The sequence below is a fragment of the Limnospira indica PCC 8005 genome (assembly GCF_000973065.1).
Taxonomy (GTDB): Bacteria; Cyanobacteriota; Cyanobacteriia; order Cyanobacteriales; family Microcoleaceae; genus Limnospira; species Limnospira fusiformis.
Window position 1 is genome coordinate 2,072,336 of the sequence record NZ_FO818640.1, and the last position, 44,814, is coordinate 2,117,149.

General features: G+C 45.0%; 33 protein-coding genes and 9 pseudogenes (1 of these 42 running past the window's edge). 17 read left to right on the plus strand and 25 right to left on the minus strand.

The genetic code is table 11. The features are described 5' to 3' along the window. The 9 genes and pseudogenes from XZ46_RS09080 to XZ46_RS09120 form a co-directional block, all read right to left on the minus strand. On the minus strand, positions 1–321 hold the 5' portion of the coding sequence (locus XZ46_RS09080) for a cyanoexosortase A system-associated protein (RefSeq protein WP_006669733.1). The gene continues 336 nt to the left of window position 1, outside the view; the window shows 321 of its 657 coding nt (coding positions 1–321); the start codon lies at positions 319–321; its stop codon lies off the left edge, out of view. A 5-nt stretch (positions 322–326) separates the two neighbouring features. Beyond that, entirely contained in the window at positions 327–1,193 is an 867-nt protein-coding gene (gene crtA, locus XZ46_RS09085; protein ID WP_006620331.1) for a cyanoexosortase A, read from the minus strand. A gap of 1,223 nt (positions 1,194–2,416) precedes the next feature. Further along, positions 2,417–2,629: pseudogene (locus tag XZ46_RS28820) on the minus strand (transposase); the annotation flags it as partial. Between the two features lie 119 nt (positions 2,630–2,748). Beyond that, positions 2,749–3,624: an IS630 family transposase gene (locus XZ46_RS09090; RefSeq protein ID WP_006669732.1), complete on the minus strand. Its 876-nt coding sequence runs from the start codon at positions 3,622–3,624 to the stop codon at positions 2,749–2,751. A gap of 289 nt (positions 3,625–3,913) precedes the next feature. After that, a protein-coding gene (locus XZ46_RS32145; protein ID WP_157883434.1) for an IS630 family transposase occupies positions 3,914–4,790 on the minus strand; the annotation gives its coding sequence in 2 pieces (ribosomal slippage) (positions 3,914–4,459 and positions 4,461–4,790; 876 coding nt in all). 1,513 nt (positions 4,791–6,303) lie between these two features. Further along, positions 6,304–6,969: pseudogene (locus XZ46_RS09105) on the minus strand (IS630 family transposase); the annotation flags it as partial. A gap of 258 nt (positions 6,970–7,227) precedes the next feature. Then, positions 7,228–7,893: pseudogene (locus XZ46_RS09110) on the minus strand (IS630 family transposase); the annotation flags it as partial. A 375-nt stretch (positions 7,894–8,268) separates the two neighbouring features. Then, positions 8,269–10,668 (minus strand): GH116 family glycosyl hydrolase, encoded by a 2,400-nt coding sequence (locus XZ46_RS09115; protein ID WP_006626306.1) that lies wholly within the window; start codon positions 10,666–10,668, stop codon positions 8,269–8,271. 50 nt (positions 10,669–10,718) lie between these two features. Next, complete coding sequence (locus XZ46_RS09120) at positions 10,719–11,189, minus strand: GNAT family N-acetyltransferase (protein WP_006626305.1); 471 nt, start codon at positions 11,187–11,189, stop codon at positions 10,719–10,721. Positions 11,190–11,284: 95 nt separating this feature from the next. Here XZ46_RS09120 and XZ46_RS09125 point away from each other — a divergent pair. Next, positions 11,285–11,764 (plus strand): annotated as a pseudogene (locus XZ46_RS09125) (nuclease/transposase family protein); the annotation flags it as partial. A 164-nt stretch (positions 11,765–11,928) separates the two neighbouring features. Here the strand turns inward: XZ46_RS09125 and XZ46_RS09130 are convergent. From XZ46_RS09130 to XZ46_RS09150, 5 genes and pseudogenes are all read right to left on the minus strand, one after another. Continuing rightward, positions 11,929–13,107 carry an LptF/LptG family permease gene (locus tag XZ46_RS09130; protein ID WP_006626303.1) on the minus strand — a complete coding sequence of 393 codons (1,179 nt, stop codon included), beginning with the start codon at positions 13,105–13,107 and terminating at the stop codon, positions 11,929–11,931. After that, entirely contained in the window at positions 13,104–13,832 is a 729-nt protein-coding gene (lptB, locus tag XZ46_RS09135; RefSeq protein ID WP_035759721.1) for an LPS export ABC transporter ATP-binding protein, read from the minus strand. The genes XZ46_RS09130 and lptB overlap by 4 nt, the downstream gene beginning before the upstream one ends. Before the next feature lie 140 nt (positions 13,833–13,972). Next, positions 13,973–14,545: an LptA/OstA family protein gene (locus XZ46_RS09140; protein ID WP_006626301.1), complete on the minus strand. Its 573-nt coding sequence runs from the start codon at positions 14,543–14,545 to the stop codon at positions 13,973–13,975. 91 nt (positions 14,546–14,636) lie between these two features. Beyond that, positions 14,637–15,032: pseudogene (locus XZ46_RS09145) on the minus strand (zinc ribbon domain-containing protein); the annotation flags it as partial. Between the two features lie 161 nt (positions 15,033–15,193). Continuing rightward, a complete protein-coding gene (locus XZ46_RS09150; RefSeq protein ID WP_006626299.1) occupies positions 15,194–15,940 on the minus strand; it encodes an RNA-guided endonuclease InsQ/TnpB family protein in 747 nt (248 codons plus the stop codon). 124 nt (positions 15,941–16,064) lie between these two features. On the opposite strand from XZ46_RS09150, the gene glpK reads away from it, so the two are divergent. Continuing rightward, entirely contained in the window at positions 16,065–17,582 is a 1,518-nt protein-coding gene (gene glpK, locus XZ46_RS09155; RefSeq protein ID WP_006626298.1) for a glycerol kinase GlpK, read from the plus strand. 84 nt (positions 17,583–17,666) lie between these two features. On the opposite strand, the gene XZ46_RS09160 is transcribed toward glpK, so the two are convergent. After that, positions 17,667–18,437 carry a LemA family protein gene (locus XZ46_RS09160; protein ID WP_008049908.1) on the minus strand — a complete coding sequence of 257 codons (771 nt, stop codon included), beginning with the start codon at positions 18,435–18,437 and terminating at the stop codon, positions 17,667–17,669. Positions 18,438–18,542: 105 nt separating this feature from the next. Here XZ46_RS09160 and XZ46_RS09165 point away from each other — a divergent pair, with 105 nt between their 5' ends. Beyond that, positions 18,543–20,243, plus strand: coding sequence for a TPM domain-containing protein (locus tag XZ46_RS09165; RefSeq protein WP_008049910.1), 1,701 nt, complete (start codon positions 18,543–18,545; stop codon positions 20,241–20,243). Between the two features lie 16 nt (positions 20,244–20,259). On the opposite strand, the gene XZ46_RS09170 is transcribed toward XZ46_RS09165, so the two are convergent. Beyond that, a complete protein-coding gene (locus tag XZ46_RS09170) occupies positions 20,260–21,657 on the minus strand; it encodes a TldD/PmbA family protein (RefSeq protein ID WP_006669723.1) in 1,398 nt (465 codons plus the stop codon). Between the two features lie 113 nt (positions 21,658–21,770). On the opposite strand from XZ46_RS09170, the gene XZ46_RS09175 reads away from it, so the two are divergent. From XZ46_RS09175 to XZ46_RS09210, 8 genes and pseudogenes are all read left to right on the plus strand, one after another. Next, on the plus strand, positions 21,771–22,652 hold the full coding sequence (locus XZ46_RS09175; protein WP_048895020.1) for an Rpn family recombination-promoting nuclease/putative transposase: 882 nt from the start codon (positions 21,771–21,773) through the stop codon (positions 22,650–22,652). 358 nt (positions 22,653–23,010) lie between these two features. Beyond that, on the plus strand, positions 23,011–24,048 hold the full coding sequence (locus tag XZ46_RS09180) for an Rpn family recombination-promoting nuclease/putative transposase (RefSeq protein WP_048895021.1): 1,038 nt from the start codon (positions 23,011–23,013) through the stop codon (positions 24,046–24,048). Between the two features lie 182 nt (positions 24,049–24,230). Further along, a pseudogene (locus tag XZ46_RS09185) lies at positions 24,231–24,578 on the plus strand (Rpn family recombination-promoting nuclease/putative transposase); the annotation flags it as partial. Positions 24,579–24,936: 358 nt separating this feature from the next. Beyond that, positions 24,937–25,746 (plus strand): Rpn family recombination-promoting nuclease/putative transposase, encoded by an 810-nt coding sequence (locus XZ46_RS09190; RefSeq protein ID WP_006626291.1) that lies wholly within the window; start codon positions 24,937–24,939, stop codon positions 25,744–25,746. Between the two features lie 363 nt (positions 25,747–26,109). Beyond that, positions 26,110–26,919 carry an Rpn family recombination-promoting nuclease/putative transposase gene (locus tag XZ46_RS09195; RefSeq protein WP_006626291.1) on the plus strand — a complete coding sequence of 270 codons (810 nt, stop codon included), beginning with the start codon at positions 26,110–26,112 and terminating at the stop codon, positions 26,917–26,919. Between the two features lie 177 nt (positions 26,920–27,096). Continuing rightward, a pseudogene (locus tag XZ46_RS09200) lies at positions 27,097–27,492 on the plus strand (Rpn family recombination-promoting nuclease/putative transposase); the annotation flags it as partial. Positions 27,493–27,952: 460 nt separating this feature from the next. Beyond that, positions 27,953–29,548, plus strand: coding sequence for a sensor histidine kinase (locus tag XZ46_RS09205; RefSeq protein WP_006626288.1), 1,596 nt, complete (start codon positions 27,953–27,955; stop codon positions 29,546–29,548). Next, the gene (locus tag XZ46_RS09210; RefSeq protein ID WP_008049923.1) at positions 29,545–29,925 is read left to right on the plus strand and encodes a DUF4189 domain-containing protein; all 381 of its coding nucleotides are present in this window, start codon (positions 29,545–29,547) and stop codon (positions 29,923–29,925) included. Before XZ46_RS09205 ends, XZ46_RS09210 begins: the two co-directional genes overlap by 4 nt. 1 nt (position 29,926) lies before the next feature. Here the strand turns inward: XZ46_RS09210 and XZ46_RS09215 are convergent, their stop codons facing one another. From XZ46_RS09215 to apcB, 6 genes and pseudogenes are all read right to left on the minus strand, one after another. Beyond that, positions 29,927–30,727 (minus strand): OmpA family protein, encoded by an 801-nt coding sequence (locus XZ46_RS09215; RefSeq protein ID WP_008049925.1) that lies wholly within the window; start codon positions 30,725–30,727, stop codon positions 29,927–29,929. A 48-nt stretch (positions 30,728–30,775) separates the two neighbouring features. Continuing rightward, complete coding sequence (locus XZ46_RS09220) at positions 30,776–32,233, minus strand: hypothetical protein (RefSeq protein WP_008049927.1); 1,458 nt, start codon at positions 32,231–32,233, stop codon at positions 30,776–30,778. A gap of 150 nt (positions 32,234–32,383) precedes the next feature. After that, the gene (locus XZ46_RS09225) at positions 32,384–33,109 is read right to left on the minus strand and encodes a hypothetical protein (protein WP_006626284.1); all 726 of its coding nucleotides are present in this window, start codon (positions 33,107–33,109) and stop codon (positions 32,384–32,386) included. Further along, complete coding sequence (locus tag XZ46_RS09230) at positions 33,090–33,926, minus strand: TlyA family RNA methyltransferase (RefSeq protein WP_006626283.1); 837 nt, start codon at positions 33,924–33,926, stop codon at positions 33,090–33,092. Before XZ46_RS09230 ends, XZ46_RS09225 begins: the two co-directional genes overlap by 20 nt. A 48-nt stretch (positions 33,927–33,974) precedes the next feature. Further along, a pseudogene (locus tag XZ46_RS09235) lies at positions 33,975–35,247 on the minus strand (DNA cytosine methyltransferase). A 56-nt stretch (positions 35,248–35,303) separates the two neighbouring features. Then, positions 35,304–35,813: an allophycocyanin subunit beta gene (gene apcB / locus XZ46_RS09240; protein WP_008049931.1), complete on the minus strand. Its 510-nt coding sequence runs from the start codon at positions 35,811–35,813 to the stop codon at positions 35,304–35,306. A gap of 173 nt (positions 35,814–35,986) precedes the next feature. Here apcB and glnA point away from each other — a divergent pair, with 173 nt between their 5' ends. From glnA to XZ46_RS09265, 5 genes are all read left to right on the plus strand, one after another. Next, on the plus strand, positions 35,987–37,408 hold the full coding sequence (glnA, locus tag XZ46_RS09245; protein WP_008049933.1) for a type I glutamate--ammonia ligase: 1,422 nt from the start codon (positions 35,987–35,989) through the stop codon (positions 37,406–37,408). A gap of 132 nt (positions 37,409–37,540) precedes the next feature. Further along, complete coding sequence (locus tag XZ46_RS09250) at positions 37,541–38,002, plus strand: hypothetical protein (RefSeq protein WP_006626278.1); 462 nt, start codon at positions 37,541–37,543, stop codon at positions 38,000–38,002. Between the two features lie 151 nt (positions 38,003–38,153). After that, positions 38,154–39,281 (plus strand): RNA-guided endonuclease InsQ/TnpB family protein, encoded by a 1,128-nt coding sequence (locus tag XZ46_RS09255; protein ID WP_008049935.1) that lies wholly within the window; start codon positions 38,154–38,156, stop codon positions 39,279–39,281. Positions 39,282–39,307: 26 nt separating this feature from the next. Then, positions 39,308–39,964, plus strand: a complete 657-nt coding sequence (locus tag XZ46_RS09260) for a methyltransferase domain-containing protein (protein WP_008049936.1) — start codon at positions 39,308–39,310, stop codon at positions 39,962–39,964. A gap of 41 nt (positions 39,965–40,005) precedes the next feature. Next, positions 40,006–40,500 carry a YbjN domain-containing protein gene (locus XZ46_RS09265; RefSeq protein ID WP_006626275.1) on the plus strand — a complete coding sequence of 165 codons (495 nt, stop codon included), beginning with the start codon at positions 40,006–40,008 and terminating at the stop codon, positions 40,498–40,500. 118 nt (positions 40,501–40,618) lie between these two features. Here the strand turns inward: XZ46_RS09265 and XZ46_RS09270 are convergent, their stop codons facing one another. Next, positions 40,619–41,734 carry an RNA-guided endonuclease InsQ/TnpB family protein gene (locus XZ46_RS09270; RefSeq protein WP_228116571.1) on the minus strand — a complete coding sequence of 372 codons (1,116 nt, stop codon included), beginning with the start codon at positions 41,732–41,734 and terminating at the stop codon, positions 40,619–40,621. Then, a pseudogene (locus tag XZ46_RS28865) lies at positions 41,691–42,299 on the minus strand (IS607 family transposase). Before XZ46_RS28865 ends, XZ46_RS09270 begins: the two are co-directional and overlap by 44 nt. A 149-nt stretch (positions 42,300–42,448) precedes the next feature. Here XZ46_RS28865 and XZ46_RS09275 point away from each other — a divergent pair. Continuing rightward, a complete protein-coding gene (locus tag XZ46_RS09275; protein ID WP_006626273.1) occupies positions 42,449–43,186 on the plus strand; it encodes a lipoate--protein ligase family protein in 738 nt (245 codons plus the stop codon). On the opposite strand, the gene XZ46_RS09280 is transcribed toward XZ46_RS09275, so the two are convergent. After that, complete coding sequence (locus tag XZ46_RS09280) at positions 43,171–44,376, minus strand: site-2 protease family protein (RefSeq protein WP_006626272.1); 1,206 nt, start codon at positions 44,374–44,376, stop codon at positions 43,171–43,173. The genes XZ46_RS09275 and XZ46_RS09280 overlap by 16 nt on opposite strands. Between the last annotated feature and the right edge of the window lie 438 nt (positions 44,377–44,814).

The window sequence follows — 44,814 nt, forward strand, 5'->3', positions numbered from 1 at the left end:
TTGTGCCGTAACAGAAGCATCCCTCGGATCATACTGGCGAAACAGTTTTTCATTGGGATGAGGATGATCAACATATCGCATTTCTATCTGTAGAATTTTATCATTCTGCTGATAACGATAAGTATTTCCCCAGGGTTCTGTCAGTGCTTCACTTTCCTGATGCTGCCATCCAGGTAAGGGGATGATCGCCGGAAAGGTAAAGAGTTCGACAACTTGTTCAGTAGTTTTCTGGGGCTCTAGGATTGATTTTCCTAGAACTATAACTACTCCCCCAAATGTTAGCACAAGTAATGAAATTCGCAAATTTTCCCAGATTTTCATAACATTTATGGGCTGAGGGTGTCTTGATTAGTTGGTGGTGTATCCTGTTTAATCATAAACCAACAAAAACAGCCAAACAATGCCACCGAAATCATAGAAAATATCAGAGAACCTTCTCCGACGTGCCAGTAATCAACTGCTTCGGGTTTTTGGGCATTAGCCAGCACAGCTAATAAGACAATCCGAAATCCATTGACTACAAAACTAATTAATACTGCTACCACGGGAATAATAATTTTTTTCCAGAGTACCTCTAGGGGAAACATCACCAGAAATAGCACTGATAATCCTAACAGGTAAAACATTCCTTCTAACCCGGAACATCCCATATTGACACTCACTCCTCCCTCCGGTAGCATGACGTTAAATTTATCCAGAGAAACATCAGCCCCAGCGTACCATAAAATTAAGGCGGCAAATTTAGCGGTAATACCTGAAATATCTACTAACGGCCAAATAAATACTTTGGGAACACCCAGAAAAAATAAGATTGTTAGTTCCCGCCAGTATTCCCGAAAGCCACTAAAACCGGAAGCTATTAGTGTCCAGCCCAGGGCTGATATAAATGGCGAAATCCCTAACCAGTTAGAAGTAGGACGGGTAGCGCTTTTTAGCAACACTATGGCAATTATTAGCATCCCTAATAAGGTGGCCCAGGGGCTGCTGGTTTGCTTTGCTAATTCCTGGATTTTCTCCCATACCAAGGAAGATGCAGATAGCCAAAACATGATACTTAGTGCCAAAAAACTGACGTTATTACGATGATAAATTAGGGTGAGGTGAATTGACATTAAACCGGCGGCGATCGCCATCAGCCAAAATTCTGACTGTTTCCAGGATTGAATTGACAAAAAATTAGGTGTGTTCATCATCAATTTTTTCCCAAATATTACTATGGTGAAATACTCTAGCCATTATCTATCGGATACTAGGACATTCATCAATGGGGGTAATTTCCTACAGATGTAGATGTCTGGGTTGTCAATAATAGCCTAGCTAGATTATAGCTGGAAGGAGGGATTTATATAGCGATCGCCTGGAGAATATAATCTCTCAACAGATAACTATATGGCTGTAAGTCTCAAATACTAAATATTATTATGATTTTCTGATAATGTTGGTGCGAGACGTTCAGGCATGAAATAGGGTTGAGATACCCGAAATAACCTCCTGGTGGGAATTTCAGCCCCTTGGTTGAATATAAGGATCTCGCTCCTGACCATCCCCATAACTGTTTATATGTCCCAACGTTTGGAAAGACAACCTTCCAAACAAGGCAGGGGACTCAAGGTCATAAACAAACTGTTTTGATTGGAGAGTGTAGACTCCATGATATAGCAGGGAGTAGAGAGTAACGGCGTTAGCCACCCCCAGTTTTGGAAATCATAACTCCAGGATTGAAGCGGGGAACGGAAGGCGTGAGGTAGAACTCACTACCAAGATGCGACCACTGCCAACCATCCATGATTAGGGAAACCGAATGTCTGGCTTGAACCACCGTCATCAGTAAGCAGCGAAATAGGTTGATACGCTGCGTTCAAAAGAACAAGGGGAAAAGAAGAGGTTTCGACACACCATCTTCACAGACTTTTAAAAGTACCCCGGTGGATAGGACAAATCTAACGATGGAATGCCCGTATAAACGGAACGTTGTAACCCCTCTAATGCTCTGCCCATCAATAAGTGAGCAATATTACTCACAGGCAGTAGTGAAAAATGTAAGCGTATGGTGCGAGACGTTCGGGTATGAAATAGGGCTGAAATGGCCGAAATCACTACCCGGTGAGGATTACAGCCCCGAATTTGGATATAAGGAGCGCACTCCTGACCATCCTCATAACTGTTTACATGTCCCGACGCTTAGGGAACTAAGCAAGGCAGGGAACCCAAGGTCCTAAGCGAACCGAGAAATCACAGAGCAGAGGGTAACGGCGATAGCCACCCCCAGTTTTGGGAATCATAACCCCAGGATTGAAGCGGGGAACGGAAGGCGTGTGGAGGAGCCTACCTCCTACTCGACCACTGCCAACCATCTATGATTAAGGAAACTGAATGTCCGACTTGAACCATGGTAATATAGCACTAGTCAATACGGTTAGGACGCAGTCTTGAGAACAGAATCCATGGCATCATGGAAAGAACCAAACTGCTCAATACAATGGCGAATGCGGGCTTTCAACCACGACCAACATTTCTCTATCTTGTTGAGGTCTGGCGAATAAGGCGGAAGATAGAGTAAACGGCATTGAGCCGCCTCCACCAGTTCAGCAATCCGCCCCCCTTTATGAAACGTTGCATTGTCCAGTACTGTGCGAGACGTTTAGGAATGAAATAAGGCTGCAATGCCTGAAATAACCTCCTAGAGGGAGATAGACTGACTCGACCCAGTTTACCCCCTAACTGTATATATAGCACTAGTCAATACGGTTAGGACGCAGCCTTGAGAACAGAATCCATGGCATCATGGAGAGAATCAAACTGCTCAATACAATGGCGAATGCGGGCTTTCAACCACGAACAACATTTCTCTATCTTGTTGAGGTCTGGCGAATAAGGCGGAAGATAGAGTAAACGGCATGGAGCTGCCTCCACCAGTTCAGCAATCCGCCCCCCTTTATGAAACGTTGCATTGTCCAATACTAGAGTCTGACCTGGCTTCAATGTTGGAATTAAGATCAACTCCAACCACAACTCAAACACTGTCCGATTACAACAACCCTCAAAGGTAAAGGGAGCTAAGAGTTGTTGATAACACCATGCGGCTATATAGCTCACCCTGCCCTGCCTCTTCCCTGATTTGAGGGCATGGAAGCGTTTTCCTTCCTCGCAGTAACCATAAGGGTAATCCGAGTCCTGACTATTCATGCCGGCTTCATCGAGGTAGACCACTTCTTGTGGCTCCATCTGTTCAATCTGAGCCATAAACTCCTCTCGCTGTTGCTTCCAACGTTCTTGGTAGCCGTAAGTTTTTTTTCTGGTGAAGCCAATTTTCTTCAAGGCTCTGGATATGGTGCGAGGAGAGATGTCGTCATCCCAAAGTTCAGCCATTTGAGCGGAGGTTTTGTGGCCATGCTCTTGGGCAAAAGCCTTGAATTTGTGCCAGTCGGTAATTTGGTGGCTATGACCAGGTGGGCGATTAGGTTTAGGGAGGAAGTCGCCGGTGTGTTCTTTTCTTTGCAGCCAGAGATTGATGGTGTTCCGGCTGACATGGAAAACTTGACTGGCTTTGGTTTTGGACATACCGTCTAGTTCAATTGCATTGATAACTTTTTGTCTAAGGTCGTAACTGTAGGGGGCTGGCATTTTTGGTCTTCTTAGTCATCTCGTCCTCTCCATTATACGTCCTAACTTTCCTGTCTGGTGCTATATGTTCCGACGCTCGGTCTAAAACGAGCAAGGCAGGAAACTCAAGGTCAATCCCATTTTAAGAAATAGCAATATACCGTCCAAGTATACTTAGGAGGAGTATTAAACTCACTTGGGGCGATTATGGGAAAGAGTAAAGGCGGTAGCCACCCCCAGTTTTGGGAATCACAAACCCAGGATTGAAGCGGGGAACGGAAGACGTGATGTATAGCATTAGTCAAGGTGGTTAGGACGCAGCTTTGAGAACGGAATCCATGGCATCATGGAGAGAATCAAACTGCTCAATGCAGTGGCGAATACGGGCTTTCAGCCACGACCAACATTTCTCTATCTTGTTGAGGTCTGGCGAATAAGGTGGTAGATAGAGTAAACGGCATTGAGCTGCCTCCACCAGTTCAGCAATCCGCCCCCCTTTATGAAACGTTGCATTGTCCAATACTAGAGTCTGACCTGGCTTCAATGTTGGAATTAAGATGAACTCCAACCACAACTCAAACACTGTCCGATTACAACAACCCTCAAAGCTAAAGGGAGCTAAGAGTTGTTGATGACACCATGCGGCTATCATACTTACCCTGCCCTGCCTCTTCCCTGATTTGAGTGCATGGAAGCGTTTTCCTTCCTCGCAGTAACCATAGGGGTAATCCGAGTCCTGACTATTCATGCCGGCTTCATCGAGGTAGACCACTTCTTCCGGCTCCATCTGTTCAATCTGAGCCATAAACTCCTCTCGCTGTTGCTTCCAACGTTCTTGGTAGCCGTAAGTTTTTTTTTCTGGTGAAGCCAATTTTCTTCAAGGCTCTGGATATGGCGCGAGGAGAGATGTCGTCATCCCAAAGTTCAGCCATGTGAGCGGAGGTTTTGTGGCCATGCTCTTGGGCAAAAGCCTTGAATTTTTGCCAGTCGGTAATTTTGTGGTTATTGCCAGGTCGGTGATGAGGTTTAGGGAGGAAGTCTCCGGTCTGTGCTTTTCTTTGCAGCCAGAGATTAATGGTGTTCCTGCTGACATGGAAAACTTGACTGGCTTCTGTTTTGGGCATACCGTCTAGTTCAATGGCATCAATAACTTTTTGTCTGAGGTCGTAACTATAGGGGGCTGGCATTTTGGGTCTTCTTAGTCATCTCGTCCTCTCCATTATACGTCCTAAGTGTTCTGTCTTGTGCTATAGAACATACTACTAAAGGCGACCACTGCCAACCATCCAGGAGATTAGGGAAACCGAATGTCTGGCTTGAACCATCGTTAACAATGGGCAGCGAAATATGTTGACACGCTGCGCCCAAAAGGGCAAGGGGAAAAACAGGGAATTGAAACGGTTACCTGTACAGACCTTTATAAGTACCCCGGTGGATAGGACAAATCTAAAGATGGAATGCCCATATATACGGAACGTTTAAACCCCTATTAGGCTCTCTGCGAGCACATCTCGTAGAGTAGTGAAAAGTGTAAGCGCATGGTGCGAGACGTTCGGGTATGAAATAGGGCTGAAATGCCCGAAATAACTACCCGGTGAGGATTCCAGCTCCGAATCTGGATATAAGGAGACCTCTCCTGACCATCCTCATAACTGGTTATATGTCCCGACGCTTAGGGAACTAAGCAAGGCAGGGAACTCAAGGTCATAAACGAACTGAGAAATCAGGGAGTAGAGAGTAACGGCGATAGCCACCCCCAGTTTTGGAAATCATAACTCCAGGATTGAAGCGGGGAACGGAAGGCGTGAGGTAGAACCTACTACCAAGACGCGACCACTGCCAACCATCTATGATTAGCAAGACCGAATGTCCGACTTGAACCATCGTAATACACTAGCAGCGAAATAGGTTGACACGCTGCGCTCAAAAGGGCAAGGGGAAAAGTAGGGGGTTCGTGCGACTACCTATACAGACCTTTAAAAGTACCCCGGCGGAGAGGACAAATCTAACGATGGAATGCCCATATAATCGGAACGTTGTAACCCCTCTAACGCTCTGCCTATAAACCAGTGAGTAATGCTATTCACAAGGCAGTAGTGAAAAATGTAAGCGCATGCTTAGAGGGTGAAGGATGTGACCAGAAGCTAAAGCCCAATTGTCATGGTGGGGATATGCCCACAGGTCACGGTGGGGATATAGATACTGCGGTCAGTAAGAGTATAATGGCGAGGACGAGTTTAAAGACTACGTGGTGCATATAGCTCTGAACATCGAAGTAGAAAGCAGGTCTCTTGATTCTGCTCCTTTGACAAATAGGGTATCCACACCAGGAGCCGTGTGATGGGAAACTATCAAGCACGGTTCTGAATGGGAGAGGGTGAAGGTGACTTCACTCTCGACCCCTAACCCCATAAGGGGAAAGGATGTGACTAAAAGCCAATGCCTAACTGTAATGGTTGGGATATGCCCACTAGTCACGGTGTGGATATAGAGACTGCGATGATGTAAAAGTGCATGACGTGAGCGAGTTTAAAGACTACGTGTTGTATATAGCTTCCTAAAGTTGAAGTCACAAAAGCAGGGATTTGTCACCCTGTTCCTAATGACAAATAGGGTGTCCACATCAGGAGCCGTGTGATGCGAAAGTATCAAGCACGGTTTTGAATGGGAGTTGGGGAAGGCGACTTCCCTTTCGACCCCTACCAGAGTTTGACCTGGCTTCAATGTTGGAATTAAGATGAACTCCAGCCACAACTCAAACACTGTCCGATTACAACAACCCTCAAAGGTAAAGGGGGCTAAGAGTTGTTGATGACACCATGCGGCCATATAGCTCACCCTGCCCTGCCTCTTCCCGGATTTGAGGGCACCGAAGCGTTGTCCTTCCTCGCAGTAACCATAAGGATAATCCGAGTCTTGACTATTCATGCCAGCTTCATCGAGGTAGACCACTTCTTGTCGCTCCATCTGTTCAATCTGAGCAATAAACTCCTCTCGCTGTTGCTGATCACCTTCTTGGTAGCCGTAAGTTTTTTTTCTGGTGAAGCCAATTTTCTTCAAGGCTCTGGATATGGTGCGAGGAGAGATGTCGTCATCCCAAAGTTGAGCCATTTGAGCGGAGGTTTTGTGGCCATGCTCTTGGGCAAAAGCCTGGAATTTCTGCCAGTCGGTAATTTTGTGGTTATTGCCAGGTGGGTGATTAGGTTTAGGGAGGAAGTCTCCGGTCTGTGCTTTTCTTTGCAGCCAGAGATTAATGGTGTTCCGGCTGACATGGAAAACTTGACTGGCTTCTGTTTTGGGCATACCGTCTAGTGCAATTGCATCAATAACTTTTTGTCTGAGGTCGTAACTATAGGGGGCTGGCATTTTTGTTCTTCTTAGTCATCTCGTCCTCTCCATTATACGTCCTAACTTTCCTGTCTGGTGCTATAAAAGTGCATGACGTGAGCGAGTTTAAAGACTACGTGTTGTATATAGCTTCCTAAAGTTGAAGTCACAAAAGCAGGGATTTGTCACCCTGTTCCTAATGACAAATAGGGTGTCCACATCAGGAGCCGTGTGATGCGAAAGTATCAAGCACGGTTTTGAATGGGAGTTGGGGAAGGCGACTTCCCTTTCGACCCCTACCAGAGTTTGACCTGGCTTCAATGTTGGAATTAAGATGAACTCCAGCCACAACTCAAACACTGTCCGATTACAACAACCCTCAAAGGTAAAGGGGGCTAAGAGTTGTTGATGACACCATGCGGCCATATAGCTCACCCTGCCCTGCCTCTTCCCGGATTTGAGGGCACCGAAGCGTTGTCCTTCCTCGCAGTAACCATAAGGATAATCCGAGTCTTGACTATTCATGCCAGCTTCATCGAGGTAAACCAACCCTTCCGGCTCCATATGTTGAATCTGAGCAATAAACTCCTCTCGCTGTTGCTCATCACGTTCTTGGTAGCCGTAAGTTTTTTTTCTGGTGAAGCCAATTTTCTTCAAGGCTCTGGATATGGTGCGAGGAGAGATGTCGTCATCCCAAAGTTGAGCCATTTGAGCGGAGGTTTTGTGGCCATGCTCTTGGGCAAAAGCCTGGAATTTCTGCCAGTCGGTAATTTGGTGGCTATGACCAGGTGGGCGATTAGGTTTAGGGAGGAAGTCGCCGGTGTGTTCTTTTCTTTGCAGCCAGAGATTGATGGTGTTCCGGCTGACATGGAAAACTTGACTGGCTTCGGTTTTGGGTATACCGTCTAGTTCAATTGCATTAATAACTTTTTGTCTAAGGTCGTAACTGTAGGGGGCTGGCATTTTGGGTCTTCTGTAGATATCCTTGCCATTATACGTCCTAACTTTTCTGTTTTTTGCTATAGCTCTAAAAGTTGAAGTCACAAAGCAGGAAGTTGTTACCCTGTTCCCGATGTCAAAAGGGGTATCCACATCAGGAGCCGTGTGATGTGAAAGTATCAAGCACGGTTTTGAATTGGAGTTGGGGAAGGCGACTTCCCTTTCGACCATAACGCCACAAAATAGTTGGATGGCTGACGCACCAGAATAATTAACACCCTTGGTGGGTCAGACGACCACAGTAATCATGATTAGACATGGGTAGGGGGTAGGGTGCGTCAGATAGAATCATCATGATGGCCACAAATAGTTGGATGGCTGACGCACCAGAATAATTAACTAGGGGTGTTGTATTTGATAATACATAGCCCAAATTGCCATAGCGCGGAGATAGTGACTAGCGCGGAAAGTTCCGGCGGCGGTAATAGCTTCTGGGGTGCGGAACTGGAGGCCGTTTTGATATACTTGAGTGATCACGGCTTCGGCGAGTTGAAAAGCCTCTTCTTTCATCCCCATTTGAATAAAGAAAGCGCCCAGACCGAAATTAATCCCAGTCCATACCTCTAGGGGGTGGGTATCGTTAGGATTCATGGGTTCTCCGGTAGTTCTGACACCGTTAGCGGCTCCAAACTTGCCATTATGAAAATTCTGGAAGCAGGCTTGATAAATGGTTTGTAGCGCCACTTGTGCGCGATGTGGCGGGACAATATCGGGCAAACCTAATAAAGCGGCATAAAACTGACCACAAAGTTGATCAGCCATGACGACATCAGATCCACTCTGACTGTCGAGATTGTAGTAGCTACCATTCCAGAGAGTTTGGTCATAAAGAGGTTTAGCGGTCTCTAGCCAATTAGTCCAGGTAGCGATCGCCTTAGTAGTATCTGGAGTGAGATCACGATTATGGGAAAGTAGGATATTTGCGATCTCAATAGCGGCTTCCAAAGCGGCTAACCATAACCCCCCACAATAGGCGCTAATCCCCACCAGTCGCCAATCATCAAAAGTCTGATCTGGTGCGCCGCCATTTTCTGGGATACCATCTTGATCGCGATCGAAGGTTTTGAGATAATCGAGAGTTTCGACGATCGCCGGCCAACATTCTACCAAAAACTGAATATCATCAGCCCCTGTCAACAGATAATCGCGATAGACCTGCAAGACAAAATCACAGGGTAAATCTTTCCACAAATTGCAATCCTGATAACTGGTGTAGTTAGTCTTTTCCCAGGGATGTTCATTAGGGGCCCCCAAGTCATGGGGAGTCGCCCCAGCCGCTTTCCGAATAGCTGAGGCTTGATTATAACCAATAATTCTGGGGGTATGATCAGCAGTAGCGATCGCCTTAGCAAAAGTCCGTATCACCGATTTTTCCAATTCTGGCCAGGACATCAACAAGCCAAAGGACCCATACAGGCGCACATCGAGACTTTCATACCAACGATAATCCAAGCATTCGAGGACAGCAAACCGTCCCCAAGGTTGATCCTCATCTGTAGCCGTCCATAGACTCCCCCCGTCCGTCAGTAGATAAAGTTCATTAAACAAAGCCATTTTGAACCAAGGGGGTAAATCTTGGCGATTGAGAATTGGATTTTGCCATGCTTCAATATTCTCACGCCAGGTGTCGGAATGCTTCATAGCTGTCCGAATCATTGACCAAGCGTTACGACCATTGCGCCCAAAAAAATCGGTATAGTGGCGGTAGTAACTAACTCCCGCCTCAAACTCACACACGGGTAAATCCCAGGCGATAAAAAAGGGAATTTTGCGAATTTTTCCGGGTCTGAGGATACAGCGGACCGCCAAAGCCGCGCCAATTCTTTCACCTTCAACGGCGGGTCTGTCATCCTGTATATCAATCAGGGACCCATCCTTAGAAAAATATTCCCAAATATCGTAACCATTACCGTTAGGGTTCCAGCGATTGTGATAATATACCTCAACGGCGGGGTTAGAAATAGTGGCGATCGCTATTTGACCCTCCCCTTCTCTCGGTTGGTCATTAATATTCAAGCGAGTCATCACACAACCAACACGGTGGAAGTCTTCGACAAAGCGATTCAAATTATCCTGACTATCTCCCCAGCGGGGCTGATATTCATAGACGGGACTACCATCATCGCGGACCTTGACCGTGGGGTTTTCTAAACTATTGGTAAACCAGCCGATAGTATTTTCCCAGGTTAATAAAATACTGAGGATAATTAGTTTATCGGTCGGGTTGTGGGCTATCCACTCAAAGACAGCAATAGGATAACTGGTTTCTTGGTAATTTCCCCCCCACACTGGGGAAAACTGTTCACAGGTTAATTGAGTTTGAAAGACGTTTTCATAAACAAACCAACTGCGGGGGTAAAGGGCGTAATAGGTTCCGGTTTGGGTATGTTGATCGGAAGTAGGATACCAACTCCATGCTGATAAGCTACCATCTTGGGGAGGCTGGGTAGATAGGGCGTAGGCTTGTCGTTTACCGTCGATTTCCTCAAAAACGCTAAATTGACAGCCAGGAAGGGGGCGAAAGATATGTTCCCCACCATCAAGATGCCATAGATTAAAGTCTCCCCGATGAGACCGACCAATGCAACCCGCGCCAAAACCCCCTAGAGGCATTCCATGAAAGGGACCATCATCTAAATTACTAGGGTAGCGTACTGTATAGGGTTTTTCCCATCCTAGGCCTATGGGACGATTCCAAGTATAGGGGGGAATATTTACGGTTGGGGATGGATATTGCATAGCATTGAATCGTTAAGGGTAGGATAGAAGTTAACTGCGGACCGGCGGGTTTAGCGTTTCATACGGACAAAGGTACAGGGATAGCCAGAAACAGTATTTTCAAAGGTTTCGACTTTGACAAATCCGGCTTTTTCATAAAACCGAATGGCGTTTTTATTCCCCGCCATGACAATAGTCCAGGCTGGGGAACCGATTAAATTAATCGCCAAACGCAAAAGACGGCATCCGATACCTTGGTGTTGATAATCTGGATCGATGTACAACAGGATAATATAGCCTTGGTAGATTGCCATAATCCCAATGACTTTTTTGCCATCACAGGCGACAAACTTGCGACAGAGGGGGAAAATACGGGCGATATAGGGATTTTCTGACAGGGGTCGCATCCCTCTTAAATCACAAGAACCGGCAAATTCGGCGGGTTGGGCGCGATCGTGAACTTGACAGACTTGTTGCCAGTCGCGATCGCGGTAGGGACGAATGGTAATCTGGGAGGTAACAAAATTGGGAGTTGTGGTCATTGATTAATTATCAAAAAATTGGGTCATTAACCTCGTCCTTATAGGACGACTTTATGCGTGTGCTAAGATAAGGTAACTTGCAAATGGTTCATGCCATGATTGTATACGAGTTCAAAGTCAAAGGGAAAGACAAGCAATATCAAGCCATAGACGAAGCCATTCGTACTAGCCAATTTATTCAAAACAAGTGCTTGCGCTACTGGATGGACAACAAAGACATCAAGGTAGACAAGTACGCATTGAATAAATATTGTGCAGTATTGGCGGCTGAGTTTCCTTTTGCCAATGAACTCAACTCAATGGCTAGACAATCGGCTGCGGAACGTTCTTGGTCTGCCATAGCCCGATTTTACGACAACTGCAAGAAGAACATTAAGGGTAAAAAAGGTTTCCCTAAATTTAAAAAGAATTGCCGTTCAGTTGAATACAAATCATCTGGGTGGAAGCTGTCAGAGACTCGAAAAGCGATTACCTTCTCAGACCGGAAAGGAATCGGAACTCTGAAGCTCAAGGGAACTTACGACCTTAATTACTATGACATCAAGCAAATTAAGCGAGTGCGATTAGTGCGACAGAGATATCAATGCCGCTATCAACATTTTCAAGTTAGGACTCAGTACGGTAGGGCATACCGGAACTCACGCGCTCAGGAGATTTGTCCTCTTGGGCGGTTGGCGCCAGTCTGCTGTCTAACGGCGAGTCTGTGAATGTGGAATCCGCACGCCTTTAGTGGGGAGTGTCAATCCGCACTCCGGTACAACAAAAAGCCAGATACTCCTAAACCCAACATTGTTGGTAGCCAAGCTGCCATAAACGGGCTAAGAATTCCTTTCTGGCCCATTGCACCGGTGATAAAAGAGAGTAAATAATAGGCAAATATAATCATAACGCTGATTCCGAAGCTGGTGGCGCGGTTGGTGCGTCCTGGACGAGAACCGAGGGAAGACCCCAGCAGTCCAAACACCACACAGACAAAGGGAAGGGCGTATTTTTGTTGAATGCGTACTTTGGTTTTGAGGATTTTGGCTTGATCGCCACTGAGTTTCATCAATTCTAGGTATTCTTTGGTTTGGGCGATATTCATTTCCCCATAGTCGCGGTCTTGGCTGGCTAAGTCTAGGGGAACACGGGAAAGATATAATTGTTTATGGTCGAAGCGGGCAATATTACGATAAGAACCATCTGGGTCTACAATATAAACGGTGCCGTTATAGAAATCCCAGGTGCTTTCTTCGGGGTTCCAAATGGCGGTTCTTGATGAAATAATTTGGGTGATTCCGGCGCGGGAACGATCTAAAATGGTGACTCCTGACATTTTGCCATCGGCAAATTCTTCGGCATAAAAAAGCCGCCTTAAAACGTTAACGCGGCGGTTAGTACCCTCGACGCTTACCCTTTCATATTCTGGGAAAAAGATGTTAGTTGACCTGATATTTAGTGCGTCTTCATTGAGAGATTTTTGCAGGGTAATTGTAGCCTGAAAGTTGGCGGCTGGTACGATTATTTCATTAAAGGCGAAAGTCATCCCGGTGACGAAAAAACTAAAAATAATTGCGGGAATTACGAGGCGATAAAGACTAATGCCACAACTGCGAATGGCAATTAATTCACTATCGCTAGACAGTCGCCCATACACCATCAATGTGGTTAAAATCATTGACATGGGAAAGGCGAGGACCATAAAATCAGGCATTTTTAACAGGAATACCTGAAAAGCTACACTGACCGGAAGTCCCGATTCTGCTACGCGGCGGACTAATTCAAATACAGTCCCGACGGTGACAGCAACTGAGGTAAATAATCCTACCCCAAAGATAAAGGGAGGTATCAATTCTTGGATGATGTAGCGATCTAACACCGATAGGTTGGGTAGTAGCCATCGAGTTGAAGGTGTAGACTTGGTAATGCTTAATTTCATAATTGAAAACTATCGCCAAGGTAATACTGTCGCACTAGGGGATTGTTGTAAAGTTCTTCTGCTACCCCTGATGCAAAAATCTGTCCGTCTCTCATGATATAGGCGCGATCGGTAATGGCGAGGGTTTCGCGAACATTATGATCGGTAATTAAAATGCCCATATTCCGATCGCGTAAATCGGCGACAATGGCTTGCATCTCTGATACGGCGATCGGGTCAACTCCCGCAAAGGGTTCGTCCAATAGCAAAAAATGGGGCGGTAATGGCCCTGATGCTAAGGCGCGGGCTAATTCTGTCCTGCGTCTTTCACCCCCGGAAACTTGCACGCCTAAGTTGTTAGCGACTTTTTCTAACCGAAAATCCTGCAAGAGACTGTTAAGCCTATGTTCCCATAGACGGCGGGGGACACGGGTTTGTTGGAGAATTAACAGAATATTGTCGCGGACACTTAGATGTCGGAAAATACTGGCTTCTTGGGCTAAATACCCTATACCTAGTCTAGCCCGTTTGTGTATCGGTAGGTGGGTAATATTGCGATCGTCAAGATAAATACGCCCCTGGGTCGGCTTTTCTAATCCAGTGGCTATATAGAAGGTGGTGGTTTTTCCGGCACCATTCGGACCCAGTAAACCAACAATTTCTCCCTGGGAGATAGATAAATTCACGCGACTAACAATAGTGCGCTTTCCATAGGACTTATGGATGTTTTCCAGCACGATTTTCATTGCTGTTTGACAAAATTTGAGTATAGCGCGACGGCTGTTAACGGTGATATAGATAGTTATATCAGGCAACGGACAACAGAGATTACAGGCAACAGAAATATATTCCTGATTATATTCCTGATTACCCATCAGGTTGAATTCTACGGGGAACCTAAAGGGGTTTGAAAGGCGGGTAAGGGGTTAAATGGTTGAGCGGCAGCGTTGTTTTGCTCGCTGGTGTTGTCGGGAAGCAGATAAATTGACTCGACCTGTCCGCCTTGGCGGGGAGTGGCGATAAATCGCCCTTCATCAATTAGATAGGTGACGGTTTCTCCTCGGATAGTGTTGCCATTTTGTAAAACTAAAACATTCCCGCTCAGGATGATGCGACGTTCCTGGCTGAAGTATTGGGCTTGGGCGGCGGTGGCTTGAATTTGACGGGCGGGGTAGTCTATTTGTACGTTTCCCCTAGCGGTGACAATTCCGGTGTTAGCATCGGCTTCCTGTATATCGGAACGGACAGTCATGGCTTGACCAGAACCTCTGGGACTTTGGGCGTTACCTGGATACGGGCTGAAGATACCCCCAGTAGATAAAAATGGAAAGATGGCGATCGCTATTATAACTCCCAGTACATGGGTAATTTTGGGGCTACCAGAACTACAGCCAGACACGGACTGTTTCCACAATAGCAGTTGTAGGTGTTTGGGTAATCTATTCATCAGCATGATCATGTGTGAGGACGACGATAGGAGTATTGAACCCTGATAACGGCCGGCGGTTTCATTATGGCATTAACACTGACTATATTGGAAACTGATACATTTACGCGACATTTTTCCGGTTGTTCCCGGACAATGCGACGATAGCACTATTACCGGTTAAGGTAACAGAGGCGGTATCCCGCAAAGCTTTTAGAAAGATTCCAAAAGCACCGTTCCAGTCCCTGGGTAGAGTGAACCCGCACTCAGGACATCGGAACACTTTTGAGCCACCTAGCTGGGAATGCATCTGACCACAGTGAGTACAGGTTTTGCTGGTGTATTCTTCCGTCACATCTACAACTGTGGTTCCAGTTATTTCCCCTTGATGTCTCAGGGTTAGTTTGAATCGATAATGCGCCCATGTCAGCATGGCGCGGGCAGTCTTAGACCTGATTAGACGCTTCACCTTGGCAACCATATTGGAAGTCTCGAAGGGGGGCCAAAAAATCAGGCTGTGTTATGGGATGGCCAGGGATGCGACCCAATCAACCAAGGGGTTGAAGTCCTCACCGGGTAGTCCCCACGCCCATTTCAGCTCTATTTCATACCCGAAGGTCTCGCACCATACTTGGTATTATACCGTATTGCCGTAAAATGTTAACCTAATTTGAGATTAAATCATGCTCTCAAATGCTCGCGAGCATACCGATTCCTAGCCTTGTGATAGTTCTGGGACTGAGGTTTTGCTCCTTTACGAAACTTTCGAGATTTCCGCCTATTCGCACGATTAAGCTGCTTTTCAGCTTTTCTGTAGAACTGAGGTGCCTCTATTACACTGCCATCACTGGTGGCTATGAAATATCGCAGTCCCATATCTATCCCAATAGCTTTTTGACTGGGTTTTGTCTGCACTCGACAATCTGCTTTGATGCAGAACTGAACATAGTACCCATCCGCCCGACGGACTAGCCGAACCCGCTTAATTTGTGATTCGTCATAATGGGCTAAATCATAGCTACCAATCAAGCGCAACTCGCCGATAGCAAAACCATCTGTAAACTTAATACGCTTAGGTTCAAGTAGCTTCCAGCCAGAGGTTTTGTACTCTACTGAACGAGAGTGTTTCTTAAACTTAGGATACCCTACTGGCTTGATGCCTTTCCTACAGTTCTCAAAGAACCGGCTAATTGCATTCCAAGCGCGTTCTCCTGCCGCTTGACGAGCCATCGAGTTGAGTTTTCTGGCAAAAGGAAATTCCTCAGCTAACTCTTTACAGAGTCGGCTGAGGTCGTACCTGCCAACCCCTTGGTTATCCATCCAATAGCGCAAGGCTTTGTTACGGATGAATTGAGCCGTCCGAATAGCCTCGTCTATGGCTAAAGCTGGTAGCGGTTTGGTTTTTGCCTTAAACTCAAGTACAATCATGCTGTGATGTTAGCACATCTAGCCTAAGGCGACTAAAGTCGCCGTTGTTTTTCATCCCCGCGCTGAAGCAATGGGGCTTTCAAATGATCGTGCTAGTTTCGTAAGTTTTTTCAAAGAAATGCTCATGACTACATTAAATACTCAATATATTTTAGCCCTGGATTTAGGCACAACAGGCAATCGGGCGATTTTGTTTAATGCTGAAGGTTCCATCGCAGGTCAGGCTTATAAAGAACTTACACAACATTATCCTCAACCTGGTTGGTTGGAACATGACCCGCAACAGATTTGGGAAGATACGTCAGAGATGATGCAACGGGTATTTCGGGATACGGGGATTTCTCCGACCCAAGTGCAAGCTATTGGTTTGACGGTGCAGCGCGAAACCTGTATGTTGTGGGATAAGACGACGGGAGAGCCTCTTCATAATGCGATCGTTTGGCAGGATCGCCGCACGGCTGCTAAATGCCGAGAATTAGCCGAGCAAGGAAAGGCTGAGGAAATTCAAGAACGCACAGGATTGGTGGTTGATGCCTATTTTTCGGCAACTAAATTGGCTTGGTTACTTGACTGGGTAAAACGAGAAAAGCCCCATGTTAATTTGGATAATGTCTTAGCCGGAACTGTGGATACCTGGGCGCTATGGAAACTTACGGGGGGAAAGGTTCACGCTACAGACCACAGCAACGCCAGCCGCACTATGTTAATGAATTTGGATCGGGGTGATTGGGGTCCGGTTTTGCTAGATTTGTTTGGTATTCCTCGCCATATCATGCCGGAAATTAAACCCAGTATCGGCTTTTTTGGTAAAACTGACCCGAATCTATTGGGGGTGGAAATTCCGATTACGGCTATTTTGGGAGACCAGCAGGCTGCTTTATTTGCTCACGGTTGCGACCAGCCGGGGATGTTGAAATGTACCTATGGGACGGGATGTTTTTTGATTTCTCAGACTGGGGAGATTTTGACGCGATCGCATAATCAACTTTTGTCTACTATGGCATGGACTCAACAGCAGGGAGACCGCCCGATTTCGGCAAATTATGCCCTGGAGGGGGCTATGTTTACCACCGGCGCTTGTATTCAATGGCTGCGAGATGGAATTAAATTGATTGATTCGGCGGCGGAAACTGAGGGATTGTGTCGCCAGGTTCATGATACTAATGGAGTTTATTTTGTGCCAGCCCTCAGCGGTTTGGGAGCCCCTCACTGGGATATGAGTGCTAGGGGTGCTTTTATGGGTATTACTGGCGGTGTACAGCGACAACATTTGGTGCGATCGGTTTTGGAGTCGATCGCTTATCAAGTCGGTGAGGTCGTGGAAGCTATGAATAAGGATTGTCAAACTTCTATTTCTCTGCTGAAGGTTGATGGCGGCGCTTCCCGAAATAATTTTTTGATGCAGTTTCAAGCCGATTTGTTGGGTATTCCTGTCGAACGTCCCGCCATTTTGGATGCTACCGCCCAAGGGGCCGCTTTTGGTGCGGGTTTGGCGATCGGTTTTTGGGATAGTTACCAGGATTTGATTTCTCGCCGCCAAGTCGATCGCATATTTGAACCCGGAGGAGGCTCCGCACAGGCGCGCGATCATTTTATTATGTGGACACGCGCCATCAGTAGGGCTAAAAATTGGGTTGATTAAAAATCCCTTTTTTATCATAAATATCCGATTTTGTCAACCTCCTATAGGATTAATTTTGACTAGATGGCGGTTGACTTTCTGCTTTTATTCAATCTTAGGAACCTGGGTATTTTCAGCGCGAAAAAATGGCTTTTCCTCAAAACCAAAAATAGCAGCAACTATAGAGTTAGGAAAACGTTGGAGGTATTGATTATATTCTTGGACAGTTTGGTTATATCTTTGTCTTTCAGTAGCTATGCGGTTTTCTGTCCCAGCTAATTCATACATAAGACCGATAAAAGCCGGGGAATAAACCAGTTGGGGCTGGCTGACTACATACTGATTAAATTGCCCAATAGCTAAATTAATTTCATCATTAGCTACTAATTTTTCCGATGCAGAATTGGCTTGTAAAAACTGTTCCCTCGATTCAATTAACAGGTTAATAATTTGCTGTTCGTGTTGTGCTTGCGCTTGAGTTACAGCTAATAAATTCGGAATTAAATCAGCTCGCCGCTGGAGTTGGTTTTCTACTTGACTCCAGGATGCTTGGGTTTGCTGATACCTGGCTGAAATTAAATTATAAGTAACAATAGTCCATAATACCGTTACTACTGCGAAAACTATCCCCCCTAATGTTAACCCAGATTTAAGTTGGGTGGCTTTTTGTTGGGCGATCGCTTCTAGTTGGCGCTGTTTCTCAATTTCGGCGATCGCTTTTTCGATAAATTCTGGCGGAATAGAAACCTCCGCACCCGCTTCCTGGAGTTCGGCGATCGAATAACTATCAATAGCTTCCTGATACAACCGAGAAGCCACTTCTAACACTTCTGGCGCGAGTCTTTCGGGAATATTGCTATCAGCAGCATCATTCATCAATCTTCCTCTCCCCAAAAATTAAGTTTTCTTAAAGAATTGCTCCTCTGCTGATTGTAGGTCCTTATAATATCACATAACTTGCTGATGAGTTAACCTGGAATTATGAAAATTAACAGTATCCAGCGCTACGGTCGCATTTTAGGAGTATGGTGCTTAGGAATTCTCTGTTTTAGCATCATCCTGATATCACAGCCTTCCGTCAGTTATAGTCTCACTCCCTCAGAAGTTCCTAATCCTCAAGAAGTATATGGGGGATGGGTGACAGATATGGCGAATGTTCTCAGCAATGAAACAGAAGACCGATTAAATCAGATGATTTTTGAACTCGAAGAAAAAAACGGGACCGAAATTGCTGTGGTGACAGTTCCTGAAACCGGGTCTTATCCTTCCCCTAAAGCCTTTACCACTGCACTATTTAATCATTGGGGAATTGGTAAACAGGGTCAAGATAACGGTCTTTTATTTTTAACATCTGTAGGCGATCGCCGTGTAGAAATTGAGACCGGATACGGTATTGAGAGAGTTTTACCTGATGCGAGAGTCGGGCGAATTATTGATAATCATGTAGTTCCTTATTTAAGAAATGATAATTTTAATGATGGCATTTTAGCCGGAACTCAAGCCTTAATTCAAGCCGTAGAATACCACGTTTTTGATGCCAGCCTTCAACCCCCTATAGATATCCCTAATTTAGTTTGGTTTTTGACAGGTTCAGCCGGTTTATTATCATGTACTTTTTATAATTTAGCCAGCCGTGAAGCCCAAAAACCTATTTTGGTTAAGCCTGGAGACTATCAGCGGATTACAACATTTGACCCCAGTGAAACTGGCGCTTATACTTATGTCCGCTTAGGTATATTTTGTGTATTATTTGCCTTAACTGCTATCCCCGTATTATGGATGTTGTATCGAACCCCACAATTAGCTCCATTTTCAGGGGTGGCTCTGATAGCTATATTGTTTATAATCCTGGTGGGTAAAGCGTATAAAAAAGCGTATAAAACTATCTTAGTATCAATGACCACAATTAATCAGCCCACCACAATTAATCAGCCCACCACAATTAATCAGCCCATCGGTTCAGCAATTGGCAGTATGGTATTAACTACTATGGTATTTATTGTTTCCATAACTATGGTATTACCTATGGTAGTTATTTTTTCCATACATTTCTTTGGGTGGTTAATATACTATCAAGAATCATGGATTGGCATAATTAAATCGGGAATAATTATCACATCTCTAATTAGTTTGATTGGCTGTTTTACCATCAGTTCTCAACTCATTGAATGGCGTTTTAAGAAAAACAAAAATCAGCGTTCATTCCGTCCTGTTTATAATACTGATTCACAAGTTTTCCTAGAACCCTTAGAAACCGCAGAACTCCAACCCCTATTAACAGACCATGAACAGGTAGCCGCCAAACTCGGAAATGTTAGTTTTGAGGCGTGGTGGAGTCCTGAAGTAGGCGCACTGAGTCGCGATACTATCTATCTAAAAGCCTACGTTAACAAGCCCAGCCATTCAGAATGTCCTATTGGTAAAGAATTAACCGTAACCAGCACATCACAAACCGTCGTCTCACCCACTCAATATAGTACAGGACTCCTACGGATTACCTATCAATGTGAATGTTGCAACTACAATACAAAAACCGACCACACAATTCCCAGCTTATCATCATCCTCCAGTAGTGGTGGAAGTAGCGGTAGTAGTGGTGGCAGTTTTGGTGGGGGTAGTAGTAGTGGTGGGAGTTTTGGTGGGGGTAGTAGTGGTGGGGGTGGTGCTGGTAGTGACTTTTAGGAGGCTTTTAATTAATTTATGATGCTTCTCCTCCCACAACCACATTACGGATACGCAAACTAGGACCACCGCAGCCTACAGGTAGCCCATTTTGACCTCCTTTTCCACAACCTCCCGACTCATCCCAATAGAAATCATCACCAATTTCCTCAATATCTGCCAAAGTGGTAAACACATTACCAGATAGGGTAACATCCCGGACAGGTTCCGCTAATTTTCCATTGCGAATCATACAGGCTTCTCCAGCACTAAAAGTAAACATTTCGCCGTTAGTCATTCCCCCCAACCAATTCCGTGCATAAACCCCCAATTTAATCTCACTAAACAAATCCTCGACGGGAGTATTTCCCCGTTCAATCCAAGTGTTAGTCATCCGTACTAAAGGGGGATAATGGTAATTTAAACAACGAGCATTTCCGGTGGGATTTTCTCCTAATTTACCAGCAGTTTCGCGGGAGTGTAGCCGTCCGACTAATCGCCCATCTTGGATTAATTGAGTTTTAGTAGCGGGGGTTCCTTCATCATCATAAAAATAACTACCCCGATGTCCTGCTGGGGATGCACCATCAAAAATTTGGAGGTTTTTCGGCCCAAATTCTCGCCCTAAAGTCATGACTTCCAAGAGGTCAGGATTTTCGTAAGCCATATCTGCTTCTGAAAGATGCCCAAAGGCTTCATGAACGAATAAACCGGACAAAATTGGGTCAATAACTACAGTGTAAATATTGCCCCGGACGGGAGGTAAATTAAGAGAATTAACAGCCCGTTTGGCGGCGCTGCGAACCTGATGTTCAAGTTGGGTTAGGTCTTCATAGGCTGTTCTGGAACCTGTGGTTTCTCGTCCGGTCTGGACGGTTTCTCCGTGGCGCGCTGTGGCGGCAAAACGCATTTCCATATCTACCCAACCCTGTTCTAGTAAAGTCCCCTCAGAGGTAGCTAGGAGCATCCGTTGAGTGCTATCATTATAGCTAACAGAAATGGTGGTGATTTTGTCATCAACACTGCGGAGAATTTCTCCATAGCGATCGCATAATGTCTTTTTGTCCGACAGGGGAATATGACGAGGATCGGAACCGGTCAGCGGTAAAATATAGCTATCTTCAATAATCGGAATTGGCGCGAGGATAGTTTCTTCAGTACCAATTAATCGCGCCGCCATAATTGATTCTTGAATCCGGTCTTCTAGCTTAGATAAATCATTAAAACTAGCAAAACCCCAACCGCCTCGATAACAAGCGCGTACCTGTCCCCCTAAAGACAAACCCTCGCTCAAAGTTTCAATGCGATCGCCCCTTAATAAAATATTAGTTTCCTCTGATTCCTCAATTCGGATCGCTAAATAATCCACCCGATGACGATAGCGGGTAATTAAATCCTGGACTATAGTTTTGACATCTGCAAAGGTAGTGTTCATAATAGATAACAATATTGATGAATCAGTAGGTGTTACTATAACATTATTAGAGTCATATCAACCCATTGGCCAGGGTTCAATGAATTTCCGATCACCAATCTCGCCATAAGCCAGTGAAAACCGATAGCATATTTTACCGCATCTTCCAACAATACCCGCGCAGCTTCTTTGAACTGCTGAACCTTCCTCTCACAGAAGCTGATCAATATCAATTCACCAACCTAGAAGTCAAACAACTCGCCTTTCGCTTAGACGGGTTATTCTTTCCCAGTACCGACAACCCTAGCCAACCCTTTTATCTGACGGAAGTACAATTTCAACCCGACGATGACCTGTACTATCGGATTTTTGCGGAACTTTTCCTCTATCTGCGACAGTATCAACCCCCTTACCCCTGGAGAGTTGTAGTCATCTACCCTAACCGTAACACAGAGCGCGAAAAGTCTCAACACTTTAGCCAAATTCTCAACTCAGAAGCAGTGACCCGCATTTACCTAGACGAGTTGGAAGGCGAAAACGGCTTAGGGGTAGGTATCATTAAGTTAGTAGTCGCATCGGAGTCTGTAGCTATAGAATCAGCCCAACAACTGATTGAACAAGCTCAACAAATACTCCCACCAGCCCCCCTGAGACGCGATATCATTGATTTAATCGAAACTATTGTAGTCTATAAACTACCCCAAGCTAGTCGCGAGGAGATTGCTAGAATGTTAGGATTAACTGATTTAAAACAAACTCGTTTCTATCAAGAAGCCTTTACGGAAGGTCTCCAGGAAGGTCGCCTAGAAGGTCTCCAGGAAGGTCTCCAGGAAGGTCTCCAGGAAGGTCTCCAGGAAGGTCTCCAGGAAGGTCTCCAGGAAGGTCGCGAAGAAATCACGCGAAACATTGTCCTACGTTTGAATAACCTGGGTTATGCTTCGGAAGCGATCGCCGAAATTTTAGGCTTACCTGTTGATGAAATTCTGCCGATTTTAGAAGATTCTAATAAGGGGTAAAATTTGCAAATCACTATTAATTAACCAGGTTTTTGGGTAAAAACAGGGAACCGATTACCTATTAAATAAATATCCCGAAAACCTGTTTTTTCGGTAGGGTAAGAATTGGCAAGCGATCGCCGCCATCTTACCCTTAGCTATGACTGCATCGTAAGCAGCAAAACATCACCCGGCATTATTGTAGTCTATAAACTACCCCAAGCTAGTCGCCATGAGATTGCTAGAATGTTAGGATTAACTGATTTAAAACAAACTCGTTTCTATCAATCAGTAGGTGTTACTATAGCATTATTAGAGTCATATCAACCCATTGGCCAGGGTTCAATGAATTTCCGATCACCAATCTCGCCATAAGCCAGTGAAAACCGATAGCATATTTTACCGCATCTTCCAACAATACCCGCGCAGCTTCTTTGAACTGCTGAACCTTCCTCTCACAGAAGCTGATCAATATCAATTCACCAACCTAGAAGTCAAACAACTCGCCTTTCGCTTAGACGGGTTATTCTTTCCCAGTACCGACAACCCTAGCCAACCCTTTTATCTGACGGAAGTACAATTTCAACCCGACGATGACCTGTACTATCGGATTTTTGCGGAACTTTTCCTCTATCTGCGACAGTATCAACCCCCTTACCCCTGGAGAGTTGTAGTCATCTACCCTAACCGTAACACAGAGCGCGAAAAGTCTCAACACTTTAGCCAAATTCTCAACTCAGAAGCAGTGACCCGCATTTACCTAGACGAGTTGGAAGGCGAAAACGGCTTAGGGGTAGGTATCATTAAGTTAGTAGTCGCATCGGAGTCTGTAGCTATAGAATCAGCCCAACAACTGATTGAACAAGCTCAACAAATACTCCCACCAGCCCCCCTGAGACGCGATATCATTGATTTAATCGAAACTATTGTAGTCTATAAACTACCCCAAGCTAGTCGCGAGGAGATTGCTAGAATGTTAGGATTAACTGATTTAAAACAAACTCGTTTCTATCAAGAAGCCTTTACGGAAGGTCTCCAGGAAGGTCGCCTAGAAGGTCTCCAGGAAGGTCGCCTAGAAGGTCTCCAGGAAGGTCGCCTAGAAGGTCTCCAGGAAGGTCGCCTAGAAGGTCGCCAGGAAGGTCGCCTAGAAGGTCTCCAGGAAGGTCTCCAGGAAGGTCTCCAGGAAGGTCTCCAGGAAGGTCGCCAGGAAGGTCGCCAGGAAGGTCGCCTAGAAGGTCTCCAGGAAGGTCTCCAGGAAGGTCTCCAGGAAGGTCGCCAGGAAGGTCGCGAAGAAATCACGCGAAACATTGTCCTACGTTTGAATAACCTGGGTTATGCTTCGGAAGCGATCGCCGAAATTTTAGGCTTACCTGTTGATGAAATTCTGCCGATTTTAGAAGATTCTAATGAGGGGTAAAATTTGCCAATCACTATTAATTAACCAGGGTTTTGGGTAAAAACAGGGAACAGATTACCTATCAAATAAATATCCCGAAAAGCTGTTGTTTAGGTAAAACTGGGTAAGAATTGGCAAGCGATCGCCGCCATCTTACCCTTAGCTATGACTGCATCCTAAGCAGCAAAACATCACCCGGCATTATTGTAGTCTATAAACTACCCCAAGCTAGTCGCGAGGAGATTGCTAGAATGTTAGGATTAACTGATTTAAAACAAACTCGTTTCTATCAAGAAGCCTTTACCGAAGGTCTCCAGGAAGGTCGCCTAGAAGGTCGCCAGGAAGGTCGCCAGGAAGGTCGCCTAGAAGGTCTCCAGGAAGGTCTCCAGGAAGGTCTCCAGGAAGGTCGCCAGGAAGGTCGCGAAGAAATCACGCGAAACATTGTCCTACGTTTGAATAACCTGGGTTATGCTTCGGAAGCGATCGCCGAAATTTTAGGCTTACCTGTTGATGAAATTCTGCCGATTTTAGAAGATTCTAATGAGGGGTAAAATTTGCCAATCACTATTAATTAACCAGGGTTTTGGGTAAAAACAGGGAACCGATTACCTATCAAATAAATATCCCGAAAACCTGTTTTTTCGGTAGGGTAAGAATTGGCAAGCGATCGCCGCAATCTTACCCTTAGCTATGACTGCATCCTAAGCAGTAAAACATCACCCGGCATTATTGTAGTCTATAAACTACCCCAAGCTAGTCGCCATGAGATTGCTAGAATGTTAGGATTAACTGATTTAAAACAAACTCGTTTCTATCAATCAGTAGGTGTTACTATAGCATTATTAGAGTCATATCAACCCATTGGCCAGGGTTCAATGAATTTCCGATCACCAATCTCGCCATAAGCCAGTGAAAACCGATAGCATATTTTACCGCATCTTCCAACAATACCCGCGCAGCTTCTTTGAACTGCTGAACCTTCCTCTCACAGAAGCTGATCAATATCAATTCACCAACCTAGAAGTCAAACAACTCGCCTTTCGCTTAGACGGGTTATTCTTTCCCAGTACCGACAACCCTAGCCAACCCTTTTATCTGACGGAAGTACAATTTCAACCCGACGATGACCTGTACTATCGGATTTTTGCGGAACTTTTCCTCTATCTGCGACAGTATCAACCCCCTTACCCCTGGAGAGTTGTAGTCATCTACCCTAACCGTAACACAGAGCGCGAAAAGTCTCAACACTTTAGCCAAATTCTCAACTCAGAAGCAGTGACCCGCATTTACCTAGACGAGTTGGAAGGCGAAAACGGCTTAGGGGTAGGTATCATTAAGTTAGTAGTCGCATCGGAGTCTGTAGCTATAGAATCAGCCCAACAACTGATTGAACAAGCTCAACAAATACTCCCACCAGCCCCCCTGAGACGCGATATCATTGATTTAATCGAAACTATTGTAGTCTATAAACTACCCCAAGCTAGTCGCGAGGAGATTGCTAGAATGTTAGGATTAACTGATTTAAAACAAACTCGTTTCTATCAAGAAGCCTTTACGGAAGGTCTCCAGGAAGGTCGCCAGGAAGGTCGCGAAGAAATCACGCGAAACATTGTCCTACGTTTGAATAACCTGGGTTATGCTTCGGAAGCGATCGCCGAAATTTTAGGCTTACCTGTTGATGAAATTCTGCCGATTTTAGAAGATTCTAATGAGGGGTAAAATTTGCCAATCACTATTAATTAACCAGGGTTTTGGGTAAAAACAGGGAACCGATTACCTATCAAATAAATATCCCGAAAAGCTGTTGTTTAGGTAAAACTGGGTAAGAATTGGCAAGCGATCGCCGCCATCTTACCCTTAGCTATGACTGCATCCTAAGCAGCAAAACATCACCCGGCATTATTGTAGTCTATAAACTACCCCAAGCTAGTCGCCATGAGATTGCTAGAATGTTAGGATTAACTGATTTAAAACAAACTCGTTTCTATCAATCAGTAGGTGTTACTATAGCATTATTAGAGTCATATCAACCCATTGGCCAGGGTTCAATGAATTTCCGATCACCAATCTCGCCATAAGCCAGTGAAAACCGATAGCATATTTTACCGCATCTTCCAACAATACCCGCGCAGCTTCTTTGAACTGCTGAACCTTCCTCTCACAGAAGCTGATCAATATCAATTCACCAACCTAGAAGTCAAACAACTCGCCTTTCGCTTAGACGGGTTATTCTTTCCCAGTACCGACAACCCTAGCCAACCCTTTTATCTGACGGAAGTACAATTTCAACCCGACGATGACCTGTACTATCGGATTTTTGCGGAACTTTTCCTCTATCTGCGACAGTATCAACCCCCTTACCCCTGGAGAGTTGTAGTCATCTACCCTAACCGTAACACAGAGCGCGAAAAGTCTCAACACTTTAGCCAAATTCTCAACTCAGAAGCAGTGACCCGCATTTACCTAGACGAGTTGGAAGGCGAAAACGGCTTAGGGGTAGGTATCATTAAGTTAGTAGTCGCATCGGAGTCTGTAGCTATAGAATCAGCCCAACAACTGATTGAACAAGCTCAACAAATACTCCCACCAGCCCCCCTGAGACGCGATATCATTGATTTAATCGAAACTATTGTAGTCTATAAACTACCCCAAGCTAGTCGCGAGGAGATTGCTAGAATGTTAGGATTAACTGATTTAAAACAAACTCGTTTCTATCAAGAAGCCTTTACGGAAGGTCTCCAGGAAGGTCGCCAGGAAGGTCGCGAAGAAATCACGCGAAACATTGTCCTACGTTTGAATAACCTGGGTTATGCTTCGGAAGCGATCGCCGAAATTTTAGGCTTACCTGTTGATGAAATTCTGCCGATTTTAGAAGATTCTAATGAGGGGTAAAATTGTCGAATCACTATTAATTAACCAGGGTTTTGGGTAAAAACAGGGAACCGATTACCTATCAAATAAATATCCCGAAAACCTGTTTTTTCGGTAGGGTAAGAATTGGCAAGCGATCGCCGCCATCTTACCCTTAGCTATGACTGCATCGTAAGCAGCAAAACATCACCCGGCATTATTGTAGTCTATAAACTACCCCAAGCTAGTCGCGAGGAGATTGCTAGAATGTTAGGATTAACTGATTTAAAACAAACTCGTTTCTATCAAGAAGCCTTTACGGAAGGTCTCCAGGAAGGTCGCCTAGAAGGTCTCCAGGAAGGTCGCCTAGAAGGTCGCCTAGAAGGTCGCCTAGAAGGTCGCCAGGAAGGTCGCCTAGAAGGTCTCCAGGAAGGTCTCCAGGAAGGTCTCCAGGAAGGTCTCCAGGAAGGTCGCCAGGAAGGTCGCGAAGAAATCACGCGAAACATTGTCCTACGTTTGAATAACCTGGGTTATGCTTCGGAAGCGATCGCCGAAATTTTAGGCTTACCTGTTGATGAAATTCTGCCGATTTTAGAAGATTCTAATGAGGGGTAAAATTTGCCAATCACTATTAATTAACCAGGGTTTTGGGTAAAAACAGGGAACCGATTACCTATCAAATAAATATCCCGAAAACCTGTTTTTTCGGTAGGGTAAGAATTGGCAAGCGATCGCCGCCATCTTACCCTTAGCTGTCGCGCAAATTCAACATACTTTTAAATTGAATCATACTGATAATTACTAATATCCGTCGTGGCGGGTAAATTTTAGTCAAAATTGATATAAGTTTAATTGTTGGTGGAGTGAATCAGTGTAGTGGTAGGTTCTGGCTGAGGGGAATAGGATAACGAACGGTTTCTACGGCGTGACGGGTTCGGTTCTACGAATCTACTGGAGCATAATAGCAGATATGCTGAAAATAGGATAAGTTAACCCATATTCAGTATTTCATTTTCCAGAGTCAGGGTAATTATATGAATGGCGCTAATCAATCGGAAACGATGGAGAGAAAGCTATGAGTGATTTTAGTGTAGCAACTTTAAGCGAAATTTTAGCTAGTGAAGCCCTAATAGGCGATCGCAGTCGTTATTCCCGCCAGAAAGCCGAAGCCGACTGGTATGGGGCTATTCGTAGCTTAAATCAATTCCTAGAAGTGACCCCCCCCAGATATCCGAGAATTTCATCAACCAATGACAATCAACTGATCAGCGATATTCCCCCACCTTATTCCCATCGTGGTTATGTCATCTCTGGTCCATCTCCGGTATTAATGAATCCCCGTCTAGCGAGTGATTTCACTACCCTAATTTTGACCTGTGAATCGCAATTCGGGTCTGTAGGATCAGTATGGGGAAGAGAAAGGGGATTTCGGTTATTACCCGCATCCCACAAGGGGGATATTCCCGTTTGTGCAGAAAAAATTAATCAGTTACCCTTTCAGTCAGCTTTTCCCTTATCTGGAGACGATCCACTTATGGGGGAGAGATTTTGTTTAGTCTTGACCGCCGAATTTAGCCTAGTGATGGTGTTAGGGGTTAATCCTGCTAACGATCCGGCGTTTTTGTTTTCTTTTGATCCAGATCTAGTCAAGCGATCGCTGTTGCTGTTGCGCCAACGCATGGTTAAACAGTCCTCAACCGTCCCCAGTCACGATCACCATTATATTACTCAACTAGATGCGATCGCCTCACAATTTCCCCCAGTCGCCCCCCATTATCAAACTGTGACCCAGTTTAGCCGTTTGCTGCTGCAAAACTCAGCCCTACCATGCGATCGCCCAACCCAGCCAAAAACTAACCCCTCCGAAACCGTAGTTGTTCCCCAATCACCTGAAAACCTATTAACAGTTGGGTCATCAGTCGGGACAGACTACACTATTAGACAATCCCAGGCAGAATTATTACAGGCGATCGCCCATGAAGTTCGCACCCCCTTAACCACAATTCTGACCTTAACTCGACTACTGTTGAAGCGTCCGAATTTCGACCCAGAGGTAGTCCGTAAACGCTTAGAGTCCATTGATCGCGAGTGTAGCATCCAAATCGATCGCTTTAACCTGATTTTCCGGGCGGTAGAATTGGAAATGTCCCCAAATCCCCCCTCCTCTTGCGAAATTCCTAGCAATACCGGAGTGCAGTTAACCACCATGTCTTTAGGAGATGTGTTCCAAAACGGACTACCACGATGGCAAAAACAAGCCAGCCAGCGGAATCATACCCTAGAGGTGATTTTACCCAAACAATTACCCTCTGTAGTTAGTGATCCGACCTTATTAGACCAAATGCTAACCGGGGCGATCGAAAACTTTACCCGCAGTCTACCATCTGGTAGCCATATTAAAGTCGGTGTAAGACTCGCCGGACAGTTGTTGAAATTGCAGCTAGAGTCCCATTCTCACACCCAAACTCATTCCCCTTTTACAGTTGCGCCTAAGTCTCCCCTAAAATCTATCGGACCTGTCTTGATGGTGCAGCCAGAAACCGGTAGTCTAAGTTTAAATATAAATGTCACTAAAAATCTGTTCCAAGCCCTTGGGGGGAAATTAGTTGTCCGACAGCGACCCCAGCAAGGGAAGGTGATGACTATTTTCCTACCTGTACAAGTCCGATGATTAAGTGTTTGAGTCTGACTGGGTTAATTCTGATTGCGCTTGAAGGTATCACTAGTGGGGCTATTGTTGCCCAAAATCCCGATCATTACGGGGCGATCGCTACTTCAACCACTAACCCCGCTATCTGGGGTTACTCCCACGACTACCCCACACTCGCCCAAGCCCAACGTTACGCCCTAGAATACTGCGGACAGGCTGATTGTCAGATCCGGGTATGGTTTAAAAATGGTTGTGGTGCGATCGCCACTAATGGCTCTAATATTGGATCAGCTTGGGCTGTAAATAGGGCCGAAGCTGAGGCGCGTTCAATTGTCGCCTGTGGTCAAGGAGACTGTAAAATTGAGGTCTGGGCTTGTACAACCCATTTTAACCCTTAAATTATTGTTCCACAGCTTTGGGAGTGAATCGAATTTCAATCCGGCGGCGACTGGGGTCAGAGGTGCGGTTAATAGAAGCATAATTTCCCGAAGCCTCATATAATTGCGCCGCCGAATAGGCTTTAAATGTTAATCCTAATGACTGCAATTCTTCATTTTCCTGTAATCTTTGGACAACTGCTAAAGCCCGCATTAAGCCTAAGTCCGCATTAGAACCAGGAACTAGGCTAGTAACCGCTTGGTTATTGCGTGCAACTTCTTCTAATACTTGGTCTAGGTTGCTGTAACCGCCCCCTGTAATTTGTCCGTCAGTATGACCGATTACTTCTACCACATATCCCTCATAATCTTCCGCAAAATCCTTAATTTGTCCTACTAATTTATTATCGATAAACTCACCTAATTCTAACGAAATAGCCGCACTACCGGAGTCAAATGTTCGTGATGATGAATCTCGCAATACAATCACTGGTGGAGATTTGAGGCGTTCCACTTCTCCCTGTAATTGCATAATGCGATCGCCTCTATTTCTCAGTTCAGTTTGTAGCCTAGCTACCTCTCCTTGCAGTCCCGTCACCTGAGTGGTTTGCTGTTGTAGTCTACTTTGTAATTCCGACATTTGTACTTCTAATTGTTCGGAACGAGAAGCCGTCGCATCAGAAACCGTTTGAATAAATATCGACTTGATAATTGCTAACAACAGAAACAGGCTCAAAATCATAAACGAATTAGCCATTAAATCCGTAAAAGACGGCCACAAGTTAAACTCTTCTGATTTCTGATTAGAACGGGAATAACGCATATTTTTTGCCTCTTAAATCTTATTATTTACAGCTTGAAATGCTTGACATTATTGCTTTTCTATGGTATGCCTGAGTCGATAAAGTTCATTTTTAGTGTCCTGTAAATGACTCACACATTCTTGTAACCCAGAAATTACTGGTTGTAACTCCATTGAATTAATCGAATTCCCTGGATAATTAGCAGCAACTCCGCCGCCGACTGCTGTATTGACTCCCTGGCTGTAAGTTTGCATAGCTACTACCAACTTCGATAATTCCGCCTGAATTTCTTCCAGATTATCAGTTTTATTCACCATGCGCCTTTGTAGGCTATCCAGGTTATTTACAGCCAATTGAAACCCTTGGGAAGCAGTTTGCACCTGTTCAACGATATGATTAAATGATTGTTGATTCTGATTCTGGGTTTCTAATAAATTTAATGCCGTTTGATTAGTTTGTTGGATTTGTTCACTAAATTTAATCAGGCGTTTGCTGTAGTTTTGCAGTTCAATAACAGCTAAATCCACCGATTGTACTGAGGTAGACAAACCGGAAGCTGATTGGGAAAAACCCCGTTGCGTATTGGCTAAGTTGATAGTAGCATTGGAAAGCTGTTGGGGGAACTCGCTTTGTTCAAAAGCGCGCGCTACTTCCAAAAAGCGATCGCCCGCAATTTGAAAATCCTTAGCACTTTGCGTCACTGTCACTGAAGCATCAATTAACCGACTATAAACCTGTTCAGCCAGTTGATTAGCTTTCAGGTTAGTTGCATAAATTTCATCAATCTTTTGTCGAAATGCTGTCTCGATAGACGTTTGGATACCTTGACCAAAACGGATTAAAAACTGGTCAAATACCTGCACCATCTCTTGAACAATTTTATCAGTTTTCGTTTGACCTTTCAGAGTAGGTTGATAAATATTATCCAGATAGTCTTCTAAAGCACTCATCCAGCGATACTTAGCCAGATTAGTATTAAACATGAAGTTAATCACCACCAGAAGCGCGCTAAATAAAATCGCCGCTAAACTGGTAGTAAAAGCAATTCCCATTCCCTGTAAAGGTGTTTGAATATCCTGGAGTAAACTGCTAATGTCAGTGACATTAGTGGTGCTGACCGTTTCACTGAGGGAATATAAGTTAATCGTAATACCAATAAAAGTTCCCAGTAAACCAAAGGATAGTAATAAATTGGGAAGAATGCGCCCCAATTGTTCAATTTGTTCGCAGGAAATCAACAAAACTCGCTGCTGACTATAAACCTGATCAATAATTGCTGGAGTGTTGACTTGTTCCAATTGTTGGCTGGCTTCAGCTAGTCGAGTTTCTAAATAATTGACTATTTTCGGTGGTTTCCTGAGAGGCTGTCCGTTAATGAGTCTAATTACTTGGTTTCCTTGGTCAATCAAATAATAGTGTAGCGCCATTCGCAGGAGAACCGCTATCACCGATGGTACAATGACCAGGACAACAATCAGAATTATAAGGTAACTAGGAATAGCCATAAAATAACCGTTAGATTGCATGGTTGTAATTCTGCTACAGTTTAGTTTTCCCCAATTCCGGTTGAGGCATTCACCCAAATTTAGGTAAATTCAGCCAAATCTCAGTCAACTGTAACCACCACCATGATCATCATAGCTAATTTTCCCCGGCTTGCGGGAACTCAATGGGTTTTATCTCCCCACAATTTTGAGACCTTCCCGAAAATGTGCCGTAGCGGTTATCGCCGCCACCGAGAAATAAAATAATCTGATTCCCCAGAAGCAAATTCCCATTAACCAATTAACTATGGTTGGGGGAATACCGCTGACTCTGACAAATTTTGAGTTAACTTGTTTTTCCAGTCTATCTAAATCCTGCATTTGTGACTGTCTGGTGGGAATCATCGGAAATTGACCTGTATATAAATAAAAGCCCAAAACTCCCTGATGTCCAATGCGACGTTCTAAAAATGAGTTAGCAATGGTCATGGCTTGACTGTTGCTAATTTGGTCTTGCTGGGAGATGTCCTGAATCCATAGATCGTATTTAATATATTGGGGAATGGCTAAAATAACTGGCACTAAAATAATTAAAAATATGGTGCTGATTCGGCGACTGTCTCGGGTGGGAAGCAAACCGGTTGCTAATCCCAATCCCATCCCCAGTATGGCAAAAACCAGTAAATTTAATAACTCAATAATTTCTAGCCCTCTTAATAAGTCACCAAACACAAAAATCGGATACACAAATCTATGGGCTAACTGGAGGGCGATGACTTTAATGGAAATAGCGATCGCTACTAAAATCACCCCGCAGGTTACATAAGCCAAAGCACAGATCAGATATCTAGCGCCTCGCTTTATGGGTGAAATCGGTGGTTGGGAACGTTGGGATAATTTAATTTTTTGCTTGACCATTTTGGAATTGAATTTGAGTGAATTCAGTCATTTTGGCGATCGCATCTAAACTGGGGATAGCTTCACCTTGATCAGATAACCATAACAGATATTCAATGTTACCAGCCGGACCCTGAATCGGTGATGCTGTTAACCCCCGATACTCCCATCCCATGCTTTCAGCCTTCGACCCGACCCCCAAAATTGCCTCGGCTTGATCAAGTGGCGATCGCACCACCCCTTTTTTGCCAACCCGACCCTTCCCCACCTCAAATTGAGGTTTAACCAACAATACCACCTCTCGTGGAGGTTGTAGTAGTTCCCACAGGGCGGGTAGAATCTTGGTTAGGGAGATGAAAGATACATCCACCACCCCCAAATCAGCAAAACTGTTTCTAGTATAATCCTCTTGGTGATATAATTGCTCCCGAGTCAGATAGCGGAAGTTGGTGCGTTCCCGTAAAATCACCCGGCGATCGTTGCGAAGTCGCCAATCTACCTGTCCGTAACCTACGTCAATACCATAAACCTGTTTAGCCCCACGTTGTAGCAGACAGTCCGTAAATCCACCCGTGGAAATACCAGCATCAATACAGATTCTATCAGTAACATTGATCGCGAATTTCTCCAGCGCTTCCGCTAGTTTTTCCCCGCCACGAGATACATAAGGCGATCGCGCTTTCACATCTATAGTCGCCGAAATATCTACTTCTGTACCTGGTTTATCAACTACTTGGCGATTTACCATGACCTCCCCCGCCCTAATCAAACGTTGGGCTTGTTGTCGTGAGTCTGACAAATGGCGATCGACTAGCAATGTATCAAGACGTTGTTTCATATCATCAAGACTTCTTAGATTAACTATTTTTGGCAAAAATAAATTATTTTATCTTAATCGTTTTCTCTTGGGTATAACATAGTCAGAGATTCCCCAATAACTACAGGCTTGAGAGATATTATATGATAACAAACTTTCCGGCACTTGTGCCAAAGTTGTTGATTTTAACTGATTTACATCTACCCCCAGGGCATCAATTACCGACCCGCCAAGCTGTTTAGCCAGAATCGGAATCACCGCATTTCCAATTTCCCGAAATCCATGCCATATAGTGCGATGAAATTGAAACCAATCCGGGAAAGTATGAAGTCTAGCCGCCTCCCTAATAGTGATACATCGAGGGATAGAGTAGTGAATAGGTCGGGGTGCTGTATAAGCTCCTTTATCGCTATTAGTACCTGCTCTCAGAGTATTACATAATCCCGTAGGTGAGAGTTTAAAAAATCTACTTTTGGGTTCAACTGTACCTGGTGGAGTCTCAGCAAATCTGGCGATCGACAGGGGAGTGTGAACCGAGCCAACATGACCATAAACAGTCGGCTCAATAGTACGTTTATGGCAGAGCGAAAAACTATCACTAGGGACTAAGGAATATTTTTTGCGATCGCCTTCATATTCTAGGAAAGCCGGAGAAATTCCTGGGTCATAATTAGTAAAATGATCTATCTTTTCTAGGTCAGATATTGCTTGATAAACCGTGAACATTTCCGATTTATTTGTGGCAGGATATTCAGCTATTTTCACATCGAATCGACTACCGATTAATATTAGTCTTTTTCGTTTTTGAGGAGCCCCGTATTCACTAGCATCAAGAATTTTAATCGGCTTTTGGATCTGGTAGCCAATAGCTTCAAATTCAGTAATTAGTTCATTTAAAAACCGTTTATGTTTGCCAGTAGCGATACCCGGCACATTTTCAAAAATAAAGTATTTGGGCTGAATTTCCGCAATCATTCTGAGATATTCAAAAACCAGGGAATTTCTCGGGTCATCAAGTTGACGTTTACCTATATGGGAAAATCCCTGACAGGGAGGCCCCCCCCGCAATCAAGTCAACTTGTGTATCTTGATATTTTAATTGTAATTGCTCCAGAATTTCGGCGCTTGTAACTTTTGATATATCTCTGCATATTGTATGACAGTAGGGAAAGTTAAAATGATGTACCAAACAATGAACAGCATCAAACTCTACCGCCACAGCCACATCAAACCCCGCCGCCTCCAAACCCAGAGACATCCCCCCACACCCAGCAAATAAATCAATCGCAATTGGTCTTTTGGTCACTGTTAAATTTTCCCCGAAAAAACAAGAGGCGAACATATAATAATTAATGTCGCCCCTTTTTATGTTAAATTTTCCCCATCTGGAAAATGATCTTAAACGTCAGTTTCGCTCAATTCAGCGATCAAATGGTCAAAGGGCTGTTCCAAATATGCGCCCACTTCAATACCCGCAGCTTGAACCTTCTCAGTCACCAAGTCTTTGAGGATACCGATACCAACAACAGTTGGACCAATAGGAACCCCAAGAGAATTATAAGTTTCGCGCAAGCCTTGTAGCACACGCTCATCGATAACATCTGTATCGCCTGCTACCAAAGCATAAGTTGCATAGCGCAGATAATAATCCATGTCCCGCAGACAGGCTGCATAGCGACGGGTTGTATAAGCATTTCCACCCGGACGAATTAACTCAGGTAGGTCGCCAAACAATTGAGAAGCAGCTTGCTTAACCAACTCTGCTGCATTAGCCGTGATAGTTGCTGCCGCTTGAACCCGTGCGGTTCCGGTGACAAAGTAGGATTTTAAGCTATCAATGGCATCTCGGTCTAAGTACCGCCCGGTAATGTCGTAATTTTTAATCAGGCTCGTTACTGCGTCCCGCATCAAGTCGATCTCCCTATGATATCTTTATCTTTAAATTATTTTGATCCAGGTTGCGTCATAGTGTAGCACTCAATACAAAACTTAATCAATTGAAGTCACTATGATCAACCAGATGTGCTTCGTCAGAAAATCTGGTAAGCTCCTCAAATAGTGGAAATTCTAAGGAGAGATATATGCCCACGACGGCCCAAGAAGTCTTGAGTATGATTCAAGACCAAGATATTAAAGTTATCGACCTGAAATTTATCGATATGCCAGGAACCTGGCAGCATTTGACCGTATACTACGATCAGATTGATGAAACTTCCTTCACCGATGGGGTGGCTTTTGACGGTTCCAGTATTCGGGGTTGGAAAGCCATCAACGAGTCCGATATGATGATGGTGCTAGACCCGACAACAGCCTGGTTTGACCCCTTCATGGCGGAACCGACCCTGAGCGTGATTTGTAGCATCAAAGAGCCTCGGACGGGGGAATGGTATAGTCGCTGTCCGAGGGTGATTGCTCAAAAGGCGATTGACTATTTGAAGGAAACAGGTATTGCCGATACAGCCTTTTTCGGTCCAGAAGCTGAGTTTTTTGTGTTTGATGATGTCCGCTTTGACCAAAATCAACACTCTGGTTACTACTTTTTAGACTCCATTGAGGGCCGTTGGAATTCTGGTCGGGAAGAACCAGGAGGTAACTTAGGCTATAAACCCCGTTATAAAGAGGGTTACTTCCCTGTGTCCCCCACAGATACTATGCAAGACTTGCGGACTGAGATGCTGCTAACGATGGCTCAGTGTGGGGTTCCCATTGAAAAGCATCACCACGAAGTAGCCACAGGCGGACAAAATGAACTGGGTATTAAGTTCGGAACCCTGGTAGAAGCTGCTGATAACTTGATGGTTTACAAATATGTCATCAAGAACGTTGCTAAAAAGTATGGCAAAACTGTCACGTTCATGCCTAAACCAGTTTTTAACGATAACGGTTCTGGTATGCACACTCACCAGTCACTCTGGAAAGGTGGTCAGCCTTTGTTTGCAGGAGATGGCTATGCTGGATTGAGCCAAATGGCTTTACACTATATCGGTGGTATTCTCAAACACGCGCCGGCTTTGTTGGCTCTGACTAACCCAACCACTAACTCCTATAAGCGTCTGGTTCCTGGTTTTGAAGCTCCGGTGAACTTGGCTTATTCCCAAGGAAACCGCTCGGCTTCGGTTCGGATTCCTCTGGCTGGTGATAGCCCCAAAGCCAAGCGTTTTGAGTTCCGCTGTCCTGATGCTACGGCTAACCCCTACCTCGCTTTTGCGGCTATGCTCTGTGCGGGTATTGATGGCATTAAGAACGAAATTGACCCCGGCGAACCGCTGGATGTGGATATCTATGATCTGACTCCTGAAGAACTCCGCAAGATTCCCTCAACTCCTGGTTCTTTGGAATTGGCTCTGGAAGCTCTGGAAAATGATCATGCCTTCCTGACGGATTGTGGGGTGTTTACGGAAGACTTTGTTACTAACTGGATTTCCTACAAACTCGATAATGAGGTTAACCCCATGCGGTTACGTCCTCACCCGTTTGAGTTTTCTCTCTACTACGATTGCTAATCTTCAGAACTTCTATTCTGAGACTTAGCCAGTCACCCCCCTCTGGGGGTGATTTTTTGTTTAACCCCCCCGATTCGATAAAATTGTTAAAATCAATTACAATTCTTAACATTTAGAGATTTTTCACTGGTCATGTCAGATCCCTTAACTCAATTAACTTATCAGGCGTTTCAGTACAGCAAGAGCGTTTTAAGTTTGGCTCATAAAACTTTGAGCAATCAAGTGCTGGAGATGGTAGCACCACCGACCCCAGAGCGTAGACCTCAACCTCTGAAACCAGAGGTGATTAACAAAATTCGGGACTCTTTGGAGAAAATATATCAAAGGGATTGGGAGGAGGCGGAAAGGGGGGTTTATCCCGCCTCGATTTTGTTTGATACGCCGATAGAAGATATATTGCGCTACTATCCGCTGTTATGGTGGGATATGCTGCAAATGCAAGAACGTGCTAATCAGAAGCGATATCAGGAATTTGCGCGGGAAATTGATACGGAGGGCTATCCTGGTTACTACCTCCAGAATTTCCATCATCAGACTGATGGCTATTTGAGTGATTGGTCGGCTAATTTGTATGATCTGGGAGCAAGAATTTAATCCAAGATTTGCTTAATATCTTAGGACAATAAGGTACAATACCCCAAAAGATTCGCAACTCAATAATGAGTATACGGTCAAACCCCAGACCATGCCAAATTTCCTTGACGACATACTCATCAAGTCGGATTCTTCATGGTAAAATCCAATCATGCCTTACAAAGCTTTCCGGACAAAACTAAAACTCAATGACCGTCAAGCTACCTTGATGGCCAAACACGCGGGGTATGCTCGATTTGTGTTCAATTGGGGATTACACTTATGGAGGTCAGCTTATGAAGAGGGACTCAAGCCTAATATCAACTCCATTAAAAAGGTTTTTACGAATTATGTGAAACCTCAATATCCTTGGATGTCTGAATTGTCTTCTAAAGTTTATCAATATGCCTTCATTAATCTAGGGGATGCCTTTAAGCGCTTCTTCAAGGGAATAAGCAGTTATCCTAAATTTAAGAAGAAAGGCCACCATGATAGTTTTACGCTTGACAATTCCGGAAAGCCATTCAAGTTGTCAGGAACTCGCCATAAGCTGCCTTTTGTGGGCTGGGTTTCTACATTTGAGGCACAACCACCCAGTCTAGTTAAGAAAGTCACTATAGCGCGCCAAGCAGGTGACTGGTATATTAGCTTTTTCGTAGAAATCACGCCAGAAATTACACCGAAATTCCGAGAGAGAATCGGGGTAGACCTAGGAATTAACAATTTGGCGACTTGCTCCGATGGGACCCAATTCTCTAATCCCAAGGCTTATAAAGCAGCGACCCAAAAACTAGCCAGATTACAACGCCATTTAAGTCGCAAAGTCAAAGGCTCAAAAAATTGGGCCAAATGTCTCTTAAAAGTTCAAAAGCTACATCAAAGAGTCGCTAATATTCGCCGTGACACGATTCATAAAATCACTACTTTTTTGGCTAAAAACCACAGCCAAGTAGTCATTGAAGATTTGAATGTGTCAGGTATGCTGAAAAATCATTGTTTGGCGGGTTCTATCGCTGATGCTTCATTTTATGAGTTCCGTCGTCAACTAGGTTACAAGGCAGAACGTTATGGTTCAAAGTTGATTATTGCCGATAGATTTTATCCATCCAGTCAACTTTGTTCTAACTGTGGCCATCGTCAACAAATGCCCCTAGTCCGTCGGACTTTTGAATGTCAGAACTGTGGGCTGAAGATTGATAGAGATTTGAACGCCAGTAGAAATTTAGAAAAATCGCCTGGTTCAGACGATTACACTTGTGGACGGGGTGCTGCCGACAGTCCCGGACGAAGCCAGAAATAAACATCAATATCCGGCTATGTCCGGTTTTGTTTAAGTTTTATAGAGCAGTTGATATCCTGTTTAATGGGGGTGCAGATGCGATGAGGCGGCGGGTATTAGCGCCTCTGAAAGGTGGTTTACAGGGTTTTGAGGGGGTTTCGGCTAGGGAATTACGGGTGCTAGATGTGGCTTGTGGGACGGGTCGAACTTTGAAGTTTATGGGAGCTACTTTTCCCAAGGCTAGTTTATATGGGGTGGATTTGTCGGGGGCTTATTTACGCAAGGCTAATCAATTGTTATCGCGAATTCCGGGGGAACTACCTCAATTAATCCAAGCTAATGCTGAGGCTTTACCGTATCAGGATAACTATTTCCATGGTATTACTTCTGTGTTTTTGTTTCACGAACTGCCACCACTCGCGCGTCAGAAGGTGATTGAGGAGGCTTATCGGGTACTGCAACCGGGAGGGGTATTTGTTATTTGTGATTCGATTCAGGCTATTGATTGTCCTGAGTTGAAGGAGATGATGGAAAATTTTGCGGTGATGTTCCATGAGCCTTATTATCGCAATTATATTACGGATGATTTGAGCGATCGCCTCTCTCAGGTAGGATTTGAAGGAATTAGCACGGAACAGCACTTTGTGAGTAAATACTGGATCGCTCACAAGAAGCACACTCTAGCAGGTGATACTGTTAAATAGAGTAAATATAGGCTCAAGAACACTTAATAAACAGATTTGCTATGACATCGACAAATCAGACTAACCTGGACACTATGCCTGAAGATATGACTGACGACATCAGTATTAGCGATCGCTCTAGTATTGGCTACAGGGAAGAAATTGAAACGGTGATTGCGGGTTTAGCCCAAGACCAGAAAGCGATGGTTGGTCAGAGTGACGCGGGTCATCTCTGGAAGTTTCAGTATGGCAGTGTAATAGTGTTTGTACAACTGACGGGAGAAACGGAAGATGATACGCTAACGGTGTGGTCTCCTATTCTGCAATTCCCAGTCAAAAATGAGGATCAGCTGATGAAGAGGCTGCTGGAAATGAATTGGCTTTCGACGTTTGAATCCCATTTTGCCATCACTAATAATCAGGTGGTAGTTCTGACTACCCGCACTTTAGCTGGCATTACGCCGGGGGAAATATCGCGAGCTATTACTATTGTCGCGACGATCGCCGATGATAATGACGATATCCTGATAGAGGAATTTGGCATTCCTGTTACTTGACATGGACCGGGATGCCCAAATGACTGACGATTGGGGTTTCTGCAACATCCCCCTAGCGCGAAGTTAATGGGGGTTTTTTGCAGATCCTACCCCATCAATTCTAGGGGAACTGATACATTTACGCGACATTTATCCGGCTATTGCCGGACAATGCGACGATAGCACTATTACCCGTTAAGGTAACAGAGGCGGTATCCCGCAAAGCTTTTAGAAAGATTCCAAAAGCACCGTTCCAGTCCCTGGGTAGAGTGAACCCACACTCCGGACATCGGAACACTTTTGAGCCACCTAGCTGGGAATGCACATGACCACAGTGAGTACAGGTTTTGCTGGTGTATTCTTCCGTCACATCTACAACTGTGGTTCCAGTTATCTCGGCTTGATGTCTCAGGGTTAGTTTGAATCGATAATGCGCCCATGTCAGCATGGCGCGGGCAGTCTTAGACCTGATTAGACGCTTCACCTTGGCAACCATATCGGAAGTCTCGAAGGTGGGCAAAAAAATTAGGCTGTAGTTGTGAGTCAAGTAGTGAGCAATTTGTTTGTGGGCTTCATCAACTAGATTGCGGATTTTGGTTCTCATTCGTTGAGCCGCTTGCCTCATCCGTCGCCTCCTTGAACGACAGGGTTCCTTGGCGATTCGGCTCATTAAATCATCCAAATGTTGACATAGCCTAGTAATGCGTCCAATATCCCCGGAGCCCAATTCCAGAAATCGTGAACCATCAAACCCGGTTATGAAAGTTCGCACACCCGGGTCTAATGCAATCACGCCAGTAGCGTCAGTTGGGGTAACGGCAACTGGTTCAGGGAAAATCGCCAACCATCGACCTTTGGTAAACACCAACTGAGTCCCTTGCCCGCAAGTTTTAGGGATAGCTTCGGAAACCATGAAAGTTAATCCTTTCGTGAGCCTTGGATACCAACTCCCTGAAGAGAAATTAGTATTATTGAACTTAATCCCTTGAGAGCTGTCACGACAACTTCTAAACCTGGCATCAGGACTGGCGATCAAAGCCTGATAGGCATCAAAGATGGCATTTTGCCGAATGTGGCAGGGTGTTTCTTTGACCCATGCAGGCAAGTCGCTCTGCATCACTTTATTGCGTAACTTTAACTTGCTTAGTCGTTTACCACTCCGGGATAATGCAATTGCTTGGTTGTAGCAATACCGACAAGCGGCCAGCCATTTACGCCAGACTTGATTTAGCTCCGGGCTGGGGTAAATCCGGATCTTCTTTGACCTGAGTTTTGTATTTACTCCGTCCGTATAATCGGGAACTGAAGCAGTGGAGGATAGTGAGGATGTCCTCAACCATTTCTGGTTCTGGACTGAGACTTGTCTCGTTGAGAACCATGAGTGAGCACCTGTTTTGCTCACAGAGCCATCGAAACAAGTCAAATCCCCATATTGCCAATCAGTCTTTGTGGGCAACGACAACCATGCGGACATCTCCTGACAAGACTTGTCCCAGTCAGGCCAGCATTTTCTTTCGCTTGAAGTTGAGCCCGCCTCGGATTTCTGAGACGACTTCTGCTTCGGGGTAGAGGTTGGACAATGCGGCCACCTGTCGGTTGAGGTCGGACTGCTGGGCGCGGCTACTAACTCTGGCATAGATAACGACTTGGCGTTTGTCACTGCCTGATTTGGCAGCAGTATATGACTCAACGTTGTATCGTCGTTGCCCAGCGGGGGTTCTGATGGTCTCGATTGAGCCATTTTCGTCCCATCTGCGGAGTATTCTTTCATGGACTCCAAGGATTTGGGCCGCTTCCTTGGGTTTGACATATCTGGCAATAGGTTTATCCTCAACTCTTCTCGCTTCTTATACCATATTGCCCTAAAATATTAACCTAATTTGAGATTAAATCATGCTCCCTACCTTATGGGTAACTCTGAGATGGGCACAGCATCAATCTGTGAAAGGGGGTATAGGTATATGTAGTTATGTCTACTGATAGTTCTGTCTGGCGTTTAATCCCTCTGACTGAGGCTTCGGGGCGGCTGCAAATGGCGATAGATAGCTGGTTGCTATCACAACATGATCAAGGTTGTCATCCCTCGACATTGCGGTTTTATACTTGGCAACCTGTAGCCATTTCTCTGGGTTATCATCAACGGCGCTGGCCGGAATTTTGGCATGATTTGCAATGGCAGAATCAGCCTATTGAATTGGTGCGCCGCCCTAGTGGAGGACGGGGGGTACTGCATCAAGGGGATCTGACTTATGCGGTGGTGACTTCGGGGTTGTCTGGATCGCGATCGCAAATTTACCAATACATTAGCGAGTTTTTAGTGAGGGGATGGCGAAGTCTAGGATTTCATCTCGATTATGGTTCTGCGGGACGGGGCTATATTCATCATCCTGACTGTTTTGGGACAGCAACCGGAGCGGATTTAGTCCTAGACAATGGTTATAAACTGATTGGTAGCGCTCAACTGTGTCGGGGTCGGGCGGTGCTTCAACATGGGTCTATGCGTTTAACTCCTGACCCGGGTCTACAATCCCAAGTATTTGGGACTGCTATGGCATCCCCACCATTGCTATCTATGGAATTACAAACTGTCATAGATGCTTTAATTATGGCGGCTACGGATAGCTTTGGGATTCAATTAGACACCCAACCCTTAACGGAGGCTGAATGGGATCAGATCGCCAAATTTGCGCCTCAATTCTCGGTGTAGGAGGCGGCGGTTTTAGCGATCGCATCTAGGGGAAGTCCAGGGGGATAACTACCATCTTCTTTGATCCGTTTAATATTAGCTTCGGGAATAGGAACTCTGAGAGATTTAGCCACGGCCCTAACGACATCCCCACGATCTATTATGCCTGAGACGGCTCCGGCTGGGGATAAAACTGTGATTCTAGGAAGTCCTTGGGATTCCATTTGGTTAATTACTTCCACCAGTAGGGCTTTTTCTGGGACTGCAATTAACTGATCTAGAGGTGTGACAATATCATGCAAGGTCTGCGTTTCCCATTGACTACGTTCGACCATTCGCAACTTGTCCACAGACACTAACCCCCGATAGCGACCGGACGAGGCGGCAAAAAATACTGGAATGGAGGAGGGACAAATCAAATAATCATCGGCAAATTGTCGCAGGGTCATCTCGGCATCAATGACTCTAAATTCACGGGTCATCACATCACTAGCTTGAATTTTGAGCAAGACTTCCTGCAAATCGCTCATTCGCGAGTAGGAACTAGCGTTACGGATGACGAACAAACCAATTAAGGCAATCCACAAACCGCTATAGTTATTGCCTGCGAATAGGGCAAATAGACCTAGGAAAATTGCCCCCCAACCCAGAAATTGTCCGCTTCTGGCGGCCCAACGTACTCCAGCAAACCGACTTCCGGTAATCTGCCAAACTGTGGCTTTTAGTACCTGTCCACCGTCTAGGGGTAAACCGGGTATTAAATTAAATATGGCTAGGACTAGGTTAATTTCCCCAATCCGTTGGGCAATTTCTCGCACCAGGTTGGGTTCTGGTAAACTTTGGGCTAATGCGGTTAGTAGAAAAAATAGGGCTAAACTGACTAGGGGACCGGCGATCGCTACTTGGAAAGCCTGACCGGGTGTTTTTGATTCTTTCTCAATGGAGGCAATACCTCCAAACAAAAATAGGGTGATGGAATTGACCTGAATGCCTTGGGATTTGGCAATCAAGCTGTGTCCTAACTCGTGGAGGAGAACAGAAGCAAACAGCAGCAGCGCGACTGCTAAACCTGCGCCCCAGGATAATAGTTCTCCCCATTGCAAATATTCCTGACTATTGAGTAATGTCACCAACACGACGATGACAAACCATGAGGAGTCGATATACAGTGGAATACCAAATATCGTTCCTATCCGCCAACCTGCCTGCATGAATCCCTCCCTTGAATCCCTTGCCGTGATTACAGACAAGGTATACGTTATCTTTACCGGGGGGTTAATTACTTTCCCCCTCTTCCAGTGTAACAGATACATTTAACCCAGAAAAAGCTGGCTATAGTTACGAGTTATGGCCTCACCCCTGCTGTACAAGCCATGGGGAGTCAATAGGGTTAATTGAGCAATTAAGGCTACAGGAAGATGCGGTGAATGTTTAGGCGATCGCCAACTTGAGTTAAGTAAGGTTGGTAAAGGGTTAATTTTAATTGTATTTACCCACAGTTAAGGGGTAATTAACCTTGGCTATCACACCAGGAAATTAGGGAGCAAAATGCTCCCATTACTGCTTGTTTGTGACTAACTATGGCTACTACAGGACTCCAGCATTAGCCAAGCCGAGGACTGAGACTGCCAAGGCACACAGGGGATAGG

Coding starts and splice junctions, on each gene's coding strand:
- XZ46_RS09280 (WP_006626272.1), bottom strand. CDS start 44,376: ATGCAGGCAGGTTGGCGGATAGGAACGATATTTGGTATTCCACTGTAT.
- glnA (WP_008049933.1), top strand. CDS start 35,987: ATGCCCACGACGGCCCAAGAAGTCTTGAGTATGATTCAAGACCAAGAT.
- XZ46_RS09205 (WP_006626288.1), top strand. CDS start 27,953: ATGAGTGATTTTAGTGTAGCAACTTTAAGCGAAATTTTAGCTAGTGAA.
- XZ46_RS09220 (WP_008049927.1), bottom strand. CDS start 32,233: ATGCAATCTAACGGTTATTTTATGGCTATTCCTAGTTACCTTATAATT.
- XZ46_RS09160 (WP_008049908.1), bottom strand. CDS start 18,437: ATGAATGATGCTGCTGATAGCAATATTCCCGAAAGACTCGCGCCAGAA.
- XZ46_RS09120 (WP_006626305.1), bottom strand. CDS start 11,189: ATGACCACAACTCCCAATTTTGTTACCTCCCAGATTACCATTCGTCCC.
- glpK (WP_006626298.1), top strand. CDS start 16,065: ATGACTACATTAAATACTCAATATATTTTAGCCCTGGATTTAGGCACA.
- XZ46_RS09140 (WP_006626301.1), bottom strand. CDS start 14,545: ATGATCATGCTGATGAATAGATTACCCAAACACCTACAACTGCTATTG.
- XZ46_RS09150 (WP_006626299.1), bottom strand. CDS start 15,940: ATGATTGTACTTGAGTTTAAGGCAAAAACCAAACCGCTACCAGCTTTA.
- XZ46_RS09210 (WP_008049923.1), top strand. CDS start 29,545: ATGATTAAGTGTTTGAGTCTGACTGGGTTAATTCTGATTGCGCTTGAA.
- XZ46_RS09265 (WP_006626275.1), top strand. CDS start 40,006: ATGACATCGACAAATCAGACTAACCTGGACACTATGCCTGAAGATATG.
- XZ46_RS09115 (WP_006626306.1), bottom strand. CDS start 10,668: ATGCAATATCCATCCCCAACCGTAAATATTCCCCCCTATACTTGGAAT.
- XZ46_RS09250 (WP_006626278.1), top strand. CDS start 37,541: ATGTCAGATCCCTTAACTCAATTAACTTATCAGGCGTTTCAGTACAGC.
- crtA (WP_006620331.1), bottom strand. CDS start 1,193: ATGATGAACACACCTAATTTTTTGTCAATTCAATCCTGGAAACAGTCA.
- XZ46_RS09130 (WP_006626303.1), bottom strand. CDS start 13,107: ATGAAATTAAGCATTACCAAGTCTACACCTTCAACTCGATGGCTACTA.
- XZ46_RS09215 (WP_008049925.1), bottom strand. CDS start 30,727: ATGCGTTATTCCCGTTCTAATCAGAAATCAGAAGAGTTTAACTTGTGG.
- XZ46_RS09230 (WP_006626283.1), bottom strand. CDS start 33,926: ATGAAACAACGTCTTGATACATTGCTAGTCGATCGCCATTTGTCAGAC.
- XZ46_RS09255 (WP_008049935.1), top strand. CDS start 38,154: ATGCCTTACAAAGCTTTCCGGACAAAACTAAAACTCAATGACCGTCAA.
- XZ46_RS09090 (WP_006669732.1), bottom strand. CDS start 3,624: ATGCCAGCCCCCTACAGTTACGACCTTAGACAAAAAGTTATCAATGCA.
- lptB (WP_035759721.1), bottom strand. CDS start 13,832: ATGAAAATCGTGCTGGAAAACATCCATAAGTCCTATGGAAAGCGCACT.
- XZ46_RS09225 (WP_006626284.1), bottom strand. CDS start 33,109: ATGGTCAAGCAAAAAATTAAATTATCCCAACGTTCCCAACCACCGATT.
- XZ46_RS09275 (WP_006626273.1), top strand. CDS start 42,449: ATGTCTACTGATAGTTCTGTCTGGCGTTTAATCCCTCTGACTGAGGCT.
- XZ46_RS09170 (WP_006669723.1), bottom strand. CDS start 21,657: ATGAACACTACCTTTGCAGATGTCAAAACTATAGTCCAGGATTTAATT.
- apcB (WP_008049931.1), bottom strand. CDS start 35,813: ATGCGGGACGCAGTAACGAGCCTGATTAAAAATTACGACATTACCGGG.
- XZ46_RS09165 (WP_008049910.1), top strand. CDS start 18,543: ATGAAAATTAACAGTATCCAGCGCTACGGTCGCATTTTAGGAGTATGG.